The following is a 47,881-nucleotide window of genomic DNA, read 5'->3' as shown; positions in this document are numbered from 1 at the left end:
AAGGCGCGGGCCGGCGGCACGGTGCCGGCGGCGGTCATCATCATCGGGAAGGCGCGGCCATACTCGCTGGCGGCATCGACGACGGCCTTGTAGCCGGCGAGGTTGGCCTGGGAGGACAGCACGTCCATGACCTGGGCGCGGGTGATGCGCGGCATGAACTCCATGGCGAAGGCGTTGACGCCGGCATCGGCGTAGGCCTTTACATGGTCGCGGCTGTTGTGGGGGTTGAGGATGGCGAACAGCAGCGCGCCCTTGGCCATCAGCGCCAGCTCGTCCACGTCCCCTTCGCCGGCGATCAGCGGCCGCTGCACCTTCAGCACGATGTCGGCATCGGCCAGCGCCGACGCCTCCTCGGCAGCAATGGACGCCCCCGCCGCCTCATAGGCCGCGTCGGTGATGCTGGAACCAAGACCGGCCCCGCTCTCAACCACCACGTCCAGTCCCAAACCCTTCAGTTTCTTCACCGTTTCCGGTGAGGCGGCCACGCGAAGTTCGCCCGCACGTCGCTCCTTTGGAATGGCGACTTTCATTAGATAACACTCCCCTGCCTCAGATACGCCGATCCCGGCATCCCCCATGGGTTATCGGCCCAGACGACGCGCATACATGACGTATCCATGCGTCTTTGTGAAGCCGAACCCACCGATGGTAATACCAGCCTATTGGGTGCGCCGCAACAAAGTGAATGGCTACCTAGGTCCATCGTACGATTGTTTCATACAATAAGACAAATCAGCCACGAGCTGTTCAAATCCCGGCGACGGTCACGCTTGTACTAAGGAATGGCCGCGACCCGATGACGCAGCCGGACCTCTGCCGTGCGTGTCCGCGGCGCATCGCCGGCTTGCCATTCCCCCCGCCCGCCGATATTGTCCCGCCCCGTTCCCGAACACCCCCATCGTTTGAGGTTTTGCCATGTCCGACGTCGGCGGCATCGCGGCGGATCGCCTGAAGTCCTTTGTCGAGCGCATCGAGCGTCTCGAAGAGGAAAAGCGCGGTCTGCAGGAAGACATCAAGGAAGTCTACGCCGAGGCGAAGGGCACCGGTTTCGACACCAAGATCATCCGGCAGATCATCCGCCTGCGGAAGATGGACAAGGCCGACCGCCAGGAGCAGGAAGCCATCCTGGAGCTCTACAAGGAAGCGCTGGGCATGGTGGAGTGACGGATTTCCCGTCACTCTCCTGTTCACCGGAGTTGCGCAGCGGCGGCCCCTTCAGGCCGCCGCTTCGCGTTCCGGCACCGCGCCGACGCGCCCGGCCAACCGTTCCATCACGTTGGCGACAAGCGCCAATCCGGAACCGCCACCGGCCGCCACGTCCAGAGTCAGGATCGATTCGGGATGGAACTGCACCGCGGCCAGCGGCAGCGTCCGGTGCTCGATCGCCATCACCGTGCCGTCCTCCGTCTCCGCCGTCACCCGCAGGTCCGGCGGCAGACTGTCGCGACGCGCCACCAGCGAGTGGTAGCGGCCGGCCCGCATCCCCTGCGGCAGCCCCTCGAACAGCCCGATAGGCAGCCCACCACCCTGGTGACGCAGGGTCGAGGCCTTGCCGTGCATCGGCTCCGGCAGACGCTCCAGTTCCGCACCGAAATGCTCGGCCATCCCCTGCAGTCCCAGGCAGACGCCGAACACCGGCACGCCGAGATCGAGCGCCGCCTGCACGCTGCCGCCGACATCGAAATCGGCCGGACGCCCCGGTCCCGGCGACAGAACCAGCAGGTCGGGCGGGTCACTGCGCAGTACCGCCCGCGCATGGCTGTGGCGCAGGGTGGTGACACTGGCTCCCGTTTGGCGGAAATAATCGGCCAGCGTGTGTACGAAGCTGTCGTCATGATCGACCAGCAGCACCCGTCGGCCCTCCCCGCTCCGCTTCGCCCCGGTCTGGACCACCGACAGCCGCGCGCCCGTGCCCTCGCCACGCACGGCGTCGAGGAAGGCCGACGCCTTAAGCCGGCATTCGGCATCCTCCGCATCCGGATCGCTGTCCGACAGCAGGGTGGCGCCGGCGCGGACGAAGGCGATGCCGTCCTTCATGCGGATGGTGCGCAGGGTCAGCCCGGTGTCCATTCCGCCGTCGAAGCCGATGCGGCCGAAGGCCCCGCCGTACCAGCGGCGCGGCGACCGTTCGGTATCCTCCAGGAACTGCATGGCCCAACGCTTCGGCGCACCGGTCACCGTCACCGCCCAGCTGTGGGTGAGGAAGGCGTCCAGCGCGTCGAACCCCTCGCGCAGCCGTCCCTCCACATGATCGACGGTGTGGATCAGGCGGGAATACAGTTCGATCATGCGCCGGCCGATCACATGGACGGAACCGGGCTCGCACACCCGCGCCTTGTCGTTGCGGTCGACATCGGTGCACATGGTCAGCTCCGCCGCATCCTTGGCGGAGTTCAGCAGCGTCAGGATCTGCGACGCATCGACCAGCGCGTTGCCACCGCGCGCCACGGTGCCGGAGATCGGGCAGGTCTCGACCCGTCGGCCGCCGACACGCACATACATTTCCGGGCTGGCAGCGACCAGGAACTCGCCGTCACCCAGATTGATCAGCGCCTCGTAGGGCGCCGGGTTGGCCGTGCGCAGGCGGCGGAAGATGGTGGCGGGGCTGTCGGCGCAGGGCTCGGCGAAGGTCTGTCCGGGGACCACCTCGAACAGGTCGCCGCGGTTGAACGCCTCCTTAGCCGCCCGCACCACCTGCTGGTACTCGCCGGGGGCATGATCGCATTCCGCCGCGGCGTTGGTATCGGGGCGATAGCCGTGCACCCGTCCGCCGCCGGCAACGCCTTCGGTCGAGACGCCATCCATCACGAACTCGTAGGCGAAGCGCCGCGCCACCCCGGCGGCATGGTCGACCACCAGCAACCGGTCGGGCAGATACAGCACGAGATCGCGCTGGTCGTCCGGCCGCTCCAGCCGGCGACGGATCGGCTCGAACTGGAAGGCGAGATCATAACCAAAAGCGCCGTAAAGCCCCAGGAACGGCTCCTCCGGGCAGGCGAACAGCGCCATCAGCGCCCGCAGCACGCTGAAGACGGAGGGCTGGCGGCTGCGCTCCTCCTCGCTGAAGACGCCGGCCGGGCGGCGTATCAGGGCGGTGACACGCCCGGCGGTGACCTCCAGCCCGACCAGCGCCTCGTGCCCGTCCAGAGCGCGGGCGACGGCGGACAGCAGCAGCCGGCCGCGCGGGTTCAGCGCGTCGATGCGCACGGTGCGGCCGCGCGCGGTCACCGACAGCGGCGGATCGACGAACCCCAGCGCCTGACGCCGGTAGCGACCGGGTGCCTCCACCCCGCCCGACAGCAGCAGGCCGCGCCGCTCGTCGAGCGCGGTCACGAGCGCATCGACCGACTCGGCGATCGCCATCGGCTCGGCGGTGCGGCGCAGACCAAGACCACCGCCGGTGACGGCGGCGACGGGTTCGAGGAAGGCGGGGGCGGCGAGGAACAGGTGGGACGGGATCATGACGGCGGTGCTCCGGTTCGGGCGTCTTTTCGGTGACGCCACCCGGTGCTTCCGCCTGCCTGTCCGTTCTTCCGCTGGATGACCCGCTGTGTCGGGTCAGGAAAAAGGCCGCTCCGGATGCACCGGGCGGCCTTTCGTTCTCAATCCACGCTTACGCGCATTGCCAGGCCGGCCCGTGGGATACGGGCCACCACCAATGCTGCGACAGGAGGGGCGAGGACATGTTCATGGCAGCAACCGCAACACAGGGCGGGGGCGCCTGTCAAGCATTCCCTGTCAGGCCCCATCCCGCGGCGGGGCGACGGCGTAGCTGCTGAGATCCTCCTTGCGGCGCTCGTCCGACGGCAGGCGGCCCTTGACCAGGAAGCTGATGTTCTCCGCCACGTTGGTGGCGTGGTCACCGATGCGCTCGATCGACTTGGCGGCGAACAGCAGATGGGTGCAGCCGGTGATCTGCGCCGGCGTCTCCATCATGTAGGTCAGGAATTCACGGAACAGAGCGGTGTAGGCGGCATCGACCTCCCCGTCGCAATCGCGGACGGATGCGGCGAGATCGGCGTCCTGTTCGGTATAGGCGCGGCGCATGTCGCCGATCATCGCCTGCACCATCCTGCCCATGCGGACCAGCGAGGCCACCGGCGGCGCCACCGGCAGGGTGGCCAGCGTGACCGCCCGCTTGGCGACCGATCCGGCGAAGTCGCCCATGCGCTCCAGGTTCGAGGCGATCTTCAGCGCTGCGACGATCTCGCGCAGGTCCTTCGCCATCGGCTGGCGCAGGGCCAGAAGGCGGACGGTCATCGCCTCCACCTCCATCTCCAGCCGGTCGATCTCGGCATCGCCCTTCAGCACCTCGCCCGCGATCTCGGCGTCGGGACCGGCCAGCGAATCGAGCGCCAGCCCGACCTGGCGCTCCACCAGTTCGCCCATCCGGTCGATGGCGCTGCGCAGGGCCGCCAGTTCGGTGTCGAAAGCCGCAAGCGTGTGTCCACCCGACATGATCCCCAACTCCCCTATATGACTGGGCTGTTGCAGGCGGTGCTGCGCCCGGTGCCCCGCAGATGGGGCCCGGTGCCGCCCGCGCCAAGTCGCCTCGGCACTGGAGGCGACTTTAACCTTTGGCATAGATTATTTCCGGACACTGGTCTATCGATGGACCACGCAACCATGCAGACCGGGCAGGACCGATGACACCGCACGAGTTGGTTGCCGTGCTGGAAAAGCACGAGCGCTGGCTGAAGAACAAGTCGGGCGGTTCGCGCGCCAACCTGACCATGGCGAACATGGAAGGCTCGAACCTGTCCGGGGTGAACCTGGCGCAGGGCAAGCTGTCCGGCGCCAACCTGTCCCATTGCGACCTGTCCAACGCCAATCTCAGCACCGCCGACCTGTTCGCCGCCCATCTGACGAAGGCGGATCTGTCCGGCTGCAACCTGTACCGCGCCGACCTGCGCGGCGCCCACATGCGCGGCGCCAAGCTGAAACGCGCCATCCTGCGCGAAGCCGACCTGCGCGGCGGCGCCCTGCTGTATGGCGGACAGGGCGGCAAGAGCGGCAAGGGGCTGGACTTCGTCCGGTCCGACCTGTCGGGAACCGATTTCGACGACGCGTCGCTGACCAACGCCAACCTGTCGGGTGCGGACCTGACCGACGTGTCGATGAACGGGGCGGATTGCGAGGGCGCGCTGCTGACCGGCGCCACGCTGATGCGCGCCAGCATGAAGAGCTGCAATCTCGCCCGCGCCGACCTGCGCGGCAGCAACCTGTCCGGCGTGAACCTGCAGGGCGCGGTGCTGCGCGACGCGAACCTGACCGGCGCGATGCTGGCCGGCGCCAACCTGCGCAACGCCGATCTGCAGGGCGCCAAGCTGGAGGGTGCCGATCTGGCCGGGGCCGACACCACCGGCGCCAATCTGGCCCGGTCGGCGGATAATTTCTCCGTCCAGATCCAGCAGGCCCTGCACAGCCATTACACCTGGATCAACACCAACGGCACGATGGGGGCGCGGGCCGACCTGACCGGCGCCGACCTCAGCCACATCGACCTGACCGGCGTGAACCTGTCGGGCGCCAACCTGAAGCGGGCCAACCTCAGCGGCGCCAAGATGCGCGAGGCGTTGCTGATCATGTGCGACATCTCCGAAGCGGTGCTGGCCGACGCCGACTTCAGCGCGGCGATTCTGGACGGCGCCAATCTGCGTGGCGCCAACATGGACGGGGTGCGGCTGGACGGAGCCGGAGTCGGCTGGGTCGACATCAAGGGGCCGGACGGCCAGCCGACGGGACGGCTGTGGGCGGCGAACCTGACCGGAGCGCGGCTGACAGGCAGTTCCTGCGTCCGCACCAACCTGCGCGGGGCCAACCTGTCGGACTGCGACTTCAGCAATGCCAACCTGACCGGGGCGATCCTGAGCGACGCCAACATCCGCGACGCGAAGTTCTCGGGCGCCAATCTGACCGGCGCCAGCCTGCCGCCGCCGCCGGATCCGGATGACGATTGATCCGACGGCATGTGATCTGGCGGCGTGTGATCTGGACGGCGATTGATCCGCCGAAGCGGCGAGGGCTGTCTGTCGCCGCCGGCCCTACCCTTCCTCGCTCTCGCGGGCGGCGGCGCAGGCGGCGTTCAGGTTGGCGCCGACGCGGCGCAGCACGTCGAGCGTCACGTCCAGTTCCTCCGGCGCGATGCCGTCGATGGCGATCTGGGCGATCTCGGACGCGCTGGGCATCATCGTCTCGCGCAGCGCCCGGCCCTTGTCGGTCAGGAAGACGTTCATCTTGCGGCGGTCGTGGCTGTTGCGGACACGCTGAACGAGCCCCTGCGCCTCCATCACGTTGACCGCGGTGACGGTGGTCGGCTCCATCATGCCGACGCGGTGGCTCAATTCCCGCTGGGTCAGGCCGTCCTCCTCCCACAAGGCGCGCAGGAAGAACCATTGCCCCATGCTGACCCCCGACCGCGCGATGCGCGTCTGCAGGGCGCGGGCGAAAGCGCGATTCACTTCCCGGACGACGAACGATAAAGCACCGTCGGCCGAACCGGCCGCGTCCTCCGACTCGCCGGGGCGTTCAGGCCCCCACCCCTTGACAGACGCCTCCATACCGACAATCTCTCTGCCGTCGTTCCCGTGGCCGCAACCATCCACGCCGACCGGTCCCGACCGCCGGGCAGTCACCTGTCGAGGCGACGCTGCGGCATCGTGTCCGTCGGGTCCATGCCAGTCTGGTAACACCACCTTGACACGAGCGGGCATGGCTGCGTCATCCAATCATAACGTGTTGTGTGCAAAGCGCAAATCAATTGCGCGGTCCCTGACCGCCGACATGCAATGATATGTCACCCCGGAGGCGCCGAATCGCCGTAAGCGTAAACAGAACCTCCCGCCCGGCTCTTCGCATGGCCGCTTTGTGTCACGCCCATCTTTTTGGCGCCGTGGACAGGCACCATATCCGCATATGATGATCGACATGATGATTGCCGATTGGATCGGTTTTATTTGGCAGTTCGTGCAGCACCGACCCGGCAATGTGAATATTTTGCTAAATTGTTGATAAATCCCTTCCGACTGCTTGTATTCGCCGCGACCTTTGGTCACACACCTCTCGACCCGTCTTCCACAGGAGCCCCGAACCCGCAATGACCGCTTCGACGACCGTTCCCTCGTCCCGTACCGTCACCGTCGCCGCCACCCAGATGGCCTGCAGCTGGGACCGTGCCGCCAACGTCGACGGCGTCGAATCGCTGATTCGCGAGGCCGCCGCCAAGGGCGCGCAGATCATCCTGCCGCAGGAGCTGTTCGAGACCCCCTATTTCTGCAAGGACCAGAAGCAGTCGCTGTTCGAACTGGCCGCTCCCGCCGAGGGGCATCCGGTGATCGAACGGATGCAGGCGCTGGCTCGCGAGTTGTCGGTGGTCATTCCCGTCAGCTTCTTCGAGAAGGCGCGCAACGCCTATTACAACTCGATGGCCATGGTCGATGCCGACGGCAGCCTGCTGGGCGTCTACCGCAAGTCCCACATCCCCGACGGCCCCGGCTATCAGGAAAAGTTCTATTTCAGCCCCGGCGACACCGGCATCCAGGTGTTCAAGACCCGCTACGCCGCTGTCGGCTGCGCCATCTGCTGGGACCAGTGGTTCCCGGAGACCGCCCGCGTCATGGCGCTGAAGGGGGCGGAAATTCTGCTCTATCCCACCGCCATCGGGTCGGAGCCGCAGGATTCCACCATCGACAGCCAGGGTCATTGGACGCGGGTGATGCAGGGCCATGCCGGCGCCAACCTGATGCCGCTGGTCGCGTCCAACCGCGTCGGGGTGGAGCAGGGGGAAAGCTGCGCGCTGACCTTCTACGGCTCGTCCTTCATCGCCGGGCCGCAGGGGGAGATCGTGGCGCAGGCCGACCGTGAGAGCCGGACGGTGCTGACCGCGACCTTCGACCTTGACCGGATCGCGGCACAGCGCGCCTCCTGGGGCGTCTTCCGCGACCGCCGTCCCGAGCTATACGGCGCCCTGCTGACGCTGGACGGCGAGACGACTCCGCGTCGCTGATCGAATCGGATGGGGGACCGGGAACGGCAGGCGGTGCCGATGCCGCACGGCGTCAGACCGTCAGCCCCCTCCCCGCTCCGGCGGAATTGCCCAGGGCCTGCGCCGCGCCATAGGCGGCAGCCGCCCGTCCGGAGGCGGTGTCCCCACCTTGTCGGCGCTGTTCCGACTGGGCCTGCAGCTTCGCGGCGTCCGCCTGCGCCGCGACGCGCAAATCCTGCGGTGACGGGTCGGCCGGGGCAAGGGCCGCGGCCTTCACCTGCTCCATCTTGGCGACTGTGGCGGCCGGCTCCGATTCGGGGCTGACGTCGATCGGCACCTCGCCGGCGGTGGCGTAGTTCTTGCCGTCCGGCCCGCGGGTGAAGGTGAAGGAGGCGCCGCCGGCGTTGCTGCCGCCGGCCGCCTGATGCGCCGCCTCGTGCTGGCGGACGCTGGTGTCGGCCTGCTTGAGTTTCTGGACCTGCTGCTGCGCCGCGTCGGACAGGGTGACGGTGTCGGTGGAGCCGCCCTGGCCCTTCCCTTCGGCAATGTCCTTCCCGCTGCCCGACGCGTCCTTTCCATCCCGCCGCAGCGGCTGGCTGCGTGGGGCGGCATAGGTCCCGATGGACGGGCTGGTGATGGACAGGTCGGCAGCCACCGCCCGCACCCTCAAGAAAAAAGGCTGAACTTCCCTTCAATTTAGGACGATTCGGCCGCACCGGCAACGGTGCGACCGCCGTTGCGCCGCGATTGCCGTACCCGACCCTGTCAGCCCTGCTCGAAACCGGTCAGGACGTTGGCGACATTCACGCCGAGGTCGTCGACGGCATAGCCGCCCTCCATCACGAACAGGGTCGGCAGGCAGATGGCGGCGATGCCCGCACCCATGCGCAGGAAATCCTCCGACAGCAGCCGGAAGCGGGAGATCGGGTCGCCGCCATAGGTGTCCGCCCCCAGCGACAGCACCAGCGCGTCGGCACCGAATGCGCGGATGCGCGCCGTCGCGGCGGCCAGCGCCTGGGCATAGCCGTCCCAGTCGGTTCCCCAGGGCAGCGTCAGGTTCAGATTCGCCCCCTCCCCCGCCCCGGCTCCGATCTCGTCGGCATGGCCGCAGAAATAGGGGAATTCGTCCGCCGGATCGGCATGGATCGACACGAACAGCACGTCGCCGCGCTCCCAGAAAATCTCCTGCGTGCCGTTGCCGTGGTGATAGTCGACGTCCAGCACCGCCACCCGGGCGGCCCCGCCGTCCCGCAGCGACTGCGCCGCAATCGCCGCGTTGTTCAGGAAGCAATAGCCGCCGTAGAAGGCATGGCCGGCATGGTGTCCGGGCGGACGGCACAATGCAAAGGCGCTGCGCTCGCCGGCCCTCAGGCGGTCGGCGCCGGTCAGCGCGCTGTCGGCGGCGGCGGTGGCGGCCCTCCAGGTACCGGCGGTGATCGGCGTCCCGGCATCGAAGGAGTAGAAGCCGAGTCGCCCGTCGATGGAGCGCGGCACCCGGCGCCGCGACATGCCCGGCGCCACCCAGTTCAGCGGCAGCGCGTCGATGTCGGCGCCATGTTCCTCCACCCAGTCGTCCCAGGCGGTCTGCAGGAAGGTGAGATAGCCCGCGTCATGCACCCGTTCCAGCGGCGCGATGCCGTGACGGGTGGGTTCCACGATCGGGCCCATCCCCACCGCCTCGATCCGCGCCCGGACGATATCGGCACGGGCCGGCTTCTCGTAGCAGGGGACGAGCTGGCCGTCGTTGAGTTCGGACCGGCCGGCCTGCAGCCGGTGCTCTTCGCTGTGAATGACGATCACGCCACTGATTTCCTTGACTGTTCCACGATTGTTCCGCTGCCGGGAGCCGTCCGGGCCGGCACATTTCCGGTCCATCATAGCCCCGTCGAAGCGACGGCGGATGATGCCCTTTTGCATGGCGACCCGGATGCGGACCATTGCCTTTCGGCCGAATACACGCAATAGTGTTCATTGCCTATCGCTCGCGCTGTGCGAGTGGTGGATTGGGCTATTGGACATCGATGCTGGCTGCTGCGTGCAGGATATTCGCCCGACTGGCGCCGGGGGCGGCGCCGATTCTGTGGGCGTGCGCCGTGTTGGCCGCAGGGCCGACGCGAGGCGATTCTCCATCGCCGCAGCTTCCGGCTTCCCTCCATGCGGGCTCTTCCGCTTCCCCCCTCGAAGCCGCCTTCTCGTCCCGCGCCGGCGAGCCGCTGCGCCAATTCGGATATGACCTTTTCGTCCCTGGCGCTGATGCCGCGGGGTCGGACGCAGCCCCCGGCGCCATCCAGGGCGATTACGTGCTGAACACCGGCGACGCGGTCCTGGTGACCCTGCGCGGCCAGAAATCCTTCAGCAAGCGCTTCACCATCGACCGCAACGGTCAGCTGGTGGTGGACGACCTGCGCCCGCTGACCGCCGCCGGCCTGACGCTGGATGCCTTGCGGCGGGACCTTGCCGCCGCCGCTGCCGCCACATGGCCGAGCACCGACGCCTTCGCCTCGCTGGCGGAGGTGCGGCGGATCGGCGTTCTGGTCACCGGCGCCGTCCGCCGGCCGGGCAAGCAGGAGATCAGCGCCTTCGCGACCGTGCTGGACGCGCTGTCCGCGGCCGGCGGGGTGGAGCGTGGCGGCAGCCTGCGCGCCGTCCGGCTGATGCGGGCGGGCGGCAGCGTGACCGTCGACCTCTACGCCCTGCAGATCGCCGGCGCCTCCGGCAATGCGGACCTGCCGCTGCGCGACGGCGACCGCCTGTTCGTCCCGCCGCTGGGCGGCACGGTCGCCGTCGCCGGCCCGGTGAAGCGGCCGGGTATCTACGAACTTCCGCCCGGTGGCGCCCCCCTGTCCGCAACGGAGTTGCGCGACCTTGCCGGCGGCTCGCTGCGGCCCGGCCAGGGGCGGCTCGTCCGGTTCGGCATCGGTCCCGCCGGTGAGGAGACGACGGAGGAGGTCGCGGACGCCGACGCCAAGCGCTTCGGTGACGGCGACCTGCTGCTGCTCGCCCCGCAGCGCGAGGACCGCAGCGGCGAGGTGCGGCTGGAGGGGCATGTCCTGCGGCCCGGACCGCGTGCCTGGAGCCGGGCGAAGACGTTGCCCGGACTGCTGTCCCGAACCGATCTGCGACCCGATCCCTATCTGCCCTTCGCCGCCCTGGAAAGCACCCTCCCCGCCACCGGCGCGCGTTCCCTGCGGCCGGTCGCCCTGTCCGCCGTGCTGAATGGCAAGGACCGCCGCGACTTGGCCGAAGGCGACACGCTGTATGTGCTGGGGACGGCGGACGTCGATTTCCTGACCTCGGAGCCGGTGCTGGCCATCCTGCGCGGCGACCGGCAGCCGCCGCAGGATGCCTGCCCCGGACTGGTCGCGCTGGCCAGGACCCTGGCGGCGGAACCGGATGGGCCGCTCGCCACCGGGCCGCAGGCACGCGCCGCCGCCACGCTGACCGGTGCCCGCACGCCCTGTCCGCCGCTGTTCGCCGCGGTGCCCGACCTGCTGCCGCTGGCCCTGCGCCATTCGGTTCTGCGCCTGACCGGCGTGCCGCGCCCCGGCTTCTATCCGGTGGCCGACGGGACGGAGGGCGCCGGCGCCCGCGAGACCATCGTCGAGTCGGAGGCGCCGCGGTACGAGTTGATCGGCCATGTCCGTCACCCCGGCACCCGCCGGCTGTCCGCCGGAACCACGCTGCGCAAGGCGTTGGCCGACGGCAGGCTGTTGAAGCGCGATGTTTATCCGCTGCTGGGCATTGTCGAGCGATACGACCGGCGGACCCTGACCAGGCTCTATCTGCCCTTTTCTCCGCAGGAGGTTGCCGCCGGTCGGACGGACCGCGGATTGGCCGACGGCGACCGCATCCACCTGTTCGCCGCCGACGACATCCGCAGCCTGGAAAAGCCGACCGCGGCGGCCGCCGACGACAAGACGGGCGGCGAAAGCGAACCGCCGATGCTGGCGGCCGTGCTCGATCCCGCCATCGTCGCGGTGGTCGGCGAGCGGACGGTCCAGGTGCGCGGCGCGGTGCGCGATCCCGGCGGATACCCGGTCGCCGACCGCACGCCGCTGGCCTCGCTGATCGCCGCGGCAGGCGGGCTGTCCGCCGATGCCGACCCGACGGTGGCGGAACTGACGGCCGTCAACGGCACACGCAGCAGCATCGACCTCGCCCGCGACGGATCCCGATCGGTCGGGCCCGGCGATGCGCTGCGGATCAATCCGCGGCCACAGGCGCTGGAATCGCGTGCCGTGGCCATCGAAGGGGCGGTGCGCCGTCCCGGCCGCTATGACATCGGCCGCGGCGAGACGCTGTCATCGCTGATCGCGCGGGCCGGCGGCCTGTTGGACGACGCCTACCCCGCCGGTGCGGTGTTGACCCGCGAGAGCGAGCGCCGCCGCGAGAAGGAACAGTTCCAGCGGCAGGCGCGCGAGCTGGAACGGACGCTGGCGCTGGAGGTGGAGAAAGGCGAGCCGGTGAAGGCGGAGAATGTCGCGCTGGCCCGCCAGCTCGCGGCCCAGCTCCGCGGCGCCGAACCGCTCGGCCGCGTGGTGGTCGAGGCGGATCCCGCCGTCCTGCGCGGCCGGCCGGAGCTGGACCCTCTTCTGGAGCCCGACGACCGCATCCTGATCCCGAAACGGCCATTGACCGTGGCGGTCTCAGGCGAGGTGCTGCACCCCACCGCCGCGCAGTTCGTCAGCGGCAAGACGGCGGAGGATTATCTCGGCGAGGCCGGCGGCGCCACCCGCGATGCCGACACCGGCCGCAGCTTCCTGGTCCTTCCCGACGGGCGGGCACGGCCGCTGGCACTGTCCTCCTGGAACCACCGGGTCGACGCGATTCCTCCGGGCTCGATCCTGGTGGTGCCGCGCGATCCGCGCCCCTTCGACGGGCTGGACGCCACCAAGGCGGTCGGCAACATCCTGAGCCAGCTGGCGATCACCGCCGCCTCGATCTCGGTGATCACGCGATGATGGCGCCCAACCCTCCCCGCCTCGCCATCCTGACGGTGGTCCGCAACGACCGCGCCGGGCTGGTCGACACCTATGACAGCCTGTGTGGGCAGTTGGACCGCGATGTCGTCTGGCTGGTGGCCGATGGTGCCTCCACCGACGGAACAGCGGAGTGGCTGGCCGCCCATGCCGACATTCCCACCTGGTGGCGGTCGTCCCCCGACTCGGGGCTGTACGACGCGATGAACGACCTGCTCGACGCTGCCCGCCGGCTCGGCTGCAGCCATGCCCTGTTTCTGAACGCCGGCGACCGGCTGGCGGCGGCGGACAGCGCGCCGCGCCTGCTGCAGGTCATCGCCCGGCACCCCGGCTGCGCCCTTCTCTACGGCGATGCGCTGGAGCGGCAGGGGGACGGACGTATCCTCCTGAAGCGCGCCCGGTCACACCGCTGGGCGCCGCTGGGTATGTTCACCCACCATCAGGCCATGATCTACCGGGTTTCCGCTCTGGCTGACCTTCGCTTCGACTCCCGCTATCGGATCGCGGCCGATTACGCCTTCACGCTTGCCGTCCTCCGCCTCGGCGAGGCGGTGCGGCTGCGCTGGCCCCTCTGCCTGTTCGCCCCCGGCGGCCTGTCGCAACGCGATGCCGCTGCCGGCCGGCGGGAACAGGCAGCGATTCGCCGACGCCATTACCGCTGTGGAGCGGCAGGCGCGGCGGCCGTCGCTGCGGCTCAGCGAGTCGCACTGGCAGTGCGGCATCATTTCCCCTCAGCATACGCGAAATTACGTTTCCGCCGCCCGGAAACATAACGTCTTTTATATATGTCCCTCCACTTCCACCCGAACGGGCCATTGATACGCACAAATGGTTGCATAGAATTTACTTTCTGAACTAAGCATTCTCGCGGCGCCTTCCCTCCGGCTTTCCCTTCGAGGTACGACTTATGAGCGCGACCAAGACCAAACTCGCCCCCGCCCACACCCTGTCGCGCCGCGGCGAAGGTCCCAACCCCATCGACATCCATGTCGGCGCCCGCCTGCGGCTTCGCCGCACCCTGCTCGGCCTGAGTCAGGAGAAACTGGGCGAGGCGGTCGGGATCACCTTCCAGCAGTTGCAGAAGTATGAGCGCGGGTCGAACCGCATCAGCGCCAGCCGCCTTTACAACCTTTCGCAGGTACTGGGCGTGCCGGTCAGCTACTTCTTCGACGACATGCCGTCGCCCGACCAGATCACCGCCGAGTCCCCTGCCGAGAGCATGAGCGAGACCGACGAATTCGAATCGATGGCGCGTCGCGAGACCCTGGAACTGGTCCGGGCCTATTACCGGATCGAGGATCCGGGTGTGCGCAAGCGCACCTTCGACCTGCTGAAGGCGCTGGGCGGCGACCGCATCGCGTTGCTCGAGGAGTAAGGATCGCTCCCCGGTCGCACGATCGGTGGATTTTCGGGAAAGGTACCGACCGACGGGAAACGGACTGCCGCCTCCCGCACCTGTGCGGCCGACCGCATCTTGAACCCGACCTGCCAATAGTAGAACCCGCGCGACAGCGCGTGGTCGAGCCCCGCTGCGCCGTCGAGGAACCCCAGGCGCAGCACATAGGCATGCAGGAAGGCCCAGAGCGGCCGGCCGGGCAGGCGCTGGAACAGCCGCTTCTGCGCCCGCCGGCCAGCGATTCCGCACAGGCGCTTGGAGCGTGCCGGGGCGATGTCCGGCTCGACATCGATCAGCCGCTCCATCCGGCCATCGGCGCGCAGGGCCGCCTCCCAATCGGAATAGCGGTTGTGGCGGTCGAACCAGGCCGAGAGCGGCTTGGCATCGTCATGGTGCATCGGCTGGCGCAGCCGGCCGGTCGTGCCGGCAACCTGCGGCTGGTAATGCCCCTCCACCTCCCACATGGACGCGACATCCAGGTCGGGCAGTTCGGGAAAACGCACACGCCGCCGGTGGACCAGGGCCAGCTTGCAGTTCCAGCAGCCGAACCGCAGGGGGCGGCCATGGACGACCGGCCGGCCGTCGATCCAATAGGCGGCGTGGCGCGGTCCGTCGGCCGAGGATCCCGCCATCAGGCGGGCAATCTCCTCCACCAGTTCCGCGGTCGGCCGTTCGTCCGCATCGACGAACAGAACCCAGTCATGGGCAAAGGGCAGGGTGTCCAGGCACCACTGCTTCTTCTTGGGATAGCGGCCATTCCAGCGGAATGGCACCAGCTGCGCGCCGTGGGACAGGGCGATGTCCGGCGTCCCGTCGCCGCTGCCGCTGTCAACCACGAAGCATTCGGCGAAACGGGCGAGTGACGGCACGCAGACGGGCAGGTTCGCCGCCTCGTTGCGCGTCATCACCACGACCGAGACCGGAATGGCGGAGACCGGAATGGCGGAGACCGGAATGGCCGTCATGGCACCGCCTCCGCGCCGATGCCCTGGTCCTTCAGCGCCTGGCGCGCCGACAGGCCGAAGGCGGCGGCGACCAGCCCGACCAGCCCGGCCAGCGGCACCACGACGGCAGGATTGGGCCAATCCGGCATGGCGCCGGCGGTCGGCGGCTGGATCAGGTCGGCGGCAAAGGGCAGGTCGACGCCGATCATCATCGCCACCCGCTCCTGGTCGAGCAGCAGGTCGCTCAGTGCCTGCCGGTGCTCCGCCACGGTGACGGCGCCAAGCCGGAGCTTGATGTGGGCGATCTGCGCGGCACTGCGCCGGGCCGCTTCGGCCCGCAGATGGGCATCGGTTGCCGCGGCGATCCGCCCCAGCAGATCGACCGCCGTCGCCCGGTCGGCGTGGCGGAAGGTGATGCGCCGCATCGGCCCCGACCGCAGCATGTCGACCACCAGCCGTTCGCGCAGGGCCCGCGTCACGCGGTCGCCGTCCGGCTCCACCCAATCCTCGCGCCCGACCAGCGCCAGCAGCCCCCGCTTCAGCATCGGCAGCAGCCCCGGCGGCGGTCGCCAGCGCCCCTCCTCCGCATCCCAGCGGTCGGGGAACAGGGCACGCAGGATGTCGGGGTCGCGCGCCAGACGCTCGGCAACCGGACCCGATCCGAACAATTCCAGATAGCGGGCGAAGTCCGACAGCGATTCGTCACCCGCCCCCGGTTCGGCGACGCCGGCGGAGTCCCGGCCGCTCAGCGTTGGCACCCGGGCGCCCATCGCGGCCGAGCCGACCCGTGCCGTCGGCCCGATGACCATCGCCGCGGTATAGGCCGGCGTCACCATCCACAGCCCCGCCACCGCCAGCGCCAGCCCGCCCAACCAGCCGGCCAGCAACCAGCGCCACCCCATCCGCAAGGTGCGAACGAAGGCGCGCAGGTCGCCCTCCCCGCCCGACGCGGGCAGGACCAGGGTCAGGGCCTGCGGCTGGGGCCGGCTTGGTAAGGTGATGCCGTCAGGCATGGGGCAGCGGCCTTCCCATCACCGGCGGGGCAAGCTTGCGTTCCGCCACAAGGCGTTCGGCAATCCCGACGAAGGCCGCGGTGCCCCGGTCGGCGGTCCAGGCGGCGGACAGCCGTGCCGCACGCGCTCCCTCCGCCGCGCAACGGCCGGGATCGGCGGCATAGGCGCGGATCGCATCGGCGATGGCCGGACCGTCGAACGGATCGACCACCAGACCGCAGCCCTCGACCCGCGCCGCCGCCTCGCTTCCCGCCGGCCCCAGGAACAGGCAAGGCCGCCCCGCCGCCTGTACTCCGGCCAGCTTGCTCGGCACCAGCATCCCCTCCGCCGCCGGGTCCATCGACACCAGATGCAGATCGGCGGCGGACAGGCACTCCGCCAGCCTCTCGGCAGGCTGCCAGGGATGCCGGCGCAGGTTGCGCAGGCCCCGGTGACGCGCGGCCTCTTCCACCGCGGCGAATCCCCTCCCCTCCCCGACCAGCAGGAAAAGCACGGCGGGATCGCTGTCCTGCAGCCGGGCCGCGGCCTCCAGAACGCCTTGCATCGGGTGGGCAAGCCCAAGCGTCCCGGAATAGGCCACCAGGAACCGGCCGTCACCCTCCTCCATGCCCAGCGACCGGCGAAGGCGGTTGCCCTCCTTCGGCAGCGGGCGGATCGCCGGATCGGGCCAGTTCGGCAGCAGGGTCACCCGGCTGGCCGGCACGCCGGCCGTCAGGATACGCTTGCGCATGCAGCGCCCGATGGCGACCACCCCGTCCTGCCGGCGCAAGGCCCGCGCCATGCCATGGCCGGCCATCCGCCGGAGGATCGCCGGCATCCGCACGCCCAGCACCGGCAGCAGGTCCGGATACAGGTCCTGGCACCAGTGCAGCGATGCCGCCCCATGCCGGGCGGCCAGAACCGGACCGGCCAGCGCCAGCAGCGGCGGGTCGGTCATCGTCACCACGAGGTCGTGGCGCGGCAGGCGCAAGGCCCGGCCGGTCAGCCGGCATAGCGAATCGAGATAGGCGCGGGTATCCGGCCGCTCCCTCGCCTTCTCCCCGGCCGCAACCGTGCCACCGGTTCGGCAAAGCGTGACGCCGGCAGGAGCGCGGCAGTCCGACCGCTCCCCGTCCGCGACCACCGTCACCCGCCAGCCTGCATCCGCCATGCGGCCGGAAAGGTCCGACAGGCAACGGCCGGTCGCGCCCCGGTCCGGCGGGAACACCCGGTTGACGAACAGGATGGACGGCGGATCGAACGTCACGGCGCACCGATGCGTGAATTGCACGCGAAAGTATGCATATCCGCTAAGGCGCCGACAACCCCTTCCTGCACTCCGCCGCCACGAGCATCAGCGACAGGATGACGCCGGTGTCGAGATACTTGAAACTGGTGTGGAGGCAGAGCGCCATCAGCAGGGGCGGCACCACCGCAAGGGCCAGCGGCGGATCGGCCGCCAGCAGCCGGCACCAGGGCCGGACCAGCGCCGCCAGATAGGCCCCCAGGGCAATCATGCCGAAAAGCCCGGTCTTCAGCAGGCTGTAGCTGGCCAGCGTGTGGGTGTAGCTGACCCGCCAGCCGCCCACCGCCGGGTTGGCGATGCGCGCGCCCCAGCCGTCGCCGAACAGCAGGGCCCAGGGTGTGGCGACGACATGGTCGATCACCGCCGCGGCTTCCTCCCAACGGGCATTGGCGCCGGTCAGCCGCGTCTTCTCCGCCGCTTGCTGCCATGCGCCGACCAGGGCATCGCCGCCGGCCACCGTCAGCAGGCCGAATCCCAGCAGCAGCGGCAAGGCCAGCCACGGCCGCCGCCGCGCCCACCACAGGGCCGTCAGAGCGAGCGACAGCACCGCCAGTCCCAAAGCCGTGCGATGGACCGCGCCGGCCAGCGCGCCAAGGCAAAGCGCACCACCGGCGGCACAGGGAATCGCCGCCATCCAGTACCGGGCCCGCCCGCCGACGGCCACCAGCGACAACGACAACGCAGGCAGCAGCACCGCGGCCAACAGCACCGACGGCGCATTCAGCAGATAGACGCCGCCATCGGCCATCGCCCGCCGTCCGATGGCGCCGAATCCCCAATCGGCCTGCCGCCACCAGCGCAAGGCCAGCAGCAGTCCGGCCATGGTCAGCCCGCCCGCCAGCGCACGCACCGCGCGGTCTCCGCCGCTCCGCAATGCCGGCACCAGAAGCACGGGAAGGAACAGAAAGACCAGCGGCACGACGTCACGCAGGATGTCGGCCCCCTCCCACCCCAGCGCCGCCCCGCGCAGCAGCGGCACCCACAGAAGCCAGGTGAACGCGGCGACAGCCACCGGCATCCAGCGCACATCCGGCTGCACGACTCCCGACGGCGTCCGCAGGGCCTGACCGCTCGCCACCGCCAGTGGCCATTTCCAGCCGACGGCGGCCAGGATCAGAAGGCCGATGGCCAGTTCGACCCCGCGCAAGGCGGGCGGCGCCGGCACGCTGAGGCCGCCATAGAGCAACAGGGCAGCCGCCATTGGCAGTGAGCCGAGTCTGCCGGCGACCACCGTCACGGTCGAACCCCGGAAGGAGAGCCTGGCCGACTCAGGCCCAACGCTGCTCGGCGCGGTCCAGGCGGTAGAACAGCCCTTCCTGCGGGCGCAGGCGCAGCGTTCCGGTCAGGGTCAGCGGTTCCCGCGTCGCCGGCAGGGCGATGGCGGTGTGGACATGAATCATGGTCGCCGGTCCGGGATTCTCGCAGGCGGGACACCCCAGCGGATTGGCGGACAGGATGAAGCGGTTGTGGGTGGCGCCGTCGGTCAGCGGCACCATGAAGCCGCGAACGGTGACCGGCCGGCCGTCCAGCGCCGAAACCTTCACGGGAAATTGCGGATTGCCGGCGAGGCCGCCGAACCGCACGGTGCCCAGGTCGCGCCAGATCGCCGTGGTTTCGTCCAGCGGCAGGTGGAAGGGGCCGGCGGGATGGCTCGGCGCATCCGCCGATCCGGCGGCCCAAACGGCCCAGCCGGCGACGGGAGCGAGCGCAAGCGGCAACAGAATCTGGCGCCGGCCGGGCATGGCTGTACCCAGGGCCGCACCAAAACGGGTGGCGGTGTTCATGGTCGCTTCTCCCCTGCTGCGTTGCTTCGTCACCGGGGCTGCGAAATCGGGGCGCCGTGTGTTGTGGAAGTCTTTGGTCCGGTCGCCAGGGAACAGCTTTGTCCGGTGCGGGGCGACGCCTTCTGCCGGGCGGTCGCCGATTGCGCGAAAGTCTCCGGCAAGCGCGGCCCGCGGTCAACCGGCAATTCTCCGGAACGCTCGCGGAATACAGGCGCGTTAGCACAGGTTTCTCGCGGCGCGCTATCCCGGCGCATTCAAAAAAACGCAATCTGTTTGACGGGGTGCGGCACCGCACTCCATAGTCCCAGCACTGGCCGTGCCGCACTGCACACAGTCCCGCGCAAGCCGTTCCGATGACGAGACGAGCCATGGAAACCTTTCGCTTCCAGCCGGGCGAAACCCCGGTCCTGCTCAGCATTCCGCATGTCGGGACGATGATTCCGCCGGACATCGCAGCCACGATGACGCCGGAAGGGCTGGCCCAGCCCGACGTCGACCGCCACCTGGACCGGTTGTACCACTTCGCCCCCGCGCTCGGAATCGGTTTTCTGACGGCGCTGTGTTCGCGTTACGTGGTGGACCTGAACCGCGACCCCGACGGTGCGATGGCGCAGCCGGGCCTCGACCCGACCGAAATCTGCCCGCTGACCACCTTCGACCATCAGCCGATCTATCAGCCGGGGCGGGAACCCGACCGGGCGGAGATCGACCGGCGGGTCGGCGCCTACTGGCGCCCCTACCACGAGCAGCTGCGCAGCGAGCTGCGTGCGCTCCGCGACCGATACGGCGTCGCCGTCCTGTTCGATGCCCATTCGGTACGCAGCCGGGTTCCGCGCTTTTTCGACGGCACCCTGCCCGACTTCAACCTGGGCACCGGCGACGGCAGCAGCACCGCCCAGCCGCTGGTCGTCCGGCTGATGAACGTGCTTTCGGCGTCGGAACGCTACTCGGCCGCGCTGAACGGCCGCCTGCGCGGCGGCTTCATCATCCGCAGCTACGGCCAGCCGGAAGAGAACATCCACGCCATCCAGTTGGAACTGACCCAGTCCACTTACATGGACGAGGATGCGCCCTATCAATTCCGTCCCGATCTGGCGGCGGAGGTGAAGCCATCGCTGGAGCGGCTGCTGAGCGTCGTCGTCGAGTGGGCGTGGCAGAAGGCCAGCGGACAGCGGCGTGCGGCGTACCTGTAACGCCGCCCACGACTCGACCGTTCGGCCTCCACCAAAGAGTGGCCCTTCCCCGTCACCGGGGAAGGGCCGAAGGACGGCCTGATCGGGGATGGATCAGATCTGGCCGCGCTCGCTGGCCTGACGCATCAGGACATATTGGCGCATCATCTGGTTGCGGAAGCGGTAGCGCTCCAGTCCCGGCTCCACCACCGGGGCCAGGATGCCGCCATGGTCTTCCCGCGTCAGGCGCTTCAGCAGGTCGAGCGTCGCGGCGCTCGGCAACTCGCCGCTGTCGCCCGCCAGATCGTTGGGATCGAACACGCCATAGGCGTCGGCCGGGCACAGCGCCGCAGCCAGCAGCGCATCCTCCAACTCGGCCCGGCGGTCGGCGGCCAGCGCGCGGGCATAGCTTTCGACGATGCCGCGTTCGGCCTCCTGCAGGCAGCGGGCGACTGCATAGCCGAGATCCGGCCGCTCCACCAGCTTGCTGCCGCGGCTGACGGCGCTGCGCGCCGCATGCAGGCCCAGCAGCTGCGCATAGTACGGCAGGCCGCGCACGAATTCGGCGATCCGCCGCACCACGTCGGCGGCGAACTCGATTCCGGCATTCTGCGCCCCCGCCTGGATCAGGCGGCCGATCTCCTGATCGGTCATCAGAGGCAGATGCACCGGCACCAGGGAGCGCTGGATCGACGGATGCTTGCCCAGCAGCTGGTCGAGATTCTCGGCGACGCCGACCACCAGCAGCGTGACGGGGATCGAACTGTCGGTCAGGTTCTTGAACAGCTCCGCCAGCTTGTTGCGGAAATCCTCGTCGGTAACGCGGTCATATTCGTCGAGGATCAGCAGCACATGGGTGGCGTGGATGCCCGACAGCACCTCGTTCAGTTCGGTGACGCTGAAGGCGCCCTCCGGCAGCAGCTCGTTGAAGCTGGCGAAGTTGCGCCGCGCCGCGAACGGGTTGTCGAGTGCCGAGCGGTAATAGGTCGAGGGGATCTTCTTCAGGAAGTGCCGGAAGATGTCCTCGAAGCTCAGCTCGCCGCTGCAGGTCAGCTTCAGCGACAGATAGCCCGCCTGTCCGGCGATCTTCTCGATCGCGTTGGCGACGGAGGTCTTTCCGCGGCCACGGTCGCCATAGAGGATGACGTGCGCCCGCTCTTCCTCGATGGCCGAGATGATGCGGCGCAGGGTGTCGTTGCGGCCGATGAACAGGCCGTTCAGCTGCTGCTTCGGCCGGGTCGGGGTGAAGGCTTCGCGCAGAAGGCCGTTCAGCTCCGGCGTCAGGCCCTTCAGCATCGCCGGCGCGTTGGCGCCGCCATTGGCCCCGAAGCCGCCGCGGTAGCCGCCATTGACCGACATGGTGAAGCGCGGCAGGTCGTGCTCGCCGTCGGCATCACGGCCGCCGGGCTGCGGGAACATGTAGCCGCGGCGGTCGCCGGTGGCCTCGTTGTCGATGACGTCGGGCAGACGCGGGGCGGCGGGGCCTCGCATCGCCTCGAACCCCGCCCGTCCACCGACAGGCCCACCGACCGGGTTTCCACCCGCATTGCCGTCGACCGGACGCAGATGGAGCCCGCCGGGCCGGGCAATTCCCGGCGCGTTGGAAAATCCGCCGGCTCCCGGTCCGTTCATGCTCCCGGCGGTCATGCCGGGTCCTCCGGTCAGCGGGCCGGACCCGAGACCCCCGCCCGTGATGCCGGGACTACCCAGGCCGGCAGCGCCGGCAGCCGGCAGTCGCTCGTCCGCCATGGCGGCCGATCGACGCTTTCGAAAGAAATTCCGCATCCGTCCCAATCCCCACGCGTTGTCGGCGTTCGCGGAACCGGCCCCCTTTCGGCTTCTCTGGTGGGCCAGGGACGGTTCCGCGTGTTCCCGATGTAAGCGTTGTGCCGGCCGGGGTGGCCTGGGATTTCGGATATAATACCGACGCGGCATCCTCCGTCCGGAGATCTCTTCCGAAGGGTTGCGCCGCCCCACCCTGCCGTGGACCGCATATTGGGCGCTTAGACCATCCTCAACCGATCAGGATCGGTCCGACCGTGGCCCAGCCATAGAGCACCGCCAGGAACAGGGCGAGAGTCACGCACTCACGCAGGAAAGCCAGAACCGACATGCCACCCTCCATTGTTCGCGTCTTGTTCCGATAGAGCTACCAGAACGGACGCGGAACGGCAACCGCTCAGTTCCGTCTATGTTCCTGCTATGGACTCAGGTGTTCCATTCCGGACACAGATCGAACGGACAGGCGGTCAGAAAGTTACGTGTCGAAAGCGAGGAGTATCAGGCGGGATCGGCGTCGTCGTAGCGGATCAGGTCGGTCCAGGCGCGTTCCAGCCGGCGCAGCGTACGATAGGTGGTTTCGAAATCGGCACCGTCGCTGTCGGTGCGCAAAAGACTGTCTGCACGCATCGCTTCCAGCTTCTTCAGCGCCTCGCAGGTCGCCAGCCCCTGGTCGGACAGCCTGAGCCGGGCGGCCCGGCGGTCGCGCTGGGACGGGCTGCGGTCGACATAGCCAGCCTCCACCAGATGCTTCAGATTGTAGGAGGCGTTGGAGCCGAGGTAATAGCCGCGCTCCAGCAGGTCGCGGACCGAAAGCTCCTCGGTTCCGATGTGCAGCAGCATCAGCGCCTGCGTCGGGCTGAGGTCGGTCACGCCGATACGGGCCAGTTCCATCCGAAGCACGTCCAGGAAGCGCCGGGTGATGCTTTCCATGACGCGGCCAAGGTCGGTGTAGACCGCGGGGGCCGCCACACTCTGCTGCATGCTCATCATTCCTGTGCCAGTGGCTTGCAAAAGCCCCAATGCTTTGCAAACGCCGTTATCCGGTTGGCGCAGCACTGTCCCGTGCCTGCCGACCGGCGGACCGGGGAAAGGGTGCCTCGACACCCCTTCCCGTCGCCGTTTCTTAATGGCCTGTGACGATGGGCGGATTTTGTAGCGAATTGGAGGGACAAACTTGAGACGCGGGGGTGTTCTGCCCCCGCCGCCTGCAATAATCGGCAGATTACATGGTGCCGGGAAAGGCTCCGCCATCCAGAAGGATGTTCTGCCCGGTCATGAATCCGGACTGGGCGGCACAGAGAAAGGCACAGGCGGCCCCGAATTCCTCCGGATCGCCGAATCGGCCGGACGGGTTCGTCTTGCGGCGCAGATCCATCTCTTCGTCAATGCTGCGGCCGGCGGCCTTGGCTCCGCCTTCCATCGTCTTGCGCAGACGGTCGGTCTCGAAGGGACCGGGCAGCAGGTTGTTGATCGTGACGTTGTGCTTCACCGTCTGCCGCGACAGGCCGGCGACGAAGCCGGTCAGGCCGGTGCGCGCGCCGTTCGACAGACCGAGAATCGGGATCGGCGCCTTCACCGCGGCGGAGGTGATGTTGACGATCCGGCCGAAGCGGCGGGACATCATGCCGTCCACCGTCGCCTTGATCAGGAAGATCGGCGCCAGCATGTTGGCGTCCAGCGCGCGAATCCAGTCGTCGCGGTCCCAATCGTGGAAATCGCCCGGCGGCGGACCGCCGGCATTGTTGACAAGGATGTCGGGTTCCGGGCAGGCGACCAGTGCCGCGCCCCGCCCCTCCTCCGTCGCGATGTCTCCGGGGGCGGTGGTGACGGTGACGCCGGTGGCCTTGCGGATCTCCTCGGCGGTCGCCTCCAGGGCTTCCGCATTGCGGGCGGTCAGGGTGACGTGAACGCCCTCGCGGGCCAGCGCGAAGGCGCAGGCGCGGCCCAGCCCCTTGCTGGCGGCGCAGACGATGGCACGGCGGCCGGCGATACCCAAATCCATGGTCGTCTCTTCCCTTACTGAATCTGATGGCCTATTGGCATCAGAGGGTCGTTTTGGAACCGGATCGTTGCGGTTCCGTCCGTTGCAGATCCGAAAGGACTTCGCGCGCCAGCGGCACGGTCACGCCACGATGGGCAGCCAGCGATGCATGGTCCAGCGCCGCCACCAGACGGCGGGCGAAATCCAGCGACCGTTCCATCCGCGCCAGCAGATAGGTGATGACCTCCATCCCCGGCCGCAGCTGGCGGTCTGCGAACAGCTTCACCAGCACCGCGGCCAGCAGCGCATCGTCGGGCGGCCGGACCTCCACCGCCGGTGCGCCCTTGATGCGCGAGCGCAGGTCGGGCAGCCGGGTGCGCCAGCGCGACGGCGCCTTGCGCGACAGCAGAAGCAGATGACCCTGCTGTTCACGGGCGAGGTTATAGAGGTGGAACAGCGCTTCTTCCCGCTCGGGCTTGCCGGCAACCATTTCGGCATCCTCGACGACCACGGCGTTGGCGGGGGCCAGCAGGGACGGCACTCCGCCCGAATCGAGGGCATCGCCACGGGTCACCACCGCATGGCTGCGGGCGCGCCAGACCTGGGAAAGATGGGTCTTGCCGCAGCCGGCGGGGCCGAACAGGGTCAGCGCCGGGGCCGGCCAGGACGGCCAGCGGTCCAGCCACGCCACGGCGTCGGCGTTGCTGGGCGCCACGAGGAAATCCTCGCAGCCCATCGCCGTCCGGTGCCCGAGGTCGAGCGGTATCTGCGCCGGCAAGCTCATGCGGACACACCCATCAGCGTTCCGCGTCGGTGCCGCGGTAGTACGGGCTCGAGAGATACTGTCGCAACGCGAAGCGGGTCAACACGCCGATCACCGCGGCCACCGGCACCGCCAGCAGCACGCCGACGAAGCCGAACAGGCTGCCGCCGGCCAGCAGCGCGAACATCACCCAGACCGCATGCAGTCCGACCTTGTCGCCGACCAGCTTCGGGGTCAGCACATTTCCTTCCACCGTCTGGCCGAACAGAAAGATGCCGACCACGATGGCGACGCGCCAGAACTCGTCGAACTGCAGCAGGGCGAGGCCGGTGCTGGCAACGAAGCCGAACAGGCTGCCGACATAGGGGATGAAGGACAACAACCCGGCGACGAGACCGATCACCAGACCGAAGTCCAGCCCGGCCGCCGACAGCGCCAGCGCGTAGAAGACGCCCAGCACGACGCAGACCGTCGCCTGCCCGCGCACGAATCCGGACAGGGTGACGTTCACCTCGCGCGCTTGCTCGCGCACCGTCTCGGCATGCTGGCGCGGCAGCCACGAATCGACCTTCCCCACCATCAGGTCCCAGTCGCGCATCATGTAGAAGGCGACGATGGGCGTGATGAACATCAGGGTCACGATGTCGAACAGCGCCAGCCCGCCCGACAGGATGCGGGTGACGACTCGGCCGACCAGCCCGGCCACCTCGCCGGCATAGGTGCCGGCGGCGGCGCGCAGCCGCTCGACATCGTCGGCCGGCAGGCGGTGGATGAAGCGGTCGAGCGCCGGGATCAGCCGCTCCTTCACCAGCGTGGCGTAGGTCGGCAGCACTTCCAGCAGATGGGAGACCTGCCCCTGCACCAGCGGCAGCAGGAGCAGGGCCATCAGCACCATGACCAGGACGAATCCCAGCAGCACCAGCGTGGTGCCGACCCAGCGCGGCAGCCTCGCCGCCTCCAGCCGGTCGACCGCCGGGTCGAGCAGATAGGCGATGGCCAGCCCGACCACGAAGGGCAGCAGCATGTCCGACAGCAGCCAAAGTGCCAGGACGAACAGCCCCAGCCCGATCAGCCAGAAGCGGAGTTGCTTGGCCGCCGTCACGGAACGCCGCCGAGCCGGTTGAACAGCAGGGCGCCGCGCCGCGCGTACAGCACACCCGACAGCACCGTCGTCACCGTACAGGCGTACACCAGCACATCGACCAGTTCCCAGCCGTACAGGCGGATGTCCGGCAGCCCCAGCGCCGGCGGCGCCAGAATCGCGGCGGCCAGCGCGATCTGCACCACCGTGTTCACCTTGCTGACGTAGAGCGGCTGCATCGCCAGCGTCTCCTTCAACGTGAACAGCAGGATGACGCCGCCGATGATCATGATGTCGCGGAACACCACCATCATCGCCAGCCACAGCGGGATCGCGCCGACCCAGGCCAGCGCCACATACACCCCGACGATCAGCGCCTTGTCGGCCAGCGGATCGAGATATCCCCCCAGCACCGTACGCGCGCGGAACATGCGGGCGATGGCGCCGTCCAGCGCATCGGACAGACCGGCGGCGACGAACAGGGCGAAGGCCCACTCCATGTTGCCGGTCAGGATCATGTACATCGCGGCCGGAACCGCCACGATGCGCAGGAACGTGATGATGTTGGGAACGCTCACGGGATGCTCTTGGCCGGCAGCGTGCCCAGGTTGCGCGGCGGTGCGCCCATGGTGGCCGGACCGCCGGCACCCATGCCGCCGGCATCGATCGGCGCCGATGGCGCCAGCGACGTCGGCGACGCCATCGGCGAGGCAGCGGAAGGAACCGCACCGGCGGAGGCCGCACCCGACCCGCGCGGCAGCAGGGTCAGCTGCCAATCGGCCGACTGCACCGGCAGCGGCGCCCCCGGAGAGCCGGCGGGCGCGGCGGCCGACCGCCCGAATCCGAGATCCTGGCGGGCGAGCGCCTGGGCCAGCTGTTCGGGATCGCCGCGATAGGTCAGGGTGATGAGCGCCTCGTTGCGGCTGATCGACATCAGGCTGGTGCGGCTCACCGCGGGAACGGCGGACAGCCGCTTGCGCGTCTCCACCCAATCATTCACCGCGGTCAGCGGAACGCTGACGATGGTGTTCTGCTCCGGCCCGGTGGCGGTGGTGTGCTGGCGCCGCCACGAGTCGTCGATCTGGGTGCCGACCGCTGCGACCGCGCGGTTCATCAGCTCGTCGGCACTGCCGCCGCCCTTCACCTGCACCGTCTGGCTGTCGCGGGTGCCGTCCAGCCCATAGCGGGTGACGTCCACCGTCAGGCCGCGCGCCGGGTCAGGCCCGTTCGCCGGCATGTCGGTGCGGGCGACCACGACTCCGCCGGCCTTATAGGCCTGGGCGATGCGGGAAAGCGCTTCCGAATTGCCCGCGATCGCGTCCTCGCCGCTGATCGCCTGGGCGTCGGACAGCTCGCCGTCCGGCACCACCAGCGGCACCAGCGACGCGGCGGGCTGCCGCGCCTCCCATGCCGCGCGCCAGGGGGTGCGGTCCTGCCACAGGATGGTGCGGCCGTCGCTCTGGGTCACCGGCAGGATGACGAAGGGGCGCGACGGCGGCTCGACATATTGGGCGGCGCCGCCGCTCTGGCCGAGCGCGTCGCGCACCGCGTTGGGACGGAAGCGCACGGTGATGGCGCCGACATAGCGGCTGCCCGACACCTTCTCCTCGTCGATCTCGAATCCCTGGACCATCCTGGCGATCTCGTTGTCCGACAGGCGCGGCGGATTGCCTCCGCCGGGAACGAGGCGCCGGTACAGCTCGGCCCAGGCCTTGGCCTGCGCCTCGCGGATCGCCTGATCGCGGATCGTGGTCGGATTGCCGCCGCTGATGTCGACATTCACGCCGGACACGGCGAAGGGATCGGCGGCGGACGAGGTGGCGGCCGGCGGCAGGGTACCGGTCTGCGCCCCCGCCGGCCCGGTCATGGTCAGGACCAGAGCGGTGGACATGGCAGCAAGACCGGCGAGGAGCGGCGCGCGGCGGCGGTGGAGCATTGCAAAGCCTTCCGATTCGAGTATGTTCGGCCCGAGCCCAAGGCCCGGTATATAGCTCAGCCCAAGCGAGGATACCATCAGCACCCAGTCCTATAACATGTCCGACGCCTACAAGCAGGCCGGTGTGGACATCGATGCGGGCAACGCGCTTGTCGAAGCGATCAAGCCCCTTGCCCGCTCCACCGCGCGTTCAGGCTCCGACGCGGGCCTGGGCGGTTTCGGCGCGCTGTTCGATCTGCGCGCCGCCGGCTACCAGGATCCGCTTCTGGTCGCGACGACCGACGGCGTCGGCACCAAGCTGAAGGTGGCGATTCTCGCCAACCGTCATGACACGGTCGGCATCGACCTCGTCGCCATGTGCGTCAACGATCTGGTCGTGCAGGGCGCCGAGCCGCTGCTGTTCCTGGATTACTACGCCACCGGCAAGCTCGACGTGGCCGCCGGCCGCGACATCGTCGCCGGCATCGCCGAAGGCTGCCGTCAGGCCGGCTGCGCGCTGGTCGGCGGCGAGACCGCCGAGATGCCGGGCATGTATTCCGAAGGCGATTACGACCTCGCAGGTTTCTCCGTCGGTGCTGTGGAACGCCAGCATGCCCTGACCGGTTCCGCCGTCCAGGCGGGTGACGTGGTTCTCGGCCTCGCCTCCACCGGCGTGCACTCCAACGGCTATTCGCTGGTTCGCAAGCTGGTCGAGAAGTCGGGCCTCGGCTACGACTCCGCCTGCCCGTGGGACGAGTCGAAGACGCTGGGCGAGGCGCTGCTGACGCCGACCCGCATCTATGTGAAGAGCACGCTGAAGGCGGTGCGCGCCGGCACGGTCCGTGCCATGGCCCACATCACCGGCGGCGGCCTGATCGAGAACATTCCGCGCGTCCTGCCCGATGGGCTGGGTGTCGTTCTCGACGCCTCGACCTGGACCCTGCCCCCCGTCTTCTCCTGGCTGATGAAGACCGGCGGCATCGCCCCGTACGAGATGGCGCGCACCTTCAACGTCGGCCTCGGCATGGTCGTCGTGGTTCCCGCCGACAAGGCGCAGGAGGCCATCGACATCCTCCGCGAGGGCGGCGAGACGGTCTACACCGTCGGCACCGTCACCGCGCTGAAGGACGGCGAGGCCCGTGTGACCGTCAATGGCATGGACGCGGCCTGGACCGCGTAAGGGACGCCCCCCGGAAAAGTCCCAAGGATCGTTAGATGAGCAAGTTGAAGCTCGGCGTCCTGATATCGGGGCGCGGCAGCAATCTGCAGGCGTTGATCGACGCCTGCGCCGCGCCCGATTTCCCGGCCGAGATCGCGCTGGTCCTGTCCAACAAGGCCGATGCCTTCGGTCTGGAGCGGGCGGCCAAGGCCGGCATCGCCACGGCGGTGGTCAGCCACCGCGACTATCCCGGCGACAAGCCGGCTTTCGAAGCGGCGATGGACGCCACCCTGCGCGAGTCGGGTGTCGATCTGGTCTGCCTCGCCGGTTTCATGCGCCTGCTGTCGCCCTGGTTCGTCGGGCAGTGGCACAACGCGCTCATCAACATCCATCCGTCGCTGCTGCCCTCCTTCAAGGGGCTGGATACCCATCAGCGGGCGCTGGACACAGGCGTTCGTTTCCATGGCTGCACCGTGCACTATGTGCGGCCGGAGATGGACGAAGGCCCGATCATCGCCCAGGCCGCCGTTCCGGTCCTTCCCGGTGACGATGCCCACCGTCTGGCCGACCGCGTGCTGGAATCGGAACATCGCCTCTACCCGCACGCCGTCCGTCTGATCGCCGAGGGCCGCGCCCGAGTCGACGGCGATCTGGTGCGGATCGACGGCCCGGTTCCGGACCTTGCGGCCGTGGTGAACCCGCCGCTCTAGGCGCACTCTTCCTTCCGATCATCCCTCTTCCGGTATAGTTGACGGTTCCGCTCGGAATCTGTTGCGTTTCCGTGCGTCCGCGTCAAAAATTGCGGGCAAAAGAAACTGTTGGAGGGTTGATCGAAATGGCGGCCGTCAGTCCGAACCCGGTCAGTGAAGAGACCGTCCGCGCACATCAGGCGAACTGGATCGCCTTTACCAAGTTCATGAAGCTCAGCATCGCCGGAGTCATCGCGGTGCTGGTTCTGCTGGCGATCTTTACGCTGTAGCAGGCGAAGATCGCCGCATAGCGGGGCAGTGAGACCCCCACCTAACCTCCCCCGCTGGGCGGGGGAGGAACTGCCGCCTTTTTCCCGTATCAGCGCCAGTCCCCTCCCCCGCCCAGCTCTCGCACAAAGCTCCGCTTTGTGCTGACGCGGCAGGCGGACCATAGGTCCGCTGAGAGCGGGGGAGGGTTAGGGTGGGGGCAAGTATGTCTGCCCCACAAACTCACCCCGCCAACATCTCCAGCGCCTTCTGCAGCTTGTCGCGGGCCTGGTCGGCAGCCTCGCGGCGGTCGCGCTGCTCCTCGATCACCTCTTCCGGAGCCTTGGCGACGAACTGCTCGTTCGACAGCTTGGCGTCGATCTTCTTGATCTCGCCGGTCAGCTTGTCGATCTCCTTGGACAGGCGCGCCTTCTCCTTGTCGAGATCGACGATGCCTTCCAGCGGCAGAACCAGCGTGGTTTCGTCCAGCACCGCCTGGACGCTGCTCTTCGGCACGTCGCCCTGCAGCGGATCGACGCTCGACAGGCGGGCCATGCGCAGGATCAGGTCGCGGTGGGTGTCCAGCCGCTTCAGGCTGACCGCGTTCGGATCCTTCAGCTTCAGCTCGATCTGCGCCGCCGGCGGGACGTTCATTTCCGACCGCATGGAACGGACCGACGAGATCAGCCGCACCACCCAATCCATCTCGTCGCGGGACGCCGGATCGATGACATCGGCAGCGAATTCCGGCCATTCCGCCGAGATCAGGCGGTTGGCGCGGGCCGGCGACAGCTGTTCCCACAGTTCTTCGGTGATGAAGGGCATCAGCGGGTGCAGGATATGGAGAATCTGGTCCAGCACCCAGGCGGTGGTCGCCCGTGTCTCGGCCTTCGCCGCCTCGTCGGTACCGGCCAGGATCGGCTTGGTGAACTCCATGTACCAGTCGCAGAAGGTGCCCCAGGTGAACTGGTAGGCGGCGCCGGCGGCCTCGTTGAACTTGTAGGCGTCGATCGACTCGGCGACCTTCTTCGCCGCGTCGGCGAGTGCGCCGACGATCCAGCGGTTGACCGTCTGCGTCAGGCCGACAGGCTTGTAGCCGGGGACCGGCTCGCAGCCGTTCATCTGGCAATAGCGGGCGGCGTTCCACAGCTTGGTGGCGAAGTTGCGGTAGCCCTCGACCCGGTTCACCGCCAGCTTGATGTCGCGGCCCTGCGCCGCCATCGCCGACAGGGTGAAGCGCAGCGCGTCGGTGCCGTACTGGTCGATGATCTCCAGCGGATCGATGACGTTGCCCTTCGACTTCGACATCTTCTGGCCCTTCTCGTCGCGGACAAGGGCGTGGATGTAGACGGTGCGGAAGGGCACATCCTTCATGAAGTGCAGGCCCATCATCATCATCCGGGCGACCCAGAAGAAGATGATGTCGAAGCCGGTCACCAGCACGTCGGTCGGGTAATAGCGGTCCAGTTCCGGCGTCTGGTCCGGCCAGCCCAGCGTCGAGAACGGCCACAGCGCCGACGAGAACCAGGTGTCGAGCACGTCGGCGTCACGCGTCAGCTCGACGTCCCGGCCATAATGCGTCTTGGCCGCGGCGCGGGCCTCCTCCTCCGTCTCCTCGACGAAGAAGGTGCCGTCCGGGCCGTACCAGGCCGGAATCTGATGGCCCCACCAGATCTGGCGGCTGATGCACCAGGGCTGGATGTTGCGCATCCATTCGAAATAGGTGTTCTCCCACTGCTTGGGCACGAACACCGTCTTGCCGGTCTCCACCGCCTCGATCGCCGGCTTGGCCAGAGTCGCGGCGTCGACGTACCACTGGTCGGTCAGCCACGGCTCGATGGCGACGCCGGAACGGTCGCCATGCGGGACCATGTGGGTGTGCGGCTCGATCTTCTCCAGAAGTTCCAGCGCTTCCAGTTCGGCGACGACCTTCTTGCGCGCCTCGTAGCGGTCCAGCCCGCGATAGGCCTCGGGAACGTTGTCGTTCAGCCGGGCGTCGCGGTCCATGATGTTGATCTGCTCGAGCCCGCAGCGCTTGCCGACCTCGAAGTCGTTGAAGTCGTGGGCCGGCGTGATCTTCACCGCGCCCGAACCGGTCTCCGGATCGGCATATTCGTCGCCGACGATGGGGATCAGGCGGCCGACCAGCGGCAGGCGGACCATCTTGCCGATCAGGTCCTTGTAGCGCTCATCCTCCGGATGCACCGCGACGCCGGTATCGCCCAGCATGGTTTCCGGACGGGTGGTGGCGACCACGATGAAGCGCCCCTCCTCCCCGTCGATCGGGTAGCGGAAGTGCCAGAGGTTGCCCTTGATCTCCTTCTGCTCGACCTCGAGGTCAGAGATCGCGGTGTGCAGCTTCGGGTCCCAGTTGACCAGACGCTTGTCCTTGTAGATCAGCCCCTGGCGGTGCAGTTCGACGAACACCTTGCGGACGGCGCGGCTCAGCCCTTCGTCCATGGTGAAACGCTCGCGCGGCCAATCCGGCGAGGCACCCAGGCGGCGCAGCTGGCGGGTGATGGTACCGCCCGATTCGGCCTTCCATTCCCACACCTTGTCGATGAAGGCGTCGCGGCCGAAATCGTGACGGGTCTTGCCGTCCTTCGCCAGGTTGCGCTCCACCACCATCTGGGTAGCGATGCCGGCATGGTCGGTCCCCGGCTGCCACAGAGCGTCACGGCCGCGCATGCGGTTGTAGCGGGTCAGCACGTCCTGGATGGTGAAGGTCAGCGCATGGCCCATGTGCAGGCTGCCGGTTACGTTCGGCGGCGGCATCATGATGGTGTAGGGCTTGCCATTCCCCTGCGGCTGGGCGGCGAAGGCGCCCGACTCTTCCCACAGGCGGTAGTGCTTCTCCTCGACCTCGGCGGGCCGGTACGTCTTTTCCAACATCACCACGAACTTTCGCTAGAAACGTCTCAACCGGGGCTCAAAAAGGCGGGGCTCAGGAAGACAGGATCAGAACTTCTGCGACCGCCGGATCATGCGGTCGATTTCCTGCTGCACGAGCCGCTCGACCACCGTCGGCAGGTTCTCGTCCAGCCATTCCTTCAGCAGCGGCTTCAGCAGCTCGCGCACGACCTCTTCCACCGTGCGGATGCCGATGGGCATCGGGCCGATGGACAGGTCGTCGCCCAGTTCGCGCGCCAGATGGGTCAGGTGGTGCGAGGCATCCTCCGCCGTCCGGCGGGAGATCAGCCCGTCATCCGGATCGACCACGCGGCGGCGCGGCCGCGGCGGGGGCGGCGGCTCGTCATCCTCGAAATCGTCGAACACCGGCGCCGGCCGCCGGGCGGCGGGACGCGGCGGCGGCATCGGCTCGGGCTCCGGCTCGTCCCAACGGGGCGGCGGCGGCGGAGGCGACGGTTCCGGAAAGGCGGGTTCCTCCGGCCACGGGTCGGGGTCCGGCTGACCGAAGTCGGGCCGCTCGTCCGGCTCATCCTCCACCATCTGGGTCAGTTCCAGGACGTCGTCGTCCTCCTCCACCATCGGGGGTGGCGGGGGTGGCGGCGGAGGGGGTGGCGGCGGTGGCGGCGGCGAAGGCGCCTGGGTTTCCGATTTGGCAGGCTCGCCGTCCTCGGAAATGATCCGCCGGATGGAGGCGAGGATTTCCTCCATCGAAGGTTCTTGCTGGCCCTTATCGCTCATCGTGGCAACCCGAGACGTCAACCTGACCCAAACCTAGGGCAGTGCTGACAAAAAAGCCATAATACAAAAACGGCCCGCTTTCGCGGGCCGTCTCGTTCATTCGGTCACCGAAGTTCCGAACCACTTGCCCCGCGTCTTGTCGTAATTCGATTGCGGGTCGTATTTCTGGACCGGCAGGTTGAGCCGGTCGGCGGTCAACTGTCCGCTGGACGCCAGAACATTGAAGGCCGCCACCATTTCGTCGTGCTGGGCGCGGACCAGGAAAACGCGGGCGTTCAGCAGTTCCTGTTCCTGGTTCAGCACGTCGAGCACGGTGCGCGAGCCGACCTGCGCCTCCTGACGGACGCCTTCCAAGGCGATCTGCGCCGCCTTGATCTGCGCCGAGTAGGACTCGATGCTGGCGCGCGCGGTCTGCAGGGACTGCCAGGCGCTGACCGCCGATTCGGTCACCTGACGGCGGGCCTCCTCGATCTGCAGGCGGGCCTGATTGGCCGTCTGCTTGGCCTCGCGGACCAGGGCTTCGGGCTGGCCGGCCTGATAGAGCGGGATGGTCACCTGGGCGGTGATCTGCGCGCTGTCGGAGCGGTTCAGGTCGATGCCGGAGGAGCGGCCGGGATCATAGGTGCGGCTGCCGGACGCCGACAGGTTCACCGACGGCAGCAGGCGGCCGTACTGCTGATCCACCGCCTCGCGCTGCGCCGCTTCGCTATAGGAGGCGGACAGGACGTTCGGGTTGTTGGCGCGGGCCAGTTCGACCAGCTCGTCCAGGTTCTTCGGCAGGCGGAAGGCCGGCTTCGGCGCCTTCAATTCGCCGGGGGCGGAGCCCACCAGACGCTCGTAGGTCGCGCGCGAGGCACGCAGCGTGCCTTCGGCCGAAATCTTGGAAGCGATGGCGGCCGACAGGCGCGACTCGGACTGGCTGACGTCGGTGCGGGTGTATTCGCCGACGCGGAAGCGGTCGCGGGCGGCGTCCAGCTGACGGCGCAGCACCTGCTCGTTGTTCATCTGCAGCTGCAGGATGGCCTGGTTCTGGACGATGTCCAGATAGGCCTGGGCGGCGGCCAGCAGCACCGACTGTTCCGACGCGATCAGGGTGGCGCGCTGCGCCTCGACCAGCCGCTCGGCGCGGCGGACGGCCGGGGCGACGGTGGCGTCGTAGATCGGCTGGGTGGCGGTGATGCCGACGCTTTTGGGATTGCTCTCGGACCCCGTCGAACCGCCGTCATACTTGCTCTCGCCCGTCGAGCGCGAGATGCCCGCGGTCACGCGGGCCGTCGGGCGGTAGCCGGACAGCGCCTGCGGCACGCCTTCGTCGACGGCGCGCAGACGGGCGCGCTGGGCGCCGATGGTCGGGTTGTTGGCATAGGCCTGGGCAAGGGCCTGTTCCAGGGACTGCGCCTGGGCCGTACCACCGCCGGTCACTGCTGTGCCCATCGTGGCGGTCAGGGTCAGGGCCGTCGCCAGCAGCCAGCGGCGCGCAAAACGGCTTCGCACGGTCATGTTCAGTAGACCTTCATGTTCGGGTCGATTCGGCGCGCCCAGGCATCGACACCGCCATCCAGGTTGATGGCGCGGTCGAAGCCCCTGGAACGCAGCCACATGGTGACCTGCGCGCTGCGGCCACCGTGATGGCACACGACGACGATGTCGCGGTCCTTCGGCAGCTCATCCACCCGGCCGGGAAGCCCGTTCATCGGGATGTGCAGGCTGTCGTCGATGGCGCACAGCGCAAACTCCCACGGCTCGCGCACGTCGAGGACGACCGGATCGTCGCCGGCCTTGCGGCGGCGGTCCAGTTCTTCCACCTCGATCTCAAACGGCGCGGCCATGGGTGCTCACTTTCGTGCAAGGGCGACGGCGACGGTAGCGCAGAACCGCGCAGAGGTAAACTGCACGGTTCAGTTCAAGACCTGTCCAACCGGCGAATCCGGTCAGAACACGAAGGACGCCTTCTTTTCGAAGCCCGGCAGCGCATGCGGCTGGGCCTCGAACAGGATGCGGCTCGACACCACGCCGGCGGCCCGCTGGAACAGGCGGACCTCCCCGACGGCGCCCTTGCCGTGGACGATGGCGACGAGGCGTCCACCCTCCGCCAACTGGTCGGTCAGCGACGCCGGCACCTCCGGCACGGTACCTTCGACGACGATGACGTCGTAAGGGGCGTTTTGGGCGTACCCCTCCGCCAGCGGGCCGGTGACGGCCTTGGCATTGGTGATGCCCTGCCCGGCCAGCGCGGCGGTGGCAGCGGCGGTCAGCCCTTCGTCGCAGTCGATGCCGACCACCGACGAGGCGAGGCGGGCCAGCACCGCGGTGGAGTAGCCGCCGGCGGCGCCGACGTCGAGCACCCGGTCGGTCTCCTGCACGGCGACGGCCTGCAGCATGCGGGCGAAGACCATCGGCTCCAGCAGGAAACGGCCCTTGCCGATGGGGAGGTCGTCATCGACATAAGCGACGCCGCGCGCCGTCTCAGGAACGAAGGCTTCGCGCGGAAGCTCCGACAGGACATCGACGAGACGTTGATCGGTCACCTTGTTGGGGCGGATCTGTCCCTCGACCATGAAATAGCGTGCGGCGGCGAAATCGGTCATGGCGGTCGCTTATTGATGTGTTGTGACGACACCGGCACCAAGCCGAACAGCGAACGGCTTCCTGCCATGGCGGTATATAGCCGCAAAGGCTCGGCGAACACAACGCCACGAGCGATGGGGCCACGAGCGATGGGGCCACAAGCGACGGGCGCCCGGCCTTTGCCGTGTACCGGGAAAACGGTCGGCCGAACTCCCGGCAGGATGCAGCCTGGACGGCCCGACCAATCATGTTCAAAAAACGTCACCATTCGCCTTGACCACTCCGTTCCGTGCCGCTATACCACCGCTCCACACCGAGGGCGCACCGGAAACGGCGCGCCGGTGCCGGTCAGGATGGCGCGGTGGCAGAGTGGTGATGCAGCGGACTGCAAATCCGTGTACGTGGGTTCGATTCCCGCCCGTGCCTCCATACCTGACGACAGTTTGGCAGACGACCAACCAGTCCGAACGCAGCCCCGCCCCAGGCGGGGCTTTTTGCGTTTGGGCCTTGTTTTCGTTGACGGATTGCCCCCGCACGCCCCTTCGATCCTTGCGGCAAGAAAATTCATTTTCCTGTCGGAATTGGCTTGGCAGGGCCGGATGGTTCGGCTATACACCCGCCACGCCAACAACGGCGGCGGCCGAAAGGCCAGTCACCGATCCCGGTTAGCTCAGTTGGTAGAGCAGCGGACTGTTAATCCGCTTGTCGCTGGTTCGAGTCCAGCACCGGGAGCCAGATTGAAAAGGCCGGATGCCACACGCATCCGGCCTTTTCTTCTTTTCGCGTCATTGCGCCTTGACTGTGGCGCTTAAGTAACCGAATTCGGTTTAAAGCAGTCGGGCTAGGACCGACGGTCGCCCAATGTGACAAGAACTAGTCCCAAAAGACGATCCTGATTTGCCGGAAGCGAAATGCCGCCCCCGGCCGCACGGCGTTAGACTTGATAACAATCCGGACCCAGTCTTGGACCGGGCGTCTCCAGCCATGGAGGATCGCCGTGCTTATGCCATTCCAGTCAGAACGTCTTCGCACCGCTCCACCGGTCGACGGAACCGGGCGCGGTTCGCCCGAACCCGACGACCATCCGGTGCGGACGGTGGATTGCGTGACCGCGGTCCTGCTGTTCCTGGCGGCCGTGCTTGTCGCCCTGCTGGCTTTCAGCACCGATTGGAACGGTCCGGCCACCGACAGCCGGCCGCAGGCCTACGAGAACACCCCGGTCCTGGTGATTCCGCCCCACCCCCGGTGAGGCAGCCCTATTCCACCAGATCGTCATAGATGGTATCGCCGGACTCCGACGGATCGCCCCCGACCGCGGCGACGGCCACGTGTTTCCATTCCCCGCACCAGTCGGTGGACAGCGTGATGGGGAAGTCGCCTTCAGGGCTGCGCGGGGTCACCACCGGCGGATAGCGCCGGCAGGTCCCCTTCGGCCCGCGCTGGCGGAGCCCCTGCCCCTCCCAGAAGCGGCAGGTGTAACAGGTGTCGAGTCGCTTCATCGCGGACCGGTCTCCTCACAATCGCCGATTCTGCCGGCCGGCCATGCCGCCCCCCACTGGGCCGCCCTCCACCGCCAGACCACCCGGATCCGCGCCCGTCCTCCGTCAGTTGGTGGAGGGCGGCTTGCCCGGCCGCATCGTGTCGGCACATCTGGCGTAATACGCCTTGATGTCCGCGTCCAGAACACTGCGGCGGCGTCCGTCCTCCGAGCCCTCCGGAGCATCGGTCAGGCGCTGGAATTCCTGGACGGCCTGTTCCAGTTCCTGCTCGCTGTTGATGGGCATGCTGTCACCTTTCCTTTTCATTGTCCGGGCCGAATTCCGGTCTCGGACAGGACAACACCACCCGGCGGCGGTATGTTTCCTCCCTCGAAGGCCCGGCCGGCGCCCGGCAGCCGCTTGATGAGCCGCGACTCGAGCGCAATGTCATGTCAGTGTCACCCGAGTCGCGACGGACAGGGCCGCGCGACCGCGGGGGTGCCCTTGGCCCTGCCTTGCGCGGGAGTGCGGTGTCATGCGCGTCGTCTCAGCACCGGTCGTGCCGCGGTTGGCGGCCGCCATCCTTGTCCTTGTCGGCATTCAGCTGGGCGTGCTCGGCGCCCGCCCGGCGCAGGCCGCGGATCCCGAGCAGCTTGATCCGGATCGCGTCGTCCGCTCCGTCGTCGGCATCAGCGCCGTGGTGCCGCCGGACAGCCAGAGCGCGCGTACGCTGGGAACCGACCGCGAGGGCAGCGGCGTGGTCATCGACGGGTCCGGCCTGATCCTGACCATCGGCTATACGGTGATGGAGGCCTCGCAGATAGAGGTCACCGCCGCCGACGGGCGCAGCTATCCCGCCAGCATGGTCGCCTACGACCCGGTCAGCGGCTTCGGCCTGCTGCGGGCGGAGTTGGGGTTCACGGCCCCCTGGCTGCGGCTGGCCACCGCCGATGCGGTCAAGGAAGGCGACACGCTGCTGGCGCTCAGCGGCGGCGACAATCGCGGAGCCACCGCCGTGAAGCTGGTCAGCAAGCGCGAGTTCGCCGGCTACTGGGAGTATCTGCTGGACGAGGCGCTGTTCACTTTCCCGCCGATCCGCGCCTTCAACGGCGCCGCGCTGGTCAACCGCGAGGGCCGGCTGGTCGGCATCGGATCGCTTCTGGTGATGGAGGCGGTGGAGGGCCGCGGCCTGCCCGGCAACATGTTCGTCCCGGTGTCGGCGCTGGAGCCGATCCTCGCCGACCTGCTCGCCTATGGCCGCCGCCAGGAGCCGGCCCGGCCGTGGTTGGGCGTTACCCTGCGCGAGGAGTTGGGCCGGCTGATGGTGGAAAAGGTGTCGCCGCGCAGTCCCGCCGAGTCGGCCGGCCTGCGTCCGGGCGACTGGATCGTCGGGGTCGGCGGCCAGCGCTTCAGCGGATTGGCGGATTTCTACCGCAAACTCTGGAACTTGGGACCCGCCGGCGTCGTCGTGCCGCTGGAGGTGATGCGCGGCGCCACCCTGACCCCCGTCCCGGTGACCTCAGCCGACCGCGTGCGCTTCCTGCGGCTGAACCCGACGCTGTGACACCCGCACCTGCGCCTGTGGTGTGGGCGCCTGTGGTGTGGGCGCCTGTGGTGTGGGCGCTTGTGGTGGGCGCGGCGGCGTAGCACCCTGTCGCGAACAGCCATCCCGTGGGACCGCGCCAACCATGAACCATCCCGACATCGAGATCGTCGACAAGAAGACACCCTACAAGGGCTTCCTCACCATCGACGTCTACCGCCTGCGCCACAAGAAGTTCGACGGAAGCTGGACCGACGTGCTGCCGCCGCGCGAGGTGTGCGACCGTGGCGCGGCCGTGGCCGTGCTGCTGTACGACCCCGATCTCGACACCGTCGTGATGATCGAGCAGTTCCGCGTCGGCTCCGCCGCGGCCGGCGGACCGGCCTGGATGACCGAGATCGTCGCCGGCATGGTCGGCGAGGGCGAGAGCCCCGAGGAGGTGGCACGCCGCGAATCGCTGGAGGAGGCGGGCTGCGCCATCCAGGAGATCGAGCAGATCTGCGATTACTACGTCAGCCCAGGCGCTTTCACCGAAGTCGTCACCGTCTTCTGCGGCCGGGTCGACAGCCGCAACCTCGCCGCCACCGGCGGCCTGCAGGAGGAGCATGAGGACATCCGGATTTTCGCCCTTCCGGCCGACGAGGCGATCCGCCTGATGGACGAGAACCGCCTGCGCAACTCCGTCGCCATCATCGCCGTCGGCTGGCTCGCCCGCCACCGTGAGACCTTGCGCAAGCGCTGGCTCGGTCGGGGATGAGTGTGGCGGGTGTCGGCAATCGACGTCCTCCCGCCATCACCGAATTCACATGCGTAACTCGTTCAATGCTGCATTTCACACCGCCGCCTTGAAACCGCCGCTCCCCGACCTGATAGTATCGTCAGCAATCCACACCTGACCTTGGGAGTACCCGTCTTGGACATCCGCAACGGCTTTATCGGCGCCATCGGCAACACGCCGCTGATTCGCCTGGAAGGGCCATCGAAGGCGACGGGCTGCGAGATCCTGGGCAAGGCGGAGTTCCTGAACCCCGGCGGATCGGTCAAGGACCGCGCGGCTCTCGCCATCGTGCGCGACGCGGAAAAGCGCGGCCTGCTGCGCCCCGGCGGCACCATCGTCGAGGGGACGGCCGGCAACACCGGCATCGGGCTGGCGCTGGTCGGCAATGCGCTCGGCTATCGCACCGTCATCGTGATGCCGGAGACGCAGAGCCAGGAAAAGAAGGACATGCTGCGCCTGATCGGCGCCGACCTGCGGCTGGTTCCGGCGGTCCCCTATTCCAATCCCGACAACTACGTCCGCTATTCCGGCCGGCTGGCCGAGGAGTTGGCGAAGACCGAGCCGAACGGCGTCGTCTGGGCCAACCAGTTCGACAACACCGCCAATCGCGAAGGCCACCGCACCACCACCGGTCCCGAGATCTGGGAACAGACCGGCGGCAAGGTCGACGCCTTCACCTGCGCGGTGGGCAGCGGCGGCACGCTGGCCGGCATCGCCATGGCCCTGAAGGAGCGGAATCCGAACATCCGCATCACGCTTGCGGACCCGATGGGCGCGGCGCTGTTCAGCTACTACACCAAGGGCGAGCTGAAGTCGGAAGGCAGTTCCATCACCGAAGGCATCGGCCAGGGCCGCATCACCGCCAACCTGGAACAGGCGCCGATCGACGATGCCCTGCAGATCCCGGATGAAGAGGCGCTGCCGATCATCTTCGACCTGATCAAGACCCAGGGTCTGGTGCTGGGCGGCTCGTCGGGCATCAACATCGCCGCGGCGATGCGGGTGGCGCGCGACCTCGGCCCCGGCCACACGGTGGTGACCATCCTGTGCGACGGGGGGCAGCGTTACCAATCGAAGCTCTTCAATCCTGACTTCCTCCGTGAGAAGAATCTTCCGGTGCCAGACTGGCTGGCCTGATTCTTCTCGAGGGGGATATGGACGCGCTTTTTCGCGAGGACGCCTACGCCCGCAACTGCGTCGCCACCGTCACGGCGGTGGACGAGCGTGGCATCCGGCTCGACCGCACCGTCTTCTACCCGACCGGCGGCGGCCAGCCTGGTGACAGCGGGGTCCTGCGCTTCGATGGGTTCGAAGTCCGCATCAAGGACACGGTGAAGGGCGACGGCGGCCCCGACGACGTCATCCATGTGCCGGAGGACGGGCAGGAACTGCCCGGCCCCGGCACCGCGGTGGAGGCGGAGATCGACTGGGACCGCCGCTATCGCCACATGCGCATGCACACCGCCCTCCACCTGCTGTGCGCGGTGGTGCCGGGCTCCGTCACCGGCGGCCAGATCGGGGCGGACAAGAGCCGGCTCGACTTCAACGTCCCCGCCGAATCCCTCGACAAGGATGCCATCGCCGAGGCGGTCAACAGACTGATCGCCGCCGACACGCCGGTCGGCACCCGCTGGATCTCCGACGAGGAGATGGCGGCGCAGCCGGAACTGGTCCGAACCATGTCGGTGAAGCCGCCGACCGGCAGCGGCCGTGTGCGCCTGCTGAATGTCGAGGGCGTCGATCTGCAGCCCTGCGGCGGCACCCATGTCGCCCGCACCGGCGAGATCGGCGGAATCGAGGTGACGAAGATCGAAAACAAGGGCAAGCAGAACCGGCGCGTCGTCATCGCGCTGAAGGACTGACAGTTGGCATATTTTTATGAGGTCCGCTGAGGGACGCTTGGCGCTTGAACCGGTTCGCATCGGATTTCGCCATGAGCTTCCCTCGGCCGTCATTCCCGCGAAGGCGGGAATCCAGCCGGTGCGGAAGCTCGGACGCGGAACTGCCTGGATCCCCGCCTTCGCGGGGATGACGGCCGAAAATGACCACAAGAAACTCGCAGTCTCTGCACCCATCACCCCGATCTTCCGCCCGACAGATTCCATTTGAGGACGCGCAGAATGAGCGACAACACCGTGGAACCGCTGACCGGCCCCGTCGTCTCCACCGACTGGCTCGGCCGCAATCTGGGCCGGCCCGGCCTGAAGGTTCTCGACGGGTCCTGGCACATGCCGGCCCTGAAGCGCGACATCCGGGCGGACTTCGCCGCCTGCCATATCCCCGGTGCCCGGCTGTGCGATGTCGACGAGGTTGCGGCGCCGGACACCGCCCCCCTGCCCCATATGGCCCCCGACGAGGCGACCTTCGCCGCGAAGATCGGCGCGCTGGGTGTCGGCGACGGCGACACGGTGGTGGTCTATGACAGCGCCGGCATGGCCACCGCGGCGGCGCGCGTCTGGTGGCTGTTCCGGTTGTTCGGCTTCGACCGGGTGGCGGTGCTGGACGGCGGTCTGCCGAAATGGCTGGCGGAAGGACGCCCGACCGAATCGGGCGAGGCCGCCCCGGTCCAGCTGGCGGCCTTTAGCGCGCACAAGCGGCCGGAATTGATCCGCAGCGCCGATCAGGTGCTCGCCAACATCGACGCCGGCGCCGATCAGGTGACCGATGCCCGCGCCCAGCCGCGTTTCGAGGGTACGGTCGCGGAGCCGTGGCCCGGCCGGCGCAGCGGACGGATTCCCGGCAGCTTCAACCTGCCGCACACCGACCTGATCGACGCCGAGTCCAAGACCCTGCTGCCGCCGGACGTCATCGCCGGGAAGGCGCGTGCCGCCGGGCTGGACCTTGACCGGCCGGTCGTCGCCTCCTGCGGCAGCGGCATCACCGCCTGCGTCATCGCACTCGGCCTCGCCACCGCCGGCAAGCCGGATGTGGCGATCTATGACGGCTCCTGGGCCGAATGGGGCCTGCGCGAGGATCTGCCGCTCGAAACCGGGCCGCGGCAACCGTGACCGGCCCCGTCACCGTCCGACCCTGCACGGCGGAGGACCGCGACGCCGTCGTGGCGCTGTGGACCGCCTGCGGGCTGGTGGTGCCGTGGAACGACCCGGCGGCGGATTTCGCGCTGGCTCTGTCCAAGACCAGTTCGACCGTGCTGGCGGCGGTCGCGGATGGCCGGCTCGTCGCCACCGCAATGGTCGGGCAGGATGGCCATCGCGGCTGGATCTATTATGTCGCCGTCGATCCGGCCTTGCAGGGACGGGGGCTCGGCCGCCGCATGGTGGCGGAGGCCGAGGGCTGGCTGGCCGCCGCCGGCATGCCCAAGGTCCAACTCCTCGTCCGTGAGACCAACCAACGGGTGCTGGCCTTCTATGAAAGGCTGGGCTATGCCAAATCGCCCGTCACGATGATGCAGAAATGGCTGACCAACCCTTCTCCCTGACCCGCCCCGCCGTGCCCGCCGCCAGCCGGCCCGGCCATCTGCCGGTGATCGTCACCTATCTGGAGATGACCGCACCGCCGGGTCATGCGCCCGTGCGCCAGCCGGCCGGCAACCTTTCCCTGGTGCGGGCCGACCCGCCGACCTGGTCCTTCTACCGCTACCTGTACGACACGGTGGGCGAACCCTGGCTGTGGCACGAACGCCGCCGCCTGCCGCGCAAGGAGTTGGAGCGCTCGATCCACGATCCGCTGGTGGAGGTCTGGGTGCTGTATGTCGATGGCACGCCCGCCGGCTATGGCGAGTTGGACCGGCGGACGCAGGAGACCGATCTCTCCTATTTCGGCCTGATCCCCGATTTCATCGGCCACAAGCTCGGTCCCTGGCTGCTCGACACCATCATCCGCAAGGCCTGGGACGGCGGCGCGACGAAGCTGGTCGTCAACACCTGCACCTTCGACCATCCGAAGGCGCTGCCGCTCTACCAGAGCATGGGTTTCGTCCCCACCCGCCATGTCGCCCGCGAGGTCCGCGACCCGCGTCTGGACGGTGTGCTTCCGCGAAGCGCCGGGGAGCATATTCCGCTCGCCCGCTAAGTTGAGAGAGGGCGGCGACGTTCCGCCGCCCCGTCTTCACAACCGAAGCGCAAGGCCGGAAAGTTAGGCGCCCTCGGCCACCGCCAGCAGCCCGTCGACATCGACCGCCGATTCCAGCCGGTCGGCAACGGCGTCCAGCGCCCGTTCCACCGCCACGCCATAGGCCAGTTCCGACCCGTCGCCGCCCAGCCGGCGCAGATAGGCCGCACGGAAACCGTCCGCGCCGAACAGCCCGTGCAGGTAGCAGCCGGCAACCCGCCCATCCGCCGACTCCGCGCCGTCCGTCACGCCGCCCGCAAGCTCCAGCATCGGCCGCGCCCGGTCCGGCCCCTCCGTACGGCCCATATGCATCTCGTACCCCGCCACCGCAGCGCCGGTGCGACGCTCCGTGCCGCGCGCCTCCTCCAGCACCTTCGGCCCCTTCAGCACCGTCTCGACATCCAGCAGCCCGAGCCCGGCGGCCTCTCCCGGCGGTCCCTCGATGCCGTCCGGATCGGCGATGCGCCGGCCCAGCATCTGATATCCGCCGCAGATCCCCAGCACGCGCCCGCCACGCCGCCAATGGGCCAGCAGGTCGATATCCCAACCCTGCGCCCGCAGAAAGGCGAGGTCGGGAATGGTCGTCTTGGTGCCGGGCAGGATCACCAGATCGGCATCGCCGGGCAGCGGCTGGCCCGCACGCACCATGGTCAACGCGACACCCGGCTCCTGCGCCAGCGGATCGAAATCGTCGAAGTTGGCGATGTGCGGCAGCATCGGCACCGCCACGCGCAGCGCCCCGTCGCCGGCCCTTCGCAGCCGGTCCAGCGCCACCGCATCCTCCGCCGGCAGGGTCGCCGCCTCGTGCAGCCAGGACACCACGCCGAATCCGCGCCATCCGGTATGGCTCTCGATGATCCGCAGCCCCTCATCGAACAAGCGAACATCGCCGCGGAACTTGTTGATGAGAAAGCCCTTGATCCGCTCCTGTTCAGATTTTGGTAGAAGTGCGTGGGTGCCGACCAGACTGGCGATCACGCCGCCGCGGTCGATGTCGCCCACCAGCAGGACCGGCACGTCGGCGGCGGTGGCGAAGCCCATGTTGGCGATGTCGCCGGCCCGCAGATTGACCTCCGCCGGGCTGCCGGCACCCTCCACCACCACGATGTCGGCCTCGGCCCGCAGCCGCTCGAAACTGTCCAGTACGGTGCCCAGCAGCTCGCGCTTGCGCGCCTGATAGTCGGCAGCGCGCGCCGTGCCGACCACCACGCCGCGCACCACCACCTGGGAGCCGACGTCCGACTGCGGCTTCAGCAGCACCGGGTTCATGTGGACGCTGGGCGCCACGCCGCAGGCCCGCGCCTGGAGCGCCTGGGCGCGGCCGATCTCGCCGCCGTCGGCCGTCACCGCCGCATTGTTGGACATGTTCTGCGGCTTGAACGGCCGGACGGTCAGCCCGCGCCGCACCAGCGCCCGGCACAGCCCGGCCACCAGCAGCGACTTGCCGACATCGGAGCCGGTGCCCTGCAGCATGATCGCCCGAGACCGCATCGCCCGAGATTGCATGGCTCAGAACTCGATGCCGGGCTGGGCCTTCACCCCGGCCTCGAACGGGTGCTTGACCAGCGTCATCTCGGTGACGAGGTCGGCGGCGGCGATCAGTTCCGGCTTGGCGTTGCGGCCGGTGATGCAGACATGCAGGTCCGGCCGGCGGGCGGCCAGCGTGGCCAGCACCTCGTCCAGCGGCAGATAGTCCATGCGCAGCACGATGTTCAGTTCGTCCAGCACGATCAGGCGATAGCGCGGGTCGGCGATCAGTTCCTTGGCCTTGGCCCAGGCGGCCTCGGCCGCGGCGATGTCGCGGGCGCGGTCCTGGGTGTCCCAGGTGAAGCCCTCGCCCATCGTGTGGAAATCGACCAGATCCTCGAATCGCTCCAGCGCCACCGTCTCGCCGGTGGACCAGGCGCCCTTGACGAACTGGACCATGCCCACCCGCATGCCGTGGCCGACGGCGCGCATCATCAGGCCGAAGGCGGCGGTGGACTTGCCCTTGCCCTTGCCGGTGTGGACCATCAGCAGTCCCTTCTCCACCGTCTTGGAGGCCAGCGCCCGCTCCTGCAATGCCTTGCGCCGCTTCATCTTCTCGGCATGGCGGCGGTTGATCTCGTCGGAGTCGGTCATACGGGTGTTCCCTTCACGAACATCGGCAGACCGGCGACGGTCAGCACGACGCGCGGCGCCACGGCCGCGATGGATTGGTGCAGGCGGCCGGCATGGTCGCGGAAGCGGCGCGCCAGCGCATTGTCGGGCACGATGCCCATCCCGACCTCGTTTGAGACCAGGACCACCCGGCCCGGCAGGGTCGGCAGAAGCTCCTCCAGCGCCGCGCTCTCCGACGCGACATCGGCCTCCGCCATCATCAGGTTGGTCAGCCACAGGGTCAGGCAATCGACCAGGATGCCGGTGCCCTCGGCGGCATGGGCACGCAGGACCCCGGTCAGGTCGCGCGGCTCCTCCACCGTGGTCCAGCCGGGACCGCGGTCGTCGCGGTGCTTCGCCACGCGCTCCGCCATCTCGGCGTCCCACACCTGCGAGGTCGCGATGTAGACGCGCGGGCCCCCAAGCGCCGTCACCAGCCCCTCGGCATAGCGGCTCTTGCCCGACCGCGCGCCGCCCAGCACCAGCGTCAGGTCGGTGCTCATTCCCCCGACCGTCATTCCCAGTCGGTCCCGTCGCGATGCCGATAGGCGCCGTCGCGCCAGACCATGTCCTCGTCGGAATAGTCGATCTCGTCGCCGGCGCTGCGGTCGCCGACCTCCAGATAACTGGCCGGGCGGTCGCCGCGGTTGATCAGCCGGTGCCCGTCGGCGACGCCATGCGGAAATCCTGCGCACATGCCGGCGGTCAGCAGCGTCTCCCCGGCATCGGTCACCAGCGTCAGTTCGCCCTCCACCACATAGACGAACTCGTCCTGTTTGCTGTGCCAATGGCGCAAGGCCGACGAGGCGCCGGGCGCCAGCCGGGTCAGGTTGACGCCGAAATTGCTCAGGCCCAGCGGATCGCCCAGCACGACCCGGTGCCGCCCGGCGACCTGCGCCCGGAACGGCTGCGGATAGTCGGTGGCGCCGGTTTCGGCGGCCAGCGTCGCGGGATCAAGGACCGGCGGGTTCGGCACGGGCGGTCTCCGGTTCTGCGTTGCGGGTCCGGACTGTCGCAAACCGCACCTGCGGCGTCAAACGGTGCAAGTCCCCTTACAGGGCAGGGTTGCCCGCCCCATGGCTGGACAGCCAGCCTCTCCCCCACCATGCTTATTGCAACGCAAAACAACAACCTGCGATGCGATGTCGACCCTGGAAATCATCAACCGCCTTCCCGCCGGCAGGCCGAAAATGCCGCCGCTCCTGTTCGTCCACGGCGCCTTCAGCGGCGCCTGGATCTGGGATGCCAAGTTCCTGCCCTGGTTCGCCGCGCGTGGGTGGGAAGCCCATGCCGTCTCGCTGCGCGGCCATGGCAACAGCGAAGGACGCGACCGGCTTCATGATTTCGGCATCGCCGATTATGTCGACGACGTGCTGGAGGCGGCCGATCGCCTCTCGTCCCCGCCGGTGCTGATCGGCCATTCCATGGGCGGCATGGTGGTGCAGCGCGCGCTGGCGAAGCG

Annotated in this window: 47 protein-coding genes, 2 tRNA genes and 1 pseudogene (1 of these 50 cut by a window edge); 21 read left to right on the top strand and 29 right to left on the bottom strand. The window is 68.5% G+C overall.

Features of this window, described 5'->3' with window-relative positions; all coding sequences use genetic code 11:
* Positions 1-530, bottom strand: a pseudogene (locus FZ029_RS16580) (NAD(P)(+) transhydrogenase (Re/Si-specific) subunit alpha); the annotation flags it as partial.
* 385 nt (positions 531-915) lie between these two features.
* On the opposite strand from FZ029_RS16580, the gene FZ029_RS16575 reads away from it, so the two are divergent.
* Complete coding sequence (locus FZ029_RS16575; RefSeq protein WP_012973951.1) at positions 916-1,164, top strand: DUF2312 domain-containing protein; 249 nt, start codon at positions 916-918, stop codon at positions 1,162-1,164.
* A 51-nt stretch (positions 1,165-1,215) separates the two neighbouring features.
* Here the strand turns inward: FZ029_RS16575 and FZ029_RS16570 are convergent, their stop codons facing one another.
* Positions 1,216-3,462 carry an anthranilate synthase gene (locus FZ029_RS16570; RefSeq protein WP_149270191.1) on the bottom strand — a complete coding sequence of 749 codons (2,247 nt, stop codon included), beginning with the start codon at positions 3,460-3,462 and terminating at the stop codon, positions 1,216-1,218.
* A gap of 276 nt (positions 3,463-3,738) precedes the next feature.
* A complete protein-coding gene (gene phoU, locus FZ029_RS16565; protein WP_149197091.1) occupies positions 3,739-4,458 on the bottom strand; it encodes a phosphate signaling complex protein PhoU in 720 nt (239 codons plus the stop codon).
* Positions 4,459-4,646: 188 nt separating this feature from the next.
* Here phoU and FZ029_RS16560 point away from each other — a divergent pair, with 188 nt between their 5' ends.
* Entirely contained in the window at positions 4,647-5,960 is a 1,314-nt protein-coding gene (locus FZ029_RS16560) for a pentapeptide repeat-containing protein (RefSeq protein WP_149270189.1), read from the top strand.
* Between the two features lie 84 nt (positions 5,961-6,044).
* On the opposite strand, the gene FZ029_RS16555 is transcribed toward FZ029_RS16560, so the two are convergent.
* Positions 6,045-6,560 (bottom strand): MarR family winged helix-turn-helix transcriptional regulator, encoded by a 516-nt coding sequence (locus FZ029_RS16555; RefSeq protein WP_149197093.1) that lies wholly within the window; start codon positions 6,558-6,560, stop codon positions 6,045-6,047.
* A gap of 536 nt (positions 6,561-7,096) precedes the next feature.
* Between FZ029_RS16555 and aguB the strand changes: the two genes are divergently transcribed.
* Entirely contained in the window at positions 7,097-8,005 is a 909-nt protein-coding gene (gene aguB / locus FZ029_RS16550) for an N-carbamoylputrescine amidase (protein ID WP_149270187.1), read from the top strand.
* Positions 8,006-8,057: 52 nt separating this feature from the next.
* Here aguB and FZ029_RS16545 read toward each other — a convergent pair whose 3' ends face one another.
* Both FZ029_RS16545 and FZ029_RS16540 read right to left on the bottom strand, forming a co-directional pair.
* Positions 8,058-8,639, bottom strand: a complete 582-nt coding sequence (locus FZ029_RS16545) for a putative metalloprotease CJM1_0395 family protein (protein WP_247892332.1) — start codon at positions 8,637-8,639, stop codon at positions 8,058-8,060.
* A 110-nt stretch (positions 8,640-8,749) separates the two neighbouring features.
* Positions 8,750-9,784, bottom strand: coding sequence for a histone deacetylase family protein (locus FZ029_RS16540; protein WP_149270185.1), 1,035 nt, complete (start codon positions 9,782-9,784; stop codon positions 8,750-8,752).
* A gap of 500 nt (positions 9,785-10,284) precedes the next feature.
* Between FZ029_RS16540 and FZ029_RS16535 the strand changes: the two genes are divergently transcribed.
* The 3 genes from FZ029_RS16535 (at position 10,285) to FZ029_RS16525 (ending at position 14,338) form a co-directional block, all read left to right on the top strand.
* A complete protein-coding gene (locus tag FZ029_RS16535; RefSeq protein WP_247892331.1) occupies positions 10,285-12,945 on the top strand; it encodes an SLBB domain-containing protein in 2,661 nt (886 codons plus the stop codon).
* Entirely contained in the window at positions 12,942-13,736 is a 795-nt protein-coding gene (locus FZ029_RS16530; RefSeq protein ID WP_149270181.1) for a glycosyltransferase, read from the top strand. The genes FZ029_RS16535 and FZ029_RS16530 overlap by 4 nt, the downstream gene beginning before the upstream one ends.
* A gap of 134 nt (positions 13,737-13,870) precedes the next feature.
* Positions 13,871-14,338 carry a helix-turn-helix transcriptional regulator gene (locus FZ029_RS16525; RefSeq protein WP_085089280.1) on the top strand — a complete coding sequence of 156 codons (468 nt, stop codon included), beginning with the start codon at positions 13,871-13,873 and terminating at the stop codon, positions 14,336-14,338.
* On the opposite strand, the gene FZ029_RS16520 is transcribed toward FZ029_RS16525, so the two are convergent.
* The 5 genes from FZ029_RS16520 to FZ029_RS16500 form a co-directional block, all read right to left on the bottom strand.
* Positions 14,248-15,324: a glycosyltransferase family 2 protein gene (locus FZ029_RS16520; RefSeq protein WP_149270179.1), complete on the bottom strand. Its 1,077-nt coding sequence runs from the start codon at positions 15,322-15,324 to the stop codon at positions 14,248-14,250. The genes FZ029_RS16525 and FZ029_RS16520 overlap by 91 nt on opposite strands.
* Complete coding sequence (locus FZ029_RS16515) at positions 15,321-16,316, bottom strand: hypothetical protein (RefSeq protein ID WP_149270177.1); 996 nt, start codon at positions 16,314-16,316, stop codon at positions 15,321-15,323. The genes FZ029_RS16520 and FZ029_RS16515 overlap by 4 nt, the downstream gene beginning before the upstream one ends.
* Positions 16,309-17,562 carry a glycosyltransferase family 4 protein gene (locus FZ029_RS16510; RefSeq protein ID WP_247892330.1) on the bottom strand — a complete coding sequence of 418 codons (1,254 nt, stop codon included), beginning with the start codon at positions 17,560-17,562 and terminating at the stop codon, positions 16,309-16,311. The genes FZ029_RS16515 and FZ029_RS16510 overlap by 8 nt, the downstream gene beginning before the upstream one ends.
* A 43-nt stretch (positions 17,563-17,605) precedes the next feature.
* Positions 17,606-18,802, bottom strand: a complete 1,197-nt coding sequence (locus FZ029_RS16505) for a hypothetical protein (protein WP_149270173.1) — start codon at positions 18,800-18,802, stop codon at positions 17,606-17,608.
* A gap of 67 nt (positions 18,803-18,869) precedes the next feature.
* Positions 18,870-19,385, bottom strand: a complete 516-nt coding sequence (locus FZ029_RS16500; RefSeq protein ID WP_149197101.1) for a hypothetical protein — start codon at positions 19,383-19,385, stop codon at positions 18,870-18,872.
* Positions 19,386-19,753: 368 nt separating this feature from the next.
* Here FZ029_RS16500 and hutG point away from each other — a divergent pair, with 368 nt between their 5' ends.
* Complete coding sequence (gene hutG, locus FZ029_RS16495) at positions 19,754-20,578, top strand: N-formylglutamate deformylase (RefSeq protein WP_149270171.1); 825 nt, start codon at positions 19,754-19,756, stop codon at positions 20,576-20,578.
* 93 nt (positions 20,579-20,671) lie between these two features.
* On the opposite strand, the gene FZ029_RS16490 is transcribed toward hutG, so the two are convergent.
* The 7 genes from FZ029_RS16490 to FZ029_RS16460 all read right to left on the bottom strand — a co-directional run bounded on the left by FZ029_RS16490 (position 20,672) and on the right by FZ029_RS16460 (position 28,100).
* Positions 20,672-22,204: an ATP-binding protein gene (locus tag FZ029_RS16490; protein WP_246457457.1), complete on the bottom strand. Its 1,533-nt coding sequence runs from the start codon at positions 22,202-22,204 to the stop codon at positions 20,672-20,674.
* A gap of 633 nt (positions 22,205-22,837) precedes the next feature.
* Positions 22,838-23,320 carry a MarR family transcriptional regulator gene (locus FZ029_RS16485; protein WP_246457460.1) on the bottom strand — a complete coding sequence of 161 codons (483 nt, stop codon included), beginning with the start codon at positions 23,318-23,320 and terminating at the stop codon, positions 22,838-22,840.
* Positions 23,321-23,561: 241 nt separating this feature from the next.
* On the bottom strand, positions 23,562-24,341 hold the full coding sequence (locus FZ029_RS16480) for an SDR family oxidoreductase (protein WP_149270169.1): 780 nt from the start codon (positions 24,339-24,341) through the stop codon (positions 23,562-23,564).
* 40 nt (positions 24,342-24,381) lie between these two features.
* A complete protein-coding gene (locus tag FZ029_RS16475; protein ID WP_149270167.1) occupies positions 24,382-25,104 on the bottom strand; it encodes a DnaA/Hda family protein in 723 nt (240 codons plus the stop codon).
* Between the two features lie 13 nt (positions 25,105-25,117).
* Positions 25,118-26,185: an AI-2E family transporter gene (locus FZ029_RS16470; protein ID WP_149270165.1), complete on the bottom strand. Its 1,068-nt coding sequence runs from the start codon at positions 26,183-26,185 to the stop codon at positions 25,118-25,120.
* Positions 26,182-26,742 carry a CDP-alcohol phosphatidyltransferase family protein gene (locus tag FZ029_RS16465; RefSeq protein WP_149197106.1) on the bottom strand — a complete coding sequence of 187 codons (561 nt, stop codon included), beginning with the start codon at positions 26,740-26,742 and terminating at the stop codon, positions 26,182-26,184. The genes FZ029_RS16470 and FZ029_RS16465 overlap by 4 nt, the downstream gene beginning before the upstream one ends.
* Entirely contained in the window at positions 26,739-28,100 is a 1,362-nt protein-coding gene (locus FZ029_RS16460) for a DUF2066 domain-containing protein (RefSeq protein WP_149270163.1), read from the bottom strand. Before FZ029_RS16460 ends, FZ029_RS16465 begins: the two co-directional genes overlap by 4 nt.
* A 97-nt stretch (positions 28,101-28,197) precedes the next feature.
* Between FZ029_RS16460 and purM the strand changes: the two genes are divergently transcribed.
* The 3 genes from purM (at position 28,198) to FZ029_RS33030 (ending at position 30,217) form a co-directional block, all read left to right on the top strand.
* Positions 28,198-29,259: a phosphoribosylformylglycinamidine cyclo-ligase gene (gene purM / locus FZ029_RS16455; RefSeq protein ID WP_149270161.1), complete on the top strand. Its 1,062-nt coding sequence runs from the start codon at positions 28,198-28,200 to the stop codon at positions 29,257-29,259.
* A 35-nt stretch (positions 29,260-29,294) separates the two neighbouring features.
* The gene (purN, locus tag FZ029_RS16450) at positions 29,295-29,948 is read left to right on the top strand and encodes a phosphoribosylglycinamide formyltransferase (protein ID WP_149270159.1); all 654 of its coding nucleotides are present in this window, start codon (positions 29,295-29,297) and stop codon (positions 29,946-29,948) included.
* A 125-nt stretch (positions 29,949-30,073) separates the two neighbouring features.
* Positions 30,074-30,217: a hypothetical protein gene (locus FZ029_RS33030; RefSeq protein ID WP_158282093.1), complete on the top strand. Its 144-nt coding sequence runs from the start codon at positions 30,074-30,076 to the stop codon at positions 30,215-30,217.
* Between the two features lie 220 nt (positions 30,218-30,437).
* Here the strand turns inward: FZ029_RS33030 and FZ029_RS16445 are convergent, their stop codons facing one another.
* From FZ029_RS16445 to FZ029_RS16425, 5 genes are all read right to left on the bottom strand, one after another.
* The gene (locus FZ029_RS16445; protein ID WP_188051957.1) at positions 30,438-33,086 is read right to left on the bottom strand and encodes a valine--tRNA ligase; all 2,649 of its coding nucleotides are present in this window, start codon (positions 33,084-33,086) and stop codon (positions 30,438-30,440) included.
* 66 nt (positions 33,087-33,152) lie between these two features.
* Positions 33,153-33,842, bottom strand: a complete 690-nt coding sequence (locus FZ029_RS16440) for a DUF2497 domain-containing protein (protein WP_149270155.1) — start codon at positions 33,840-33,842, stop codon at positions 33,153-33,155.
* A gap of 96 nt (positions 33,843-33,938) precedes the next feature.
* Positions 33,939-35,342: a TolC family outer membrane protein gene (locus FZ029_RS16435; RefSeq protein WP_149197112.1), complete on the bottom strand. Its 1,404-nt coding sequence runs from the start codon at positions 35,340-35,342 to the stop codon at positions 33,939-33,941.
* A 2-nt stretch (positions 35,343-35,344) separates the two neighbouring features.
* Positions 35,345-35,671, bottom strand: coding sequence for a rhodanese-like domain-containing protein (locus FZ029_RS16430; RefSeq protein ID WP_085089264.1), 327 nt, complete (start codon positions 35,669-35,671; stop codon positions 35,345-35,347).
* Between the two features lie 102 nt (positions 35,672-35,773).
* Positions 35,774-36,430 carry a protein-L-isoaspartate O-methyltransferase gene (locus FZ029_RS16425; RefSeq protein WP_149197113.1) on the bottom strand — a complete coding sequence of 219 codons (657 nt, stop codon included), beginning with the start codon at positions 36,428-36,430 and terminating at the stop codon, positions 35,774-35,776.
* A 335-nt stretch (positions 36,431-36,765) separates the two neighbouring features.
* Here FZ029_RS16425 and FZ029_RS16420 point away from each other — a divergent pair.
* The 3 genes from FZ029_RS16420 to FZ029_RS16410 all read left to right on the top strand — a co-directional run bounded on the left by FZ029_RS16420 (position 36,766) and on the right by FZ029_RS16410 (position 37,659).
* A tRNA-Cys gene (locus FZ029_RS16420) sits at positions 36,766-36,839 on the top strand.
* A gap of 230 nt (positions 36,840-37,069) precedes the next feature.
* A tRNA-Asn gene (locus FZ029_RS16415) sits at positions 37,070-37,145 on the top strand.
* Positions 37,146-37,413: 268 nt separating this feature from the next.
* Entirely contained in the window at positions 37,414-37,659 is a 246-nt protein-coding gene (locus FZ029_RS16410; protein WP_246457462.1) for a hypothetical protein, read from the top strand.
* A gap of 7 nt (positions 37,660-37,666) precedes the next feature.
* Here FZ029_RS16410 and FZ029_RS16405 read toward each other — a convergent pair whose 3' ends face one another.
* Both FZ029_RS16405 and FZ029_RS16400 read right to left on the bottom strand, forming a co-directional pair.
* Complete coding sequence (locus tag FZ029_RS16405) at positions 37,667-37,909, bottom strand: hypothetical protein (protein WP_149270153.1); 243 nt, start codon at positions 37,907-37,909, stop codon at positions 37,667-37,669.
* 105 nt (positions 37,910-38,014) lie between these two features.
* On the bottom strand, positions 38,015-38,194 hold the full coding sequence (locus tag FZ029_RS16400) for a hypothetical protein (protein WP_149197115.1): 180 nt from the start codon (positions 38,192-38,194) through the stop codon (positions 38,015-38,017).
* A gap of 229 nt (positions 38,195-38,423) precedes the next feature.
* Here FZ029_RS16400 and FZ029_RS16395 point away from each other — a divergent pair, with 229 nt between their 5' ends.
* The 7 genes from FZ029_RS16395 to FZ029_RS16365 all read left to right on the top strand — a co-directional run bounded on the left by FZ029_RS16395 (position 38,424) and on the right by FZ029_RS16365 (position 44,241).
* Positions 38,424-39,452 carry a S1C family serine protease gene (locus FZ029_RS16395; protein WP_149270151.1) on the top strand — a complete coding sequence of 343 codons (1,029 nt, stop codon included), beginning with the start codon at positions 38,424-38,426 and terminating at the stop codon, positions 39,450-39,452.
* A 124-nt stretch (positions 39,453-39,576) separates the two neighbouring features.
* Positions 39,577-40,188, top strand: coding sequence for an NUDIX domain-containing protein (locus FZ029_RS16390; protein ID WP_149270149.1), 612 nt, complete (start codon positions 39,577-39,579; stop codon positions 40,186-40,188).
* A 156-nt stretch (positions 40,189-40,344) separates the two neighbouring features.
* Positions 40,345-41,346, top strand: coding sequence for a cysteine synthase A (locus FZ029_RS16385; RefSeq protein WP_109151359.1), 1,002 nt, complete (start codon positions 40,345-40,347; stop codon positions 41,344-41,346).
* Between the two features lie 17 nt (positions 41,347-41,363).
* A complete protein-coding gene (locus FZ029_RS16380; protein WP_149270147.1) occupies positions 41,364-42,071 on the top strand; it encodes an alanyl-tRNA editing protein in 708 nt (235 codons plus the stop codon).
* A gap of 258 nt (positions 42,072-42,329) precedes the next feature.
* Positions 42,330-43,217 (top strand): rhodanese-like domain-containing protein, encoded by an 888-nt coding sequence (locus tag FZ029_RS16375; protein ID WP_149270144.1) that lies wholly within the window; start codon positions 42,330-42,332, stop codon positions 43,215-43,217.
* A complete protein-coding gene (locus FZ029_RS16370; RefSeq protein WP_149270142.1) occupies positions 43,214-43,648 on the top strand; it encodes a GNAT family acetyltransferase in 435 nt (144 codons plus the stop codon). The genes FZ029_RS16375 and FZ029_RS16370 overlap by 4 nt, the downstream gene beginning before the upstream one ends.
* On the top strand, positions 43,624-44,241 hold the full coding sequence (locus FZ029_RS16365) for a GNAT family N-acetyltransferase (RefSeq protein ID WP_149270140.1): 618 nt from the start codon (positions 43,624-43,626) through the stop codon (positions 44,239-44,241). The genes FZ029_RS16370 and FZ029_RS16365 overlap by 25 nt, the downstream gene beginning before the upstream one ends.
* 63 nt (positions 44,242-44,304) lie before the next feature.
* Here FZ029_RS16365 and FZ029_RS16360 read toward each other — a convergent pair whose 3' ends face one another.
* The 4 genes from FZ029_RS16360 to FZ029_RS16345 are packed head-to-tail and all read right to left on the bottom strand — an operon-like array spanning position 44,305 to position 47,395.
* Positions 44,305-45,771 (bottom strand): cobyric acid synthase, encoded by a 1,467-nt coding sequence (locus tag FZ029_RS16360; protein ID WP_149270138.1) that lies wholly within the window; start codon positions 45,769-45,771, stop codon positions 44,305-44,307.
* An 18-nt stretch (positions 45,772-45,789) separates the two neighbouring features.
* The gene (cobO, locus tag FZ029_RS16355; RefSeq protein WP_149270136.1) at positions 45,790-46,401 is read right to left on the bottom strand and encodes a cob(I)yrinic acid a,c-diamide adenosyltransferase; all 612 of its coding nucleotides are present in this window, start codon (positions 46,399-46,401) and stop codon (positions 45,790-45,792) included.
* Positions 46,398-46,922 (bottom strand): bifunctional adenosylcobinamide kinase/adenosylcobinamide-phosphate guanylyltransferase, encoded by a 525-nt coding sequence (gene cobU, locus FZ029_RS16350; RefSeq protein ID WP_149270134.1) that lies wholly within the window; start codon positions 46,920-46,922, stop codon positions 46,398-46,400. The genes cobO and cobU overlap by 4 nt, the downstream gene beginning before the upstream one ends.
* An 11-nt stretch (positions 46,923-46,933) precedes the next feature.
* Positions 46,934-47,395 carry a cupin domain-containing protein gene (locus tag FZ029_RS16345; protein WP_149270132.1) on the bottom strand — a complete coding sequence of 154 codons (462 nt, stop codon included), beginning with the start codon at positions 47,393-47,395 and terminating at the stop codon, positions 46,934-46,936.
* Positions 47,396-47,561: 166 nt separating this feature from the next.
* Here FZ029_RS16345 and FZ029_RS16340 point away from each other — a divergent pair, with 166 nt between their 5' ends.
* On the top strand, positions 47,562-47,881 hold the beginning of the coding sequence (locus tag FZ029_RS16340) for an alpha/beta hydrolase (RefSeq protein ID WP_149270130.1). 487 nt of this gene lie beyond the right edge of the window; only the first 320 of its 807 coding nucleotides appear in the window; its start codon is at positions 47,562-47,564; its stop codon lies off the right edge, out of view.

Origin of the sequence: Azospirillum sp. Sh1 (genome assembly GCF_008365135.1) — a bacterium.
GTDB classification, from domain to species: Bacteria; Pseudomonadota; Alphaproteobacteria; order Azospirillales; family Azospirillaceae; genus Azospirillum; species Azospirillum oryzae.
This window is presented reverse-complemented; position numbering and strand designations above follow the sequence as displayed.

Excerpts from the sequence above, each read along its gene's own strand:
- FZ029_RS16575 (WP_012973951.1), top strand. The coding sequence starts at position 916 with ATGTCCGACGTCGGCGGCATCGCGGCGGATCGCCTGAAGTCCTTTGTC.
- FZ029_RS16570 (WP_149270191.1), bottom strand. The coding sequence starts at position 3,462 with ATGATCCCGTCCCACCTGTTCCTCGCCGCCCCCGCCTTCCTCGAACCC.
- phoU (WP_149197091.1), bottom strand. The coding sequence starts at position 4,458 with ATGTCGGGTGGACACACGCTTGCGGCTTTCGACACCGAACTGGCGGCC.
- FZ029_RS16560 (WP_149270189.1), top strand. The coding sequence starts at position 4,647 with ATGACACCGCACGAGTTGGTTGCCGTGCTGGAAAAGCACGAGCGCTGG.
- FZ029_RS16555 (WP_149197093.1), bottom strand. The coding sequence starts at position 6,560 with ATGGAGGCGTCTGTCAAGGGGTGGGGGCCTGAACGCCCCGGCGAGTCG.
- aguB (WP_149270187.1), top strand. The coding sequence starts at position 7,097 with ATGACCGCTTCGACGACCGTTCCCTCGTCCCGTACCGTCACCGTCGCC.
- FZ029_RS16530 (WP_149270181.1), top strand. The coding sequence starts at position 12,942 with ATGATGGCGCCCAACCCTCCCCGCCTCGCCATCCTGACGGTGGTCCGC.
- FZ029_RS16525 (WP_085089280.1), top strand. The coding sequence starts at position 13,871 with ATGAGCGCGACCAAGACCAAACTCGCCCCCGCCCACACCCTGTCGCGC.
- FZ029_RS16520 (WP_149270179.1), bottom strand. The coding sequence starts at position 15,324 with ATGACGGCCATTCCGGTCTCCGCCATTCCGGTCTCCGCCATTCCGGTC.
- FZ029_RS16515 (WP_149270177.1), bottom strand. The coding sequence starts at position 16,316 with ATGCCTGACGGCATCACCTTACCAAGCCGGCCCCAGCCGCAGGCCCTG.
- FZ029_RS16505 (WP_149270173.1), bottom strand. The coding sequence starts at position 18,802 with ATGGCGGCTGCCCTGTTGCTCTATGGCGGCCTCAGCGTGCCGGCGCCG.
- FZ029_RS16500 (WP_149197101.1), bottom strand. The coding sequence starts at position 19,385 with ATGAACACCGCCACCCGTTTTGGTGCGGCCCTGGGTACAGCCATGCCC.
- hutG (WP_149270171.1), top strand. The coding sequence starts at position 19,754 with ATGGAAACCTTTCGCTTCCAGCCGGGCGAAACCCCGGTCCTGCTCAGC.
- FZ029_RS16490 (WP_246457457.1), bottom strand. The coding sequence starts at position 22,204 with ATGACCGCCGGGAGCATGAACGGACCGGGAGCCGGCGGATTTTCCAAC.
- FZ029_RS16485 (WP_246457460.1), bottom strand. The coding sequence starts at position 23,320 with ATGCAGCAGAGTGTGGCGGCCCCCGCGGTCTACACCGACCTTGGCCGC.
- FZ029_RS16480 (WP_149270169.1), bottom strand. The coding sequence starts at position 24,341 with ATGGATTTGGGTATCGCCGGCCGCCGTGCCATCGTCTGCGCCGCCAGC.
- FZ029_RS16475 (WP_149270167.1), bottom strand. The coding sequence starts at position 25,104 with ATGAGCTTGCCGGCGCAGATACCGCTCGACCTCGGGCACCGGACGGCG.
- FZ029_RS16460 (WP_149270163.1), bottom strand. The coding sequence starts at position 28,100 with ATGCTCCACCGCCGCCGCGCGCCGCTCCTCGCCGGTCTTGCTGCCATG.
- purM (WP_149270161.1), top strand. The coding sequence starts at position 28,198 with ATGTCCGACGCCTACAAGCAGGCCGGTGTGGACATCGATGCGGGCAAC.
- purN (WP_149270159.1), top strand. The coding sequence starts at position 29,295 with ATGAGCAAGTTGAAGCTCGGCGTCCTGATATCGGGGCGCGGCAGCAAT.
- FZ029_RS33030 (WP_158282093.1), top strand. The coding sequence starts at position 30,074 with ATGGCGGCCGTCAGTCCGAACCCGGTCAGTGAAGAGACCGTCCGCGCA.
- FZ029_RS16445 (WP_188051957.1), bottom strand. The coding sequence starts at position 33,086 with ATGTTGGAAAAGACGTACCGGCCCGCCGAGGTCGAGGAGAAGCACTAC.
- FZ029_RS16440 (WP_149270155.1), bottom strand. The coding sequence starts at position 33,842 with ATGAGCGATAAGGGCCAGCAAGAACCTTCGATGGAGGAAATCCTCGCC.
- FZ029_RS16435 (WP_149197112.1), bottom strand. The coding sequence starts at position 35,342 with ATGACCGTGCGAAGCCGTTTTGCGCGCCGCTGGCTGCTGGCGACGGCC.
- FZ029_RS16430 (WP_085089264.1), bottom strand. The coding sequence starts at position 35,671 with ATGGCCGCGCCGTTTGAGATCGAGGTGGAAGAACTGGACCGCCGCCGC.
- FZ029_RS16425 (WP_149197113.1), bottom strand. The coding sequence starts at position 36,430 with ATGACCGATTTCGCCGCCGCACGCTATTTCATGGTCGAGGGACAGATC.
- FZ029_RS16410 (WP_246457462.1), top strand. The coding sequence starts at position 37,414 with ATGCCATTCCAGTCAGAACGTCTTCGCACCGCTCCACCGGTCGACGGA.
- FZ029_RS16405 (WP_149270153.1), bottom strand. The coding sequence starts at position 37,909 with ATGAAGCGACTCGACACCTGTTACACCTGCCGCTTCTGGGAGGGGCAG.
- FZ029_RS16400 (WP_149197115.1), bottom strand. The coding sequence starts at position 38,194 with ATGCCCATCAACAGCGAGCAGGAACTGGAACAGGCCGTCCAGGAATTC.
- FZ029_RS16395 (WP_149270151.1), top strand. The coding sequence starts at position 38,424 with ATGCGCGTCGTCTCAGCACCGGTCGTGCCGCGGTTGGCGGCCGCCATC.
- FZ029_RS16390 (WP_149270149.1), top strand. The coding sequence starts at position 39,577 with ATGAACCATCCCGACATCGAGATCGTCGACAAGAAGACACCCTACAAG.
- FZ029_RS16380 (WP_149270147.1), top strand. The coding sequence starts at position 41,364 with ATGGACGCGCTTTTTCGCGAGGACGCCTACGCCCGCAACTGCGTCGCC.
- FZ029_RS16375 (WP_149270144.1), top strand. The coding sequence starts at position 42,330 with ATGAGCGACAACACCGTGGAACCGCTGACCGGCCCCGTCGTCTCCACC.
- FZ029_RS16365 (WP_149270140.1), top strand. The coding sequence starts at position 43,624 with ATGGCTGACCAACCCTTCTCCCTGACCCGCCCCGCCGTGCCCGCCGCC.
- FZ029_RS16360 (WP_149270138.1), bottom strand. The coding sequence starts at position 45,771 with ATGCGGTCTCGGGCGATCATGCTGCAGGGCACCGGCTCCGATGTCGGC.
- cobO (WP_149270136.1), bottom strand. The coding sequence starts at position 46,401 with ATGACCGACTCCGACGAGATCAACCGCCGCCATGCCGAGAAGATGAAG.
- cobU (WP_149270134.1), bottom strand. The coding sequence starts at position 46,922 with ATGAGCACCGACCTGACGCTGGTGCTGGGCGGCGCGCGGTCGGGCAAG.